53 protein-coding genes and 1 pseudogene (1 of these 54 running past the window's edge) are annotated in these 56,090 nt (G+C 70.6%); 19 read left to right on the top strand and 35 right to left on the bottom strand.

From position 1 onward, the window contains the following. The 5 genes from AB0J02_RS19140 to AB0J02_RS19120 all read left to right on the top strand — a co-directional run. Positions 1-1,254 carry the 3' portion of an LCP family protein gene (locus AB0J02_RS19140; RefSeq protein WP_363194857.1) on the top strand. Its footprint begins 57 nt before the window's first position, so only the last 1,254 of its 1,311 coding nucleotides appear in the window; its start codon lies beyond the left edge, outside the window; its stop codon occupies positions 1,252-1,254. A 338-nt stretch (positions 1,255-1,592) separates the two neighbouring features. After that, positions 1,593-3,278, top strand: coding sequence for an LCP family protein (locus AB0J02_RS19135; RefSeq protein WP_363194887.1), 1,686 nt, complete (start codon positions 1,593-1,595; stop codon positions 3,276-3,278). Positions 3,279-3,364: 86 nt separating this feature from the next. Next, complete coding sequence (locus AB0J02_RS19130; protein ID WP_363194856.1) at positions 3,365-5,074, top strand: LCP family protein; 1,710 nt, start codon at positions 3,365-3,367, stop codon at positions 5,072-5,074. Between the two features lie 211 nt (positions 5,075-5,285). After that, positions 5,286-5,714, top strand: a complete 429-nt coding sequence (locus AB0J02_RS19125) for a hypothetical protein (protein WP_363194855.1) — start codon at positions 5,286-5,288, stop codon at positions 5,712-5,714. Positions 5,715-5,795: 81 nt separating this feature from the next. Next, positions 5,796-6,158, top strand: a complete 363-nt coding sequence (locus AB0J02_RS19120) for a spore-associated protein A (protein WP_363194854.1) — start codon at positions 5,796-5,798, stop codon at positions 6,156-6,158. Positions 6,159-6,219: 61 nt separating this feature from the next. Here the strand turns inward: AB0J02_RS19120 and AB0J02_RS19115 are convergent, their stop codons facing one another. Continuing rightward, positions 6,220-7,257, bottom strand: coding sequence for a glycosyltransferase family 2 protein (locus AB0J02_RS19115; RefSeq protein ID WP_363194853.1), 1,038 nt, complete (start codon positions 7,255-7,257; stop codon positions 6,220-6,222). Between the two features lie 221 nt (positions 7,258-7,478). On the opposite strand from AB0J02_RS19115, the gene AB0J02_RS19110 reads away from it, so the two are divergent. Then, complete coding sequence (locus tag AB0J02_RS19110; RefSeq protein WP_363194886.1) at positions 7,479-8,840, top strand: LCP family protein; 1,362 nt, start codon at positions 7,479-7,481, stop codon at positions 8,838-8,840. Between the two features lie 50 nt (positions 8,841-8,890). Here the strand turns inward: AB0J02_RS19110 and AB0J02_RS19105 are convergent, their stop codons facing one another. Beyond that, positions 8,891-9,439: an acyl-CoA thioesterase gene (locus tag AB0J02_RS19105; RefSeq protein WP_363194852.1), complete on the bottom strand. Its 549-nt coding sequence runs from the start codon at positions 9,437-9,439 to the stop codon at positions 8,891-8,893. Positions 9,440-9,557: 118 nt separating this feature from the next. Here AB0J02_RS19105 and AB0J02_RS19100 point away from each other — a divergent pair, with 118 nt between their 5' ends. Then, positions 9,558-10,847: an LCP family protein gene (locus AB0J02_RS19100; protein ID WP_363194851.1), complete on the top strand. Its 1,290-nt coding sequence runs from the start codon at positions 9,558-9,560 to the stop codon at positions 10,845-10,847. Positions 10,848-10,981: 134 nt separating this feature from the next. Here AB0J02_RS19100 and AB0J02_RS19095 read toward each other — a convergent pair whose 3' ends face one another. The 6 genes from AB0J02_RS19095 to AB0J02_RS19070 form a co-directional block, all read right to left on the bottom strand. Further along, the gene (locus tag AB0J02_RS19095) at positions 10,982-11,533 is read right to left on the bottom strand and encodes a hypothetical protein (RefSeq protein WP_363194850.1); all 552 of its coding nucleotides are present in this window, start codon (positions 11,531-11,533) and stop codon (positions 10,982-10,984) included. After that, positions 11,530-12,288, bottom strand: a complete 759-nt coding sequence (locus AB0J02_RS19090) for a hypothetical protein (protein WP_363194849.1) — start codon at positions 12,286-12,288, stop codon at positions 11,530-11,532. Before AB0J02_RS19090 ends, AB0J02_RS19095 begins: the two co-directional genes overlap by 4 nt. Before the next feature lie 13 nt (positions 12,289-12,301). Beyond that, positions 12,302-17,152, bottom strand: coding sequence for a putative T7SS-secreted protein (locus AB0J02_RS19085; RefSeq protein ID WP_363194848.1), 4,851 nt, complete (start codon positions 17,150-17,152; stop codon positions 12,302-12,304). 2 nt (positions 17,153-17,154) lie between these two features. Then, the gene (locus AB0J02_RS19080) at positions 17,155-17,802 is read right to left on the bottom strand and encodes a hypothetical protein (protein ID WP_363194847.1); all 648 of its coding nucleotides are present in this window, start codon (positions 17,800-17,802) and stop codon (positions 17,155-17,157) included. Beyond that, positions 17,792-18,214, bottom strand: a complete 423-nt coding sequence (locus tag AB0J02_RS19075; protein ID WP_363194846.1) for a hypothetical protein — start codon at positions 18,212-18,214, stop codon at positions 17,792-17,794. The genes AB0J02_RS19080 and AB0J02_RS19075 overlap by 11 nt, the downstream gene beginning before the upstream one ends. 156 nt (positions 18,215-18,370) lie before the next feature. Then, the gene (locus AB0J02_RS19070; RefSeq protein ID WP_363194845.1) at positions 18,371-19,537 is read right to left on the bottom strand and encodes an acyl-CoA dehydrogenase family protein; all 1,167 of its coding nucleotides are present in this window, start codon (positions 19,535-19,537) and stop codon (positions 18,371-18,373) included. A gap of 178 nt (positions 19,538-19,715) precedes the next feature. Here AB0J02_RS19070 and AB0J02_RS19065 point away from each other — a divergent pair, with 178 nt between their 5' ends. Then, entirely contained in the window at positions 19,716-21,041 is a 1,326-nt protein-coding gene (locus AB0J02_RS19065; protein ID WP_363194844.1) for a UDP-glucose/GDP-mannose dehydrogenase family protein, read from the top strand. Between the two features lie 49 nt (positions 21,042-21,090). Here AB0J02_RS19065 and AB0J02_RS19060 read toward each other — a convergent pair whose 3' ends face one another. After that, positions 21,091-21,594 carry a CGNR zinc finger domain-containing protein gene (locus tag AB0J02_RS19060; protein ID WP_363194843.1) on the bottom strand — a complete coding sequence of 168 codons (504 nt, stop codon included), beginning with the start codon at positions 21,592-21,594 and terminating at the stop codon, positions 21,091-21,093. Between the two features lie 84 nt (positions 21,595-21,678). On the opposite strand from AB0J02_RS19060, the gene AB0J02_RS19055 reads away from it, so the two are divergent. Continuing rightward, entirely contained in the window at positions 21,679-22,038 is a 360-nt protein-coding gene (locus AB0J02_RS19055; RefSeq protein ID WP_363194842.1) for a VOC family protein, read from the top strand. Here the strand turns inward: AB0J02_RS19055 and AB0J02_RS19050 are convergent. The 4 genes from AB0J02_RS19050 to AB0J02_RS19035 form a co-directional block, all read right to left on the bottom strand. Further along, positions 22,035-23,135 (bottom strand): membrane dipeptidase, encoded by a 1,101-nt coding sequence (locus AB0J02_RS19050; RefSeq protein WP_363194841.1) that lies wholly within the window; start codon positions 23,133-23,135, stop codon positions 22,035-22,037. The genes AB0J02_RS19055 and AB0J02_RS19050 overlap by 4 nt on opposite strands. A gap of 99 nt (positions 23,136-23,234) precedes the next feature. Continuing rightward, positions 23,235-24,425 carry a dipeptidase gene (locus AB0J02_RS19045; protein ID WP_363194840.1) on the bottom strand — a complete coding sequence of 397 codons (1,191 nt, stop codon included), beginning with the start codon at positions 24,423-24,425 and terminating at the stop codon, positions 23,235-23,237. A gap of 17 nt (positions 24,426-24,442) precedes the next feature. Beyond that, positions 24,443-24,985, bottom strand: a complete 543-nt coding sequence (gene purE / locus AB0J02_RS19040; RefSeq protein ID WP_363194839.1) for a 5-(carboxyamino)imidazole ribonucleotide mutase — start codon at positions 24,983-24,985, stop codon at positions 24,443-24,445. Then, positions 24,982-26,184, bottom strand: a complete 1,203-nt coding sequence (locus AB0J02_RS19035; RefSeq protein WP_363194885.1) for a 5-(carboxyamino)imidazole ribonucleotide synthase — start codon at positions 26,182-26,184, stop codon at positions 24,982-24,984. The genes purE and AB0J02_RS19035 overlap by 4 nt, the downstream gene beginning before the upstream one ends. 109 nt (positions 26,185-26,293) lie before the next feature. On the opposite strand from AB0J02_RS19035, the gene AB0J02_RS19030 reads away from it, so the two are divergent. Next, a complete protein-coding gene (locus tag AB0J02_RS19030) occupies positions 26,294-26,851 on the top strand; it encodes a GtrA family protein (RefSeq protein WP_363194838.1) in 558 nt (185 codons plus the stop codon). Positions 26,852-26,873: 22 nt separating this feature from the next. Here the strand turns inward: AB0J02_RS19030 and AB0J02_RS19025 are convergent, their stop codons facing one another. Together AB0J02_RS19025 and AB0J02_RS19020 are read right to left on the bottom strand one after the other, a co-directional pair. After that, positions 26,874-28,151, bottom strand: a complete 1,278-nt coding sequence (locus AB0J02_RS19025; protein WP_363194837.1) for an ATP-binding protein — start codon at positions 28,149-28,151, stop codon at positions 26,874-26,876. 50 nt (positions 28,152-28,201) lie between these two features. Continuing rightward, on the bottom strand, positions 28,202-28,879 hold the full coding sequence (locus AB0J02_RS19020; protein ID WP_363194836.1) for a response regulator transcription factor: 678 nt from the start codon (positions 28,877-28,879) through the stop codon (positions 28,202-28,204). A gap of 520 nt (positions 28,880-29,399) precedes the next feature. On the opposite strand from AB0J02_RS19020, the gene AB0J02_RS19015 reads away from it, so the two are divergent. After that, the gene (locus AB0J02_RS19015; RefSeq protein WP_363194835.1) at positions 29,400-30,899 is read left to right on the top strand and encodes an oligopeptide:H+ symporter; all 1,500 of its coding nucleotides are present in this window, start codon (positions 29,400-29,402) and stop codon (positions 30,897-30,899) included. A 79-nt stretch (positions 30,900-30,978) separates the two neighbouring features. On the opposite strand, the gene AB0J02_RS19010 is transcribed toward AB0J02_RS19015, so the two are convergent. The 7 genes from AB0J02_RS19010 to AB0J02_RS18980 all read right to left on the bottom strand — a co-directional run bounded on the left by AB0J02_RS19010 (position 30,979) and on the right by AB0J02_RS18980 (position 36,756). Further along, on the bottom strand, positions 30,979-31,167 hold the full coding sequence (locus AB0J02_RS19010; protein WP_363194834.1) for a hypothetical protein: 189 nt from the start codon (positions 31,165-31,167) through the stop codon (positions 30,979-30,981). Between the two features lie 240 nt (positions 31,168-31,407). Continuing rightward, positions 31,408-32,781, bottom strand: coding sequence for a hypothetical protein (locus AB0J02_RS19005; RefSeq protein WP_363194833.1), 1,374 nt, complete (start codon positions 32,779-32,781; stop codon positions 31,408-31,410). Further along, the gene (locus tag AB0J02_RS19000) at positions 32,778-33,890 is read right to left on the bottom strand and encodes a hypothetical protein (RefSeq protein WP_363194832.1); all 1,113 of its coding nucleotides are present in this window, start codon (positions 33,888-33,890) and stop codon (positions 32,778-32,780) included. Before AB0J02_RS19000 ends, AB0J02_RS19005 begins: the two co-directional genes overlap by 4 nt. After that, the gene (locus AB0J02_RS18995; protein WP_363194831.1) at positions 33,887-34,756 is read right to left on the bottom strand and encodes a hypothetical protein; all 870 of its coding nucleotides are present in this window, start codon (positions 34,754-34,756) and stop codon (positions 33,887-33,889) included. The genes AB0J02_RS19000 and AB0J02_RS18995 overlap by 4 nt, the downstream gene beginning before the upstream one ends. A gap of 78 nt (positions 34,757-34,834) precedes the next feature. Then, positions 34,835-35,560 (bottom strand): LPXTG cell wall anchor domain-containing protein, encoded by a 726-nt coding sequence (locus tag AB0J02_RS18990; protein ID WP_363194830.1) that lies wholly within the window; start codon positions 35,558-35,560, stop codon positions 34,835-34,837. Between the two features lie 146 nt (positions 35,561-35,706). Beyond that, on the bottom strand, positions 35,707-36,186 hold the full coding sequence (locus AB0J02_RS18985; protein WP_363194829.1) for an ATP-binding protein: 480 nt from the start codon (positions 36,184-36,186) through the stop codon (positions 35,707-35,709). Positions 36,187-36,384: 198 nt separating this feature from the next. Beyond that, positions 36,385-36,756, bottom strand: coding sequence for an STAS domain-containing protein (locus AB0J02_RS18980; RefSeq protein ID WP_363194828.1), 372 nt, complete (start codon positions 36,754-36,756; stop codon positions 36,385-36,387). Positions 36,757-36,997: 241 nt separating this feature from the next. Here AB0J02_RS18980 and AB0J02_RS18975 point away from each other — a divergent pair, with 241 nt between their 5' ends. Next, entirely contained in the window at positions 36,998-37,909 is a 912-nt protein-coding gene (locus AB0J02_RS18975) for an RNA polymerase sigma factor SigF (RefSeq protein ID WP_363194827.1), read from the top strand. A 130-nt stretch (positions 37,910-38,039) separates the two neighbouring features. Here the strand turns inward: AB0J02_RS18975 and AB0J02_RS18970 are convergent, their stop codons facing one another. Continuing rightward, on the bottom strand, positions 38,040-38,891 hold the full coding sequence (locus AB0J02_RS18970) for a helix-turn-helix transcriptional regulator (RefSeq protein WP_363194826.1): 852 nt from the start codon (positions 38,889-38,891) through the stop codon (positions 38,040-38,042). Positions 38,892-38,978: 87 nt separating this feature from the next. Here AB0J02_RS18970 and AB0J02_RS18965 point away from each other — a divergent pair, with 87 nt between their 5' ends. Then, positions 38,979-39,776, top strand: a complete 798-nt coding sequence (locus AB0J02_RS18965) for a glucose 1-dehydrogenase (RefSeq protein ID WP_363194825.1) — start codon at positions 38,979-38,981, stop codon at positions 39,774-39,776. A gap of 2 nt (positions 39,777-39,778) precedes the next feature. On the opposite strand, the gene hutI is transcribed toward AB0J02_RS18965, so the two are convergent. From hutI to hutU, 4 genes are all read right to left on the bottom strand, one after another. Continuing rightward, a complete protein-coding gene (gene hutI, locus AB0J02_RS18960) occupies positions 39,779-40,951 on the bottom strand; it encodes an imidazolonepropionase (RefSeq protein WP_363194824.1) in 1,173 nt (390 codons plus the stop codon). Between the two features lie 112 nt (positions 40,952-41,063). Further along, entirely contained in the window at positions 41,064-42,449 is a 1,386-nt protein-coding gene (locus tag AB0J02_RS18955) for a formimidoylglutamate deiminase (protein ID WP_363194823.1), read from the bottom strand. Next, positions 42,446-43,657 (bottom strand): allantoate amidohydrolase, encoded by a 1,212-nt coding sequence (locus AB0J02_RS18950; protein ID WP_363194884.1) that lies wholly within the window; start codon positions 43,655-43,657, stop codon positions 42,446-42,448. The genes AB0J02_RS18955 and AB0J02_RS18950 overlap by 4 nt, the downstream gene beginning before the upstream one ends. A 98-nt stretch (positions 43,658-43,755) precedes the next feature. Continuing rightward, complete coding sequence (gene hutU, locus AB0J02_RS18945; protein WP_363194822.1) at positions 43,756-45,414, bottom strand: urocanate hydratase; 1,659 nt, start codon at positions 45,412-45,414, stop codon at positions 43,756-43,758. Positions 45,415-45,526: 112 nt separating this feature from the next. On the opposite strand from hutU, the gene AB0J02_RS18940 reads away from it, so the two are divergent. The 5 genes from AB0J02_RS18940 to AB0J02_RS18920 all read left to right on the top strand — a co-directional run bounded on the left by AB0J02_RS18940 (position 45,527) and on the right by AB0J02_RS18920 (position 49,258). Continuing rightward, positions 45,527-46,873, top strand: a complete 1,347-nt coding sequence (locus AB0J02_RS18940; RefSeq protein WP_363194821.1) for a diaminopimelate decarboxylase — start codon at positions 45,527-45,529, stop codon at positions 46,871-46,873. Between the two features lie 171 nt (positions 46,874-47,044). Beyond that, on the top strand, positions 47,045-47,458 hold the full coding sequence (locus AB0J02_RS18935) for a hypothetical protein (RefSeq protein WP_363194820.1): 414 nt from the start codon (positions 47,045-47,047) through the stop codon (positions 47,456-47,458). After that, entirely contained in the window at positions 47,455-48,222 is a 768-nt protein-coding gene (locus tag AB0J02_RS18930; RefSeq protein WP_363194819.1) for a transcriptional regulator, read from the top strand. The genes AB0J02_RS18935 and AB0J02_RS18930 overlap by 4 nt, the downstream gene beginning before the upstream one ends. A gap of 92 nt (positions 48,223-48,314) precedes the next feature. Then, positions 48,315-48,857, top strand: coding sequence for a roadblock/LC7 domain-containing protein (locus AB0J02_RS18925; protein ID WP_363194818.1), 543 nt, complete (start codon positions 48,315-48,317; stop codon positions 48,855-48,857). 26 nt (positions 48,858-48,883) lie between these two features. After that, a complete protein-coding gene (locus tag AB0J02_RS18920; RefSeq protein ID WP_363194817.1) occupies positions 48,884-49,258 on the top strand; it encodes a hypothetical protein in 375 nt (124 codons plus the stop codon). Between the two features lie 28 nt (positions 49,259-49,286). Here the strand turns inward: AB0J02_RS18920 and AB0J02_RS18915 are convergent, their stop codons facing one another. Next, positions 49,287-49,856 (bottom strand): hypothetical protein, encoded by a 570-nt coding sequence (locus AB0J02_RS18915; protein WP_363194816.1) that lies wholly within the window; start codon positions 49,854-49,856, stop codon positions 49,287-49,289. 84 nt (positions 49,857-49,940) lie between these two features. After that, a complete protein-coding gene (locus AB0J02_RS18910; protein ID WP_363194815.1) occupies positions 49,941-50,783 on the bottom strand; it encodes a helix-turn-helix transcriptional regulator in 843 nt (280 codons plus the stop codon). A gap of 102 nt (positions 50,784-50,885) precedes the next feature. On the opposite strand from AB0J02_RS18910, the gene AB0J02_RS18905 reads away from it, so the two are divergent. Continuing rightward, on the top strand, positions 50,886-51,656 hold the full coding sequence (locus AB0J02_RS18905) for an SDR family oxidoreductase (protein ID WP_363194814.1): 771 nt from the start codon (positions 50,886-50,888) through the stop codon (positions 51,654-51,656). A 6-nt stretch (positions 51,657-51,662) separates the two neighbouring features. Here the strand turns inward: AB0J02_RS18905 and AB0J02_RS18900 are convergent, their stop codons facing one another. From AB0J02_RS18900 to AB0J02_RS18875, 6 genes and pseudogenes are all read right to left on the bottom strand, one after another. Beyond that, on the bottom strand, positions 51,663-52,100 hold the full coding sequence (locus AB0J02_RS18900; protein ID WP_363194813.1) for a hypothetical protein: 438 nt from the start codon (positions 52,098-52,100) through the stop codon (positions 51,663-51,665). A 57-nt stretch (positions 52,101-52,157) separates the two neighbouring features. Next, entirely contained in the window at positions 52,158-53,582 is a 1,425-nt protein-coding gene (locus AB0J02_RS18895) for a cytosine permease (RefSeq protein WP_363194812.1), read from the bottom strand. Between the two features lie 11 nt (positions 53,583-53,593). Then, positions 53,594-54,538, bottom strand: coding sequence for an ABC transporter substrate-binding protein (locus AB0J02_RS18890; protein ID WP_363194811.1), 945 nt, complete (start codon positions 54,536-54,538; stop codon positions 53,594-53,596). Positions 54,539-54,549: 11 nt separating this feature from the next. After that, on the bottom strand, positions 54,550-55,227 hold the full coding sequence (locus AB0J02_RS18885; protein ID WP_363194810.1) for an ABC transporter permease: 678 nt from the start codon (positions 55,225-55,227) through the stop codon (positions 54,550-54,552). 5 nt (positions 55,228-55,232) lie between these two features. Further along, entirely contained in the window at positions 55,233-55,883 is a 651-nt protein-coding gene (locus AB0J02_RS18880; protein WP_363194809.1) for an ABC transporter permease, read from the bottom strand. Beyond that, positions 55,880-56,090: pseudogene (locus AB0J02_RS18875) on the bottom strand (hypothetical protein); the annotation flags it as partial. The gene AB0J02_RS18880 and the pseudogene AB0J02_RS18875, both read right to left, overlap by 4 nt.

Below are 56,090 nucleotides of genomic sequence, written 5' to 3'. Positions count from 1 at the left end.
GGCGGCGGCTCCTCCCCGACCGGCGTCGGCCGGGCCCGGCGGCGCAGGAGATGGCTGCGGTACTCGGCGATCGGCGCGGCGCTGCTGGTGCTCGTGGCGGGCGGCACGGGCTGGATGGCGTACGAGAAGCTCAACGGCAACATCCACGAGGACTCGGACACCGCGGCCGAACTCGCCCGCTACGAGAAGGAACGGCCCACCGTTCTGGTCGACGGGGCGCAGAACCTGCTGCTCATCGGGTCGGACTCGCGGGCCGGGGCGAACCGCAAGTACGGCCGCAACGACGGCACGCAGCGCTCGGACACGACGATCCTGCTGCACGTCGCGGCGGACCGGAAGAGCGCGACCGCCGTCTCGTTCCCCCGCGATCTGATGGTCGACGTGCCGGCCTGCCGCAAAACGGACGGCACCCGCATCGAGCCGATGTTCGCCATGTTCAACTACGCCTTCGAGACGGGTGGTTCGGCGTGCACCATCCGTACGGTCGAGAAGATGACGGGGGTGCGGATCGACCACCACATGGTCGTCGACTTCCAGGGGTTCAAGGACATGGTCGACGCGGTCGACGGCGTCGAGGTGTGCCTGGACAAGCCGATCGACGACACCGACGCGCACCTGAAGCTGGCCCCCGGCAAGCACCTCCTCGACGGTGAGCAGGCCCTCGGCTACGTACGTGCCCGCAAGAGCATCGGCAACGGCAGCGACACCGACCGGATGGACCGCCAGCAGCGGTTCCTGGGCGCGCTCGTCACCAAGGTGCAGAGCAACGACGTGCTGCTGAACCCGGCGAAGCTGTATCCCGTGCTCGACGCCGCCACCTCCTCGCTCACCACCGACCCGGGGCTGGCGAGTCTGCGCGGGCTCTACGACCTCGTGCGCGGGATGCGCGGCATCACGGTCGACCGCATCCAGTTCCTGACCGTGCCGCGGCAGTCGTACATCTACAACGCCAACCGCGACCAGCTCGTGCAGCCCGCCGCCGAGCGGCTGTTCACGCGGCTGCGCACCGACGCCCCGCTCGTCGTCTCCAAGGACACACCCGCGGACGTACAGGCCGAGAGCGATCAGACGCAGGGTGACGGGATGTCGTACGACGAAGGCGGCTACGACGACGCGTACGGGTCCGGCGAGGACGGCGGCTGGGACGACGGCAAGCCCGGCGCCGGCCCGACGGCACCCGCGACTCCGTCCACGGCGCCCTCCCCCGCACCCACCTTCCGCGGCAACACGGCCCGGCAGGACGCCTGCGGCTGAAGTGCCCGCGGCCGAGGTACCCGCGGCCGAGGTGCCTCAAAAGTTGTCACAACAGGTGTCGCCACAGCCGCCTCAACAGCTGCCTCAACAGCCCCTGGGTAAAGCGCAAGTCATCAGGTGGCACACAGGTTCACAGAAATGAGCCGGATTGCCCAGTTGTAGGAGAGTGGAATTTGTCACCGCCGTCGCTTGACGCTGAACTGGGCGGATAGTGTGAGCGATCCGGTGCACCCGGCCATGCTGCCCAGGCGAGGTCGCGCACCTCTTACCGACTGACCGGGCGCCTGCTTTGAGGGGGGCGAGGCGCCGCGTGGCCCCGACGGAGGATGCAGACAACCGTGGACGCGCAAGGCCGTGGGCGGGCGGACGACATCGACCCCGCAGACCAGTGGGTACTCAACCCGCAAACCGGTGATTACGAACTGCGACTGACCCCTTCCGCTGGGCAGTCGGCGGTACCCGGGCCCCGCCGCACCGCGCCCCGCGGCAGCAGGCGGGAACCGCAGGAGGTACCCCCGCAGCGCAGGCGGCGCGAGCCCCAGGCACAGGCGCCCGCGCCGGGGCGGCGGCGCTCGAAGTCGAAGAAAAAGAAGAAGTCGACGGCGAAGAAAGTGCTGCTGTGGACGTCCGGCAGCGTGGCCTTCCTGGTCCTCGCCGCCTCGGCCGGCGGTTACCTCTACTACCGCCACCTCGACGGGAACATCACCACGCAGGACGTCGTCGGTGCCAAGAACGGATTCAGCAAGGACGAGGCGTTCAACATCCTCGTCATCGGCACCGACAAGCGCACCGGCAAGGGCAACGAGGGCTACGGCGACAAGGGCAGCGTCGGTCACGCCGACACGAACGTGTTGCTGCACGTGTCCAAGGACCGTACGAACGCGACCGCGTTGAGTATCCCGCGCGACCTGATCGTGGATGTGCCTGATTGCAAGGTGAAGGACGAGACCGGTCAGCTCAAGACGATTCCCGGCACGCAGAACGTACGTTTCAACACCAGTCTGGGGCAGGACGGGCGAGACGCAGGCTGCACCATGGCGACCATCAAAGCGGTCACGGGAATCACCGTGGACCACTTCATGATGGCGGACTTCAACGCGGTGAAGACCCTGTCGACGGCAGTGGGCGGCGTAGGCGTATGTCTCGCGAAGGACGTCAACGACGACGACTCGCACCTCAACCTGAAGGCCGGTCAGCACAATCTGAAGGGCGAGGAAGCACTCGCGTTCCTACGCACCCGGCACAGTTGGGGGAACAAGGGCGACCTCGACCGCATCAAGGTGCAGCAACAGTTCCTGAGTTCCCTGGCCCGCAAGATGAGCTCGGGCGACACCCTCACGAGCCCGACGAAGCTGACGCACCTCGCCGAAGCCGCGACCAAGGCGCTCACGGTCGACAAGGGCATAGGGAGTCTGACTCACCTCAAGGACGTTGCCCTTGAGGTGAAGAAGGTGCCGACCAAGAACCTCTCGTTCGTGACCACCCCGGTCGTGGACAATCCGGCCGAGACGGTCCACACCACAGTCGTACTCAAGGACTCGGCCGCACCTCAGGTCTTCGACGCGATCAAGAACGACGTCTCGCTGACCGAGACGAAGAAGAAGCAGAAGGCCGCCACCGACGCCAAGCTCAAGGGCACGAAGTCCGCGGCCACCGATGTGCGCGTCGACCTCTACAACGGCAGCGGCGAGACCGGCGCCGCGCAGGCGACCCTCACCTGGCTGCAGAACAGCGAAGGAGTCAGCAAGTCCAGCCAGATGGGCAACAAGCCCGACCAGGCGAAGACGACCCTCGAATACTCGCCCGACCAGGCCGACCAGGCCCGGCGTCTCGCCGACATCATGGGCCTGCCCGGGTCCGCGATGAAGGAAGGCAAGAGCGAGAAGAACGATCAGGGGCTGCCGGCGATGATCCTCATCCTCGGCAAGGACTTCAAGGGCGCGGGCACGCCCATCAGCGGCGGCGGTACGGCGACGGTGGATGCCGACAAGACGACAGCTGACAAGACTGTTTGCGCCAAGTGACCAACCTCGGCCGCCCTTTGGCTGTCTAACGCATTGACAGCGGGGCGGCCGAGTCATGGCCATGGGCGGGGAGGGTGGGGCGGGGCATGGGGCGAAGCGGTGTGCGTGGGGTGCACTCACGACCGAACGGCGAGCAGAGGGAACCGTCGTCCGCGGCTGACGAATCGGACTGGGACGAGACCTCCTACACGGATGAATCTCGGCCGTCCCTGGACGGGCGACCGTCCAGGGACGGGGACACACAGAATGGTGAACGGCGCGTAGCCACTGGCCGCCCCCGACGTCGGCGGGGGCGCCGCGTGCTGCGCTGGACCGCGCTCACCCTTGCCGTACTCATATTGGGCACGGCCGGCGCCGGCTACCTCTGGTACCAGCACCTCAACAGCAACATCGAGAAGGGCAAACGGAGCAGCGCCGACACGGGCGTGAAGAAGGCCGAACCGAACGCGGCTGGACAGACACCGATCAACATCCTGTTGATCGGGTCCGACAGTCGGAACTCGGCGGAGAACGTGAAGCTGGGCGGGAGCAAGCAGAGCGTCGGCAACAAGCCGTTGGCCGATGTGCAGATGCTCATCCACATCTCCGCCAACCGCGAGAACGCCTCGATCATCAGTATCCCGCGGGACACCCGGGTGAACATCCCCGCGTGCGAAGACCCGGAAGCCCACACCAAGTACCCGGCGACGAACACCATCATCAACGAGTCCCTCCAGCGCGGCGGTCCCGGATGCACTCTGGCCACCTGGGAGAAGCTCACCGGCTTGTACATCGACCACTGGATGATGGTGGACTTCGCCGGCGTCGTCACGATGGCTGACGCCGTGGGCGGGGTGGGCGTGTGCGTCAAGCAGAACGTTTGGGACCGCCCGCTGCCCGGCGTACCGGGTGGATCCGGACTGAAACTGACTGCCGGGGATCACAAGGTCAAGGGCAAGTCGGCACTTCAGTGGCTGCGTACGCGGCACGCCTTCTACAGCGATCTGGGCCGCGCCAAAGCGCAGCACATGTACATGAGCTCGATGCTCCGGACGCTCAGAGAACAGGATGCGTTCTCCGACAGCGGTCGGCTCCTGAACCTGGCGGAGTCCGCCACGAAGGCCCTCAAGGTCTCCGAGGAGGTGGGTTCGGTGAAGAAGCTTTATGACCTCTCCATGCAGCTCAAGCGCGTTCCCTCCAAGCGCATGACCACGCTCACGATGCCTACGGCCGAAGATCCTCAGAATCGGAATCATCTGGTTCCCGCGACGGCGGATGCGGAGAAGATCTGGGCCATGCTCCGCGACGACGTCGCGCTCGACAAGAACAGCGATGAGCCCGCGGGCGACAACGGCAAGCCGACCTCTTCGCCGTCGCCCAGCACCGACGCTCATGCTGCAGGATCGTTGCCCGTGCTGGTCCGGAACGGTACGAACGGCGCCGGACAGGCCGCAGTGCCCCAGCGTGCGAACACTCTCGCGCAAGTGCTGCAGCAGAAAGGATTCACCCGAGCCGCCGCCGACTCGACCGCCTTCCCGCTCACCGCGACAGTGGTGGCGTATCCCGAGAACGCCGGTTCCCAGGTCAAAGAGTTCGCAACTCTGGTGGCGCAGTCCCTCGGGATCCCCACAAGCGCGGTGAAGGCATCCGATGGCGTCACGGCCGTCACGGTGAGCGTCGGCGCGGACTGGCGGGAGGGCAGTACGTACCCGAAACAGAAGACCGCGAAAGCGGGCGACGTGCCGGACACCGCTGACGCCCTGAACGGATCCGACGAGGACGCCTGCATGGATGTGTACAAGCCCTATCGCTGGTAGGCACACCACCTCTTCCGTCGCGGGCCTCTCCTCATCCGGAGGAGGGGCCCGTCCCGCTTCAGGCCAACTCTGCTTATTTTTCGGCCACTTGACACTTGATCGACAACTTCATCGCATGCCCATGCCAAGATTCCTTTCGCCATTCACAGGAAATTCACGGGAAGCCGACAGGTTCGTCGGCTGATCCGTCATGCCCATTGGGGAGGGAACGATGCGCAAGGCACTCGGCCGCATCGGAGTTGTGCTGGCCACTGCCGCGGCCGCCTGCGTCTTGGGGCCTGTCAGCACCGCGAGCGCGGCCACCTACGGCTGCAACGGCTCGCAGGTCGACAGTTGGAGCAACACCTACAACGGCACGACTTACGCGACCACGTATCTGTTCTGGGACGGCACCTACAACTGCGTTGCGGCTGTGAAGCGCGGCTCGTACTACGGCACGTCGTCGCGCATCCGCGTGGAGGGTTACACCGACGTCGACGGCTACGTGGGGCGCGACGACGGCAACTACCTCTACTACGCGAACTACACGTGGTACGGCAAGGGACGCTGCGTCGCCGTCGAGACCGACATCTGGAACTTCAGCGGCAACAACATCATCCAGGACCACGTGCCGTACTCCGGCTACTTCCACTGCGGCTGAACAGCGAACAGCACAGCACCCCCACTAAGGACTTCCATGCGACTACGTAAGACAATGACTGCCGCGGGCACTGCAGCAGTCATGGCCACCGTTGGCCTCACCCTTGCCGCGAGCCCCGCGCAGGCGGCCGGTTACAGCGGCGCCTGTGGCAGCGGCTACAGCGTGATCGACTCGATGAGCGTCACCAACGGCCTGGCCCGGGCATACCTGACCTACAACAGCTCGAACGGCTACAACTGCGTCGTCACGATGAACAACACTGGCTCGACACACTTTCTGGACGCTGCCGTAGAGGTATCCGGAGGGGACTGGGTCAGAGACCGGGGCAACTACAAGTCCTACGCCGGGCCTGTATACGTCTATGCGGCTGGAAAATGCATCGACTGGGGTGGGAGCGCCGACAGCGCCACCGTCAACCTCAAGTGGAACGACCACTGCGGCTGACCATCGTGGACAGGCCCGCCTCTTACCGGTAAAAGGCGGGCCCGCCCACCGAGTTCAACGTTCAGTTGGGGGCGGGCTCGCTGTGAACGCTCGGCCGACGTGACGCGATGACCTTCCTCGCCAGCGCCTTCGGGCTGGTGAGGAAGCCCCAGCCCCACGTCATGTGCATCGTCGCGAGAGCGACGGGGATCTGGGCGCGGGCCTTGAGGGGCAGGCCCTTGCCGGCCGGGACGGAGCCCGCGGCGATCGCCGCCAGGTAACCGGCGGGGAGCACGAAGGCCCACGGGGTGACCGCCGCGCCGACCACGATGCCCGCCGCTATCGCGACGACGGCGGTGGGCGGGGCGAGGTAGCGCAGGTTGATGGAGCCGGAGTGGTAGCGGGCGACCACATGGCGCCAGCGGCCGTAGTCCTTGTACTGCTTGGCCAGCGCCTTCACCGAGGGCCGGGGGCGGTACGAGACCTTCAGCTCGGGCGAGAACCAGATCTGGCCGCCGGCCTCGCGGATGCGGAAGTTCAGCTCCCAGTCCTGGGCGCGGATGAACTCCTCGTTGTAGCCGCCCTGTTGCTCCAGGGCCTCGCGCCGGAAGACGCCGAGGTAGACCGTCTCGGCGGGCTGCGCCGCGCCACCGGTGTGGAAGACCGCGTTGCCGACACCGATCTTCGAGGTCATCGCGGCGGCGACGGCCTTCTCCCAGTCGTTGGTGCCCTCGGCGTGCATGATGCCGCCGACGTTCATCGCGCCGGTCTCCTCCAGGAGACGGACGGCGGTCGCGATGTAGCCCTGCGAGAGCGCGGCGTGCCCGTCGACGCGGACCACGACCGGATGCCGGGAGGCCTTGATCGCGGCGTTCAGCGCGGCGGGGGTGCGGCCCGTCGGGTTCGGCACCGTATGGACGCGGGGGTCCTCCGCCACGAGCTGCGCGGCGATCTCGTCCGTACGGTCGGTGGACGGGCCGAGGGCGACCACGACCTCCATCTCCCCGTCGTACTCCTGCGCCAGGATCGCCTCGACGGCCTCGCGCAGATGCCGCTCCTCGTTGAGGACGGGCATGATCACGGATACGGCCGGAAGCTGCGTATGGGAGTTCGCGTTCATCGTGGGTCACGTTACCGCTAATGGGGGACAGGGGCGCGCGCCGCCCGGGTCACTACCGCGGGCAGGAGATCGTATCGGCCTACGGTGCTCGCGTCCCACGCCCGCTGTCGCGGAGGTGTCCCCACGTGCCCACGCCGCCCCGCTCCCCCGCCCGTCCGGACCGGCCCGCGCAACCCCGCCGTCCGGCGGAGCCGCTGCGCAGGAAGAAGCCCCGGTGGGCGATGCGGACGGCCACGACGTTCTCGGTGACGGTGCTCGCCGCGGCGGGCATCGGGCACGCGCTCGTCTCCGGCCTCGACACCGGCATCGACCGCATCGACCCCTTCAAGGACATGAAGAACCGTCCGGTCGCCGGGCACGGCATGAACGTCCTGCTCGTCGGCACCGACGGCCGCGACAAGATCACCGAGGCGGAGCGGCAGAAGTACCGGCTCGGCGGGTCACCCTGCCACTGCACGGACACCATCATGATCGTGCACATCTCGGCCGATCACGAGCGCGCGTCCGTCGTCTCGCTCCCCCGTGACTCCTACGCCATGATGCCGCCGCACGTCGACCAGAACAGCGGCGACCAGCACCACGCGCACCCGGTGAAGATCAACGCGGCCTACGCGGAGGGCGGCCCGCAGCTGACCGTCCGTACCGTCGAGAACATGACGCACGTGAAGATCGACCACTACCTGGAGGTCGACTTCACCAGCTTCATGAAGACGGTCGACGTGCTCGGCGGGGTCGAGGTCTGCACGGCCCGCCCCCTCAAGGACTCGTACACGGGTCTCGATCTGGGCGTCGGCACCCACCAGCTGAACGGGGGCGAGGCGCTCCAGTACGTACGGGCCCGGCACACGGACGGCGCCGGCGACCTCGGCCGGATGCAGCGCCAGCAGCGCTTCCTGGCCTCGCTGATCTCGAAGACGACGTCGTCCGGGGTGCTGCTGAACCCGGTCAAGTTCCGCGATGTCGCCCGTACGCTGCTCGGCTCGGTCCGCGCCGACCAGGGGTTCGGGACGAACGAGATGGTCGAACTGGCCGGAGCCATGCGCAAGTTCACACCGAGGTCGTCGGAGTTCACCACCGTGCCGGTCGGCGACATCAGCTACCCGGTCAAGGGCATCGGCTCCACCGTGAAGTGGGACCCGGCGAAGTCCGAGAGGCTGTTCCAGGCGCTGCGCGACGACCAGCCGCTCGCCGCGCACCGGAACCGGAAGAAGGCGATCGTCGTCGACGTCTCGCCGCAGCAGATCCGGGTCCAGGTGGAGAACGCGACGATGACGGCGGGGCTCGGCAAGAAGGTCGACACCGCACTGCGGGGGACCGGGTTCCGGACGAGCCGGGTGCCGGTGAACGCGGACAGCCGGCTCGCGAAGGGGACGGTCGTGCTCTTCGACCCGCGCTGGGACCGCTCCGCGAAGACGCTGGCCACGGCGTTGCCCGGGGCGCAGCTCGTCCCTGTGAACGGGCAGGGGCCGGTGCTGAAGGTGCGGGCCGGGGCGGATTTCACGGGGGTTCGGCGGGTGCGGGCCGAGGACGCGTATCAGGGGGAGTTCGGGGCGGTCACCGGGGATGAGGTGTCTTGTGCCTGAGCGGGGCGACCGGGCGCGGGCCGCGAGGCTCCGCCCCGGACCCCGCTCGGTCACGCGTCGGCGCTCAAATTGCCCGACCGCGCCCGGAGCTCCTTGATCGCCCGACGGCGGGCCAGGCGGTGCTGGCGGCGGATCTGGGCCTCCTGGTAGCGGCGGCGGTCGCGGTCCGTCTCCGGGAGCACCGGGGGGACGCCGCGGGGTTTGCCGTCCGCGTCGACCGCCGCGAAGACCAGGTACGCGGAGCCGACCTGCTGCGCGGGCGTCGACTCGTTCCAGCGTTCGGCCAGGACCCGGACGCCGACCTCCATCGAGGTCCGGCCGGTCCAGTTGACCTGGGCCTTCACATGCACGAGGTCGCCGACGCGGACCGGCTCCAGGAAGGCCATCTCGTCCATCGAGGCCGTCACGGCCGGGCCGCCTGAGTGCCGGCCCGCCACCGCGCCCGCCGCGTCGTCCACAAGTTTCATGATCACGCCGCCGTGCACCGTACCCAGGAGGTTGGTGTCGTTGTGCGTCATGATGTGCGACAACGTCGTACGGGACGCTGCGGTCGGCTTGCCCGGAATATCGGACTCCGCGCCGTGGGCCTGGTCTGTCATGCCACCCACCATATGCGCGGTCCGCGCACGCGCCGATTGTGTCAGCTCTGCAACAGCCCTGGTCCGATTTACCATCCGCCCTTGTAAGGCACACAGCGGTGCACGGCACACTGGCCATATGAACGATTGGCCCGAGGGGCGGAGCGACAGGCAGGGTGGCGGCTACGGCCGTGGCAGCGCGAACGCACGCCCTGAAGGCGCACGTGCCATGCCGCATGTGCAGCGCCCCGTCCCGCAGCAGCAGCCCAGGTACGACGACGGATACGACGGCCTCTACCGCGACCAGGGCGGCCAGGGCGTGGCCGACCCGTCGTACGACAGCGGTTACAACACCGGTCAGGTCTACGGCCAGCCCAGCCGCGCCGCGGGCGGCGGCGGGGACGGCTACGGGCCGCCGGCCGGCGGCAGCCCCGCGCGTCCGGCGCCGAACTGGCGCAAGCGCATCAAGTGGACCGCGATCACCGTGGTCACCGTCCTCGTGGTGACCAGCGTCTCCACGTACTTCTGGGCGGACTCCAAGCTCCACCGGGACGTCGACCTGTCCAAGGTCATCGACCGGCCGGAGGCGGGCGCGGGCACGAACTACCTGATCGTCGGCACCGACAGCCGCGAGGGCATGTCCGACGAGCAGAAGAAGGAGCTGCACACCGGCTCCGCCGAGGGCAAGCGCACGGACACGATGATGATCCTGCACGTCGGTGGCAACGGGGACACCCTCGTCTCGCTGCCGCGCGACTCGAACGTGACGATCCCGAGCTTCAAGGGCGCCGAGTCCGGCAAGCTCTACCCGGGCACGGGCCGCCAGACGAAGCTGAACGCCGCCTACGCCGAGGACGGCCCCGAGCTGCTCGTGCGCACCGTCGAGTCCAACACCGGGCTGCACATCGACCACTACGCGGAGATCGGCTTCGGCGGTTTCGCGAGCATCGTGGACGCGGTCGGCGGCGTCGAGATGAACCTGAAGGAAGGCTTCAAGGACAAGTGGTCCGGCGCCGACTTCAAGGCGGGCAAGCAGACCCTGACCGGCCAGCAGGCCCTCGCCTTCGTCCGTACGCGCCACGCGTTCGCCGCGTCCGACCTGCAGCGCACCAAGAACCAGCAGGCGTTCCTCGCGGCGCTCGCCCACAAGGTGGCGTCGCCGTCGACCGTCATGAACCCCTTCAAGCTCTACCCGACGCTCGGCGCGGGCCTGGACTCGCTCGTCGTCGACAAGGACATGAGCCTGTGGAACCTGGCGTCGATGTTCATGGCGATGAAGTCGGTCTCCGGCGGCGACGGTGACGGCAAGTCCATGAACATGCCGACGAACGGCTCGGTCGGCGGCAACCTGCTCTGGGACAAGACCAAGGTGAAGCAGCTCGTCGACCAGTTCAACAACGACGAGAAGGTCACCGTCTCCGGCAGCTGACACCCGGGGCCGTCACCTGTTCCCGCAGTCCTCGACGTAAGTGGCGAATAGCTCGAGCAAGGTGTCGGGCCGGGGCGGCGGGCTCACCGTGCATCAAGTCGTCGACCACCGGCTCGGTGACGAGGTCCCGGCACTCACTGGGCAGCCGACGGGTGGCGGGCGCGGGCGGCTCGGGATCGGGATCGCGGTACGCGGGTGGTCAGGTACCGCGCCGGGTCGGTGACGCTCCAGCCGGCGACGGAGCCGCGCTGGACGAGGAGTGCCACGTCGGACGCGATCCCGATGCGGGCCTCCAACGGCTCGTCGAGGATGTCGAGGTCGCGCAGACAGGTGAGCACGGTGTCCTCGGGGCCGCGGCACAGCACCGAGCCCCTCTCATGACGGAAATCCCGGGCCCCGTCGGCCCGGACGGGGCGTGAGCGGAAGGCGGGCGAAGCCTCCGGCCGGTGCGGTTCCACTCCGGCCGGCGCTCGGTCGGCCGTCCCGAACCGGAACACGTCCGGCGCGTCCCACAGCCAGTCCTGGCTGCCGAAGGTGTCCAGCAGGAACCGCTCCCGATCCGTGCCGTCCGCGTGGCCCGCGACGTGTACGCAGGCGTCGCCCGTGCAGCGAGGGGTGGCGGCGAGCGGGTCGCCGGTGACCGTCGTCGGCCGGTCCCCGTCGAACGACACTTTCGCCTTCGTCACCCGTTCCCGTAGTCCTCGAACAGGTCGCCGATGAGCGCGAGGAGGGCGTCGACCCGGTGGCGGTCCTCACGCTGGGCGCGCAGGGACTCGTGGAGTGCCCTGAGCCGTTGCACGGCCGACGGGTCCCGGTGCCTCACGTCATCCAGCAGCGGCGAGGTGGTCAGATCCAGGCTCTCGGTGAACAGCAGCCGAGTGGCCTGGGCGACGGGAGCCGGGTCGGGAGCGGCGAATCCGCTGGTCAGGTACTGGACCGGGTCGGTCAGGCTCCAGCCGACGACGGTGCCGTGCTGGACAAGCAGCGCCACGTCCGGCGCGATCCCGATACGGGCCTCCAACGGCTCGTCGAGGACGTCGAGGTCGCGCAGACAGGTGAGCACGGTGTCCCCCGGGCCGCGGCACAGCTCCGAGGCCACCTCCAGGCGGAAGTCCCGCGCCTCGTCCGCGCGCAGGCCGCCCGGACGGACGAGGGGCAGGTCCGGGACGCGGGCGGACTCCTCGGGATCGGCAGTCTCGTAGGGCAACTGGAACTGAAGACCGACCAGTTGTCGATCGGCCGGGTCGAACCTGGCCTCGTCGGGCGCGTCCCACAGCCAGTCCTGGCTGCCGAAGGTGTCCAACTGGAACTGTTCCTGTTCCCTGACGTCCCCGTACGTCGCGACGCGCACGCGCTGCCCCGCGAAATCGAAGCGCGGGGTGATGGTCAGAGGTTCTCCCGTCACCGTCGCGGTCCAGTTGTCATCGAGGGTGAGTTTCACGATGGATGCCGCCTCATCGAATCTGTTCGGCCGGAGCCACGAAGCCGTTCTTCGCCGGAATCCTGCCTTCCACGACGTCGGCATGGGTAATCGGCCCACCGGGATCGCTGGGCGAGCCACCGAGCGCCTTCGCCCCCGACTCGCCCTTGATCCCAGAAGGTCCGTATGCCGTGATGGCATTGCCCGCCCCGGCACCGCCGCCTTCCGTCACCACGACGTCCTCCCCCTGCCGGAAGATCAGCCTTCCGCTGCCCGCCGTCGAGTGGTACACGGCGTCAGGGTTCTTGAGGATCTCCAGAACCCGTTCGTCACTGAAGCCGTGCCTGGTGTCCCCGTGGTAGTTGCCACTCTTCTTCACCCTGCCGTCCTGAGCACGCTGAATGACGTCTTCCGCGGTCTCGTGGGCCTTCTGCCTGGCCTGGGCGGCCTTCTCCTCCTTCGTGTACTTGGGCATGAGCCCCAGCGGGTCGGACCCGGCGTGCGGGTTGCCCACGTACGCGACCGGATTCGGGGCGGGTGCGAGGCCGAGGGGGTCCGGGGAGGTGTAGCGGCCGGTTTCGGGGTCGTAGTGGCGGAAGTAGTTGTAGTGGAGGCCCGTCTCGGGGTCGTAGTACTGGCCGGGGAAACGCAGCGGGGTGTACGCGCCGCTGTCGCGGGCCCAGGCCGTGGTGCCCCACAGGGTGGAACGGGACCGCCAGGCGATGTCACCGGACTCGTCGATCAGTTCGGTGGGCGTGCCGACCAGGTCTGTCGCGATGGCGAAGAACCGGCGGTCGATCTCCGCCTGGCCGCTGTCGGCGTCGAGGATGCGCTCGGTCTGGGTCAGGGGGACGACGTCCCGGTGGTCCCAGGTGAGGGCGACCGTGGTCGTGCGGTCGGGCTGGAGGCTGGTCTGTTCGCACAGGGTGAGGCCGTCCCAGGTGAACCGGGTCTCCTCGACCACGATCACGCCGTCGGATGCCAGGCGCTGTTTCGCCGTGCGGCGCCCCAGGGGGTCGTATCGGTAGCGCCACCGCGTTCCGTCAGGGGTGGTGACGGCGGTGAGACGGTTCTCGGTGTCCCATTCATAGCGCCAGGTGTCGGGCTTGCGGGAGAGGCGGGTCTTCTGCCGGAGAGTGACCCGGCCGAGCGCGTCGTGCTCGAAACGCACCCCACCGGCCCGGGTGATCCTGGTGCCGGCGTAGGCGCGCTCGCCCGTGGCCTCGTTGCCCGGGTGCCGGGACGGCCAGGACGCCGAGGTCTGGTTTCCTGCCGCGTCGTAGGCGTACTGCTCCGTCCAGCCCTGGGCACGCACGGCGGTGACCCGGCCCGTCCGGTCGAGGTCGAAGGTGCGGGTCCCTGACAGCCGGTCCGCCACCGCCAGCAGGTGCCCGTCGGCGCGGTAGGAGTAGGCCCGGCTGTTGACGGCTTGTGCCCCGGCGGTGATGTGCTGCTCGGCCAGCCGGCCGGCCGCGTCCCAGGCGGAGGCCACGGTGACCGCGCCACCGAGGACGCGGGCAAGTTCCCGGCCGGCCGCATCGTGCCGGAAGTCGACCTGGCGCCCGCCGGTCGTCAGCCGCTCGGGCCGGCCGCCGGCGTCGTAGGCGTAGGAGGTGACATGGCCGGTAGGGGTGGTACGGCGCTTGCGGCGGCCCAGGACGTCGTAGGTGTACGAGGTGGCACGGCCGTCGACCAGCTCCGTCTTGACCCGCCCCCGACGGTCGTACTGGTAGCGGAGTTCACTGTCCGGGCCTGCTGCTTCCAGGAGGCGGCCCGCGCGGTCATGGGCGTACGTCGTCACCCGGCCGTCGACGTCCTTGCGGATCACCTGGCCGAGCTCGTCGCGCTCGAAGGCGATGGTGCCGCCGAGCGCGTCGGTCCGTGCGGCCAGTTGACCCTTGGCGTCCATCCGGTAGGTGAGCGTGCGTCCGTCGAAGTCGGTCTCGGAGACGATGTCACCGGCGGCGTCGTACTCGTAGTCCCAGGTCAGACCCTGCGGATTGGTGACGCGGGTGAGGTGGAGCTCCGCGTCGTGCTCGAACTCGTAGCGCACGCCGTCCGGCCCGGTGCGCGCGAGCGGCAGATCGAAGTGGGTGTACTCGAAGCGGGAGACACCACCCGACGCGTCGGTGTGGGTCAGGCAGTTGCCCTCACCGTCGTAGGTCCATGACTCGGTCGCGCCGTCGGGGCCGGTGCGGTGGGCGAGCTGCCCGTCGATGTCCCATGCGTAGGAAGTCACACCCCCCACCGGGTCGGTGATCCGCAGCGGGCGGCCCAGGGTGTCGCGCTCCGTGCGGGTGACGTCGCCGGAGGGGCCGGTGACCGCCACGAGCAGCCCGGCCGCGTCGCACACCACGTGCGTGGTGGCGCCGAGCGCGTCGGTGACGGAGGTGAGCCGTCCGGCGTGGTCGTAGGTGTGGTGCGTGGTGGAGCCCGCCGGATCGGTGACGGCCGTGCGGTTGCCGCGTTCGTCGTACGCGTGGACCGTGCGGCCGCCGTCCGGCTGGACGACTTCCACCGGCAGGCCGGACGGGCCGCGCACGGTACGCAGTTCGCTGCCGTCGGGGCGGGTGGCCGAGACGAGCCGGCCGTCCTCGTCGTAGACGAACGAGGTGGTGAGCCCCAGCGCGTCGGTGCGGGTCCGTTGGTGGCCGCGCGCGTCGTAGCCGAACCGGGTGGTGCGGCCCAGCGGATCGGTGAGCTCCACCAAGCGGCAGCCGGCCTCGAACACGTGGCGGGTCACGTGCCCGTCGGCGGTGGTGAGCGTGGTGGTGCTGCGGCCCGTCCCGGGGTCCGGGTCGGTGTAGGCGAGGGTGATCCGGACGTGTCCGGCTTCGCCACCCTCGGAGACGACGCGGTCACGGTCGTCGTAGACGTAGTCGTAGCGGCTGTTGTTGGAGTCGATCCAGGCGGTGACGCGGCGTCTGTCGTCGTAGACGAAGGTGGTGACGGCCCCGGACGGCTTGGTGACGGCGGTGAGGTTGCCGTCCTCATAGCCGTAGCCCATCAGCGGAAGGTCTGCGCCGCCCGCTCCGGCGCCTGCCAGGGACAGAGCGGTGAGCAGGCCGTCCGTGACGGACAGCTTCACGTGCTGGCCCGCCGAATGGACCAGGGCTTTCGGTACTCCGTCCTCGTCACGGTCGACGGTGACGGTGTGACCGTTGCGTTCGGTGATGACGGAGAGCCAAGCACGGCCGTCACCTCCCGGTTCGCTGTCTGACGGGGCGTCGAAGTGGAAGACCAGGCCGCTGCCGGGATCGGTGACCGTGTAGTGACCGTCGGCGTCGCGCGCCAGTTCGGTACGGGAGGTCCCGGTGACAGGCCGGGTGGGAGCGCCGGGCACGGGGTGCGGGTACGCGACGAGGAGCCCCTCGGCGGTGACATGGAGGACGCCGACCGCGTCGATCTCCAGCCTCTCGTCGACCGTGGACGTCCACGCGGGACCCATGAAGCGGCCCACGGAGCAACCGGACTCCGTACGACGGGAGAAGACCAGGGGCAGGATGCCCGGCAGCACGAGGTCGGTCTGCGGCAGGTACATCTTGCCCGTGGCGAGGTCCACCGGGTCGCCGCCCTGCTTGCGGTCGCCGTCCGGCGTCGTGTGGCTGCCCTTCGGGTCGTCGTCGAGCACCCGGCGCGCCTTCCCGGCGTCGGCCACGTCGTCCGCGACGCGCATGGCCTTCGCGGCGTCGGCCACGTCGTCCGCGACGCGCATGGCCTTCGCGGCGCCGGCCGCGTCCTTCGCTATGCGCGCGGCCTTGACGGCGGCGCCGCCACCGCCCGTCGCCGCGGTCAGAGCGAGATCGGGGAGCAGGCGGCCGAAGCCCTCGGCGGGGTCCTTCATGAAGTCGCCGACCATCTGCTTGCCGGTGCCCACCGGGTCGTTGGCAGCAATCACCAGCCCCGCGGCCAGGCTGTTGAGGTTGGTCACGTACTCGGCCGGGTGCGTGAGGTTGTACGGGTCCGTGGGATTGAGTCCGCGCGCGAAGTTCACCAGCCCCGCGGTGCCCTTGATGATGCCGCCGCCGACGTGGTCGCCCATGATCTGCATCTCTTGGGAACCGTCGCGCAGTTGCTCACCGTAGGACGGCTTCTGCGGCGCCAGGTCGCGGGCGGCGAGAACCGCGGTGGACGCGGTCGCCGCGGCCGTGTTCCGCTGCTTGCGCGCCTCGGCCAGGATGTCCTGCGCGTCCTGCATCAGCTTCTTGCCCGGGTCCTCGAACGTCGAGGCGGGGCGGGGCGGCAGACTCGACGGGTCCCGCTGGTCGGCGGGCTGCCCGTTGTACTTGTCGACCGCCTTGTTGAAGTCGTCCACCTTCTTGCGGTGGGCGTCGGCGGCGTCCTGGGACGCCTTGGTGCCTTCTTTCCACTTGTCGATCGCCGTCTGCGCCTGTCCCTGGGCCCAGGTGACCGTTCCGGCGAAGTTCTCCATCGCGCCGGCTGCCTTCTCACACGCGTCGGCGCCGGTGAACCACTTGGGCGGTTGCTTGGACACGGCCTTCCGCAGCGCGTCGGCCGCCTCGCCCTTGAGGTCCGAGGACGAGAGGCCCTTGATGCCGTCGCCCGTGGTGTCGAAGGCCTCCCGGAAGCCGCGGAGCTGCTCGGCCCTGGCGAGGATCGTGCTGGGACTGCCGTAGATCAGCTTGGTCTTGTCCTCGGTCTGACCGAGGTCCATCTCGTCGACCTCGGCGCCCATCCGGTTGGCGACCGAGCGGGACTGCTCACGCACCCAGTCCGCACCGGACTCCCAGCCGACGTCGTCCAGCCTGTCGGCGGTCCAGTTGCCGGCGTCCTCGACCCGGTTGCCGACCCACTCGACGCCGTCCTCGACCGCGTCCTCGACCGCATCCGGTGTGATGTCACTGATGATGTCGCCGAAACCCACCGTCAGTTCCCCCCGGATTCACTCTGCTGTGCGGCGCGTTCCTCCGGCGACGGGCCGAAGGTGTCGTCCAGCGCCTGGTCCCACTGATCGTCGGATATGCCGAGCGCGCCCTTGAGCACGTCCGACTGCCGGCCGCCCTGCCCTTCGGTGAGAACGGTGCGACCGGTGTCCTTCCAGGTCTGCCCCATCTCCTCACCGGCCCGGTCCCACGACTCGGCGCTCCAGTCCGGGTCCAGGGCATCGGGTTTGAACACCTCACCCCAGTCCTGCTGGGTGATCTCCTCCTCGCTGGCGTACGGGCTGCCGCCCATCACGGAGTTGACGCCCACCTTCAGCGCGCCCTCGACGTACTGGTCGTGCTCCCACTGGGTGCCCGCGGCCAGACCGAGGCGGTTCGCGAGCTCGCTGGCATCGTGCACCAGAGCCCGCACGCCCCATTCCCAGCGCTCGCAGAAGTCCTCGAAGTCGACGGAGAGACCGTGGTGTCCGGTCTCCATCCCCGTCATCGACAGTTCCGAGAAGCCCTTGCCCATCACCGAGCCGGTGGCACCGCCCAGCTCGCCGAGCTGGTCGATGGTCGCGCCGACGCCCTTGGTGAACTTGGCGACGGCGGCCTTGTCGAAGTGCAGGTCGGCTGCTTCACCGCCCATGGCCGTCTCCCCCCTGCGGCTCGGCGGCGTCGACGGCGGCCTGGTCCGGAACGATGCCGACGACCGGCGGGAAGAACATCGATCCGTCCTCGGTCGCGATGTCGACGGCGAGGCCCGCGGGTTCGCCCAAGGAGGGCACGACCTCGTCGACGATGCGGGCGCCCAGCAGCGCCGCGTAGTCCATGGGTTGATCGCGACCTGTGCGCAGCTCCGCGAACCGGGCGAGCGCCGCCTCGTCGGTGAACCCGCACACCCACCGCACCCCGCCCGACCGCGCCGACCAGAGTCCGCCGCCGGACATCGGCACCAGCAGAACCGAACGCCTCATCTCACCGACCAGGGCGCGAGGGTCTCCGGCGCCTCTTCTCCGCTCCGTGATCCGTTCGGCGAGCGCTGACCTCGACTGCTCCACGCCGCTTCCCCCTTCATGGGCGCTTTCCGCTGTCCACGGACAAGGACGTCCAAGGTGTCGGGTGAGGTTCCCGGGGCGGCCGATGCCCGCCCCCGCACACACGCACGCCCCCGCCGACGTGGGCAGGGGCGTGCGTGTTCGCTCGAAAGGTTCGTCCTACGGCAGGTTGCGCGCCATCACGATCCGCTGGACCTGGTTCGTGCCTTCGTAGATCTGCGTGATCTTCGCGTCGCGCATCATGCGCTCGACCGGGTAGTCACGGGTGTAGCCGTAGCCGCCGAGCAGCTGGACGGCGTCCGTGGTGACCTCCATGGCCACGTCGGAGGCGAAGCACTTGGCGGCGGCGCCCTGGAAGGTGAGGTCCTTGTCGCCGCGCTCGGACTTGGCCGCGGCCGCGTACGTGAGCTGGCGGGCGGCCTCGATCTTCATCGCCATGTCCGCGAGCATGAACTGGATGCCCTGGAAGTCGGCGATCGCCTTGCCGAACTGCTTGCGCTCGCGCACATAGCCCTTGGCGTAGTCGAGGGCGCCCTGCGCGACACCGAGCGCCTGCGCGGCGATCGTGATGCGGGTGTGGTCGAGGGTCTTCATCGCCGTGGCGAAGCCGGTGCCCTCCTCGCCGATCATGCGGTCGGCGGGGATGCGGACGTTGTCGAAGTAGACCTCACGGGTCGGCGAACCCTTGATGCCGAGCTTCTTCTCCGGGGCGCCGAAGGAGACACCCTCGTCGCTCTTCTCGACGACGAACGCGGAGATGCCCTTCGAGCGCTTCTCCGGGTCGGTGACGGCCATGACCGTGTAGTACTCGCTGACGCCCGCGTTCGTGATCCAGCGCTTCACGCCGTTCAGGACCCAGGAGTCGCCGTCGCGCACGGCCCGCGTCTTCATGCCGGCCGCGTCCGAGCCGGCGTCCGGCTCGCTGAGGGCGTACGAGAACATGCCCTCGCCCTTGGCCAGCGGGCCCAGGTACTTCTTCTTCAGCTCCTCGGAGCCGGAGAGGATGACGGGGAGCGAGCCCAGCTTGTTCACGGCCGGGATCAGGGAGGACGAGACGCAGGCGCGCGCGACCTCCTCGATCACGATGACCGTGGCGAGGGCGTCGGCGCCCGAGCCGCCGTACTCCTCCGGTACGTGCACGGCGTGCAGGTCGGAGGCGACGAGGGCGTCGTGCGCCTCCTGCGGGAAGCGGGCCTCCTCGTCCACCGCGGCGGCGTACGGCGCGATCTTCGTCTCGGCCAGCGCGCGGATGGCCTCGCGGAGCATGTCGTGCTCCTCGGACGGGCGGTACAGGTCGAACTCCGGGGTGGCAGCCGATCCGGCCAAGGTGACTCACGCTCCAAGCGCTGCTAATTACCGTTAAGTAACCCGAATTTTAGATCTCCGCCCACGCCAGGGATACGTGAGCTGTGCGACAGCGGAGAAGTTGCCCCCTGAAGCGCCCGCGCATGCCCCGACTATGCTCGGTCAGCGCACGCAGCACCGACACCTCTGGAGCCCCGTTATGGCCCTCAAAATCACCGTGATCGGCACCGGGTACCTCGGTGCCACGCACGCCGCGGCCATGGCCGAGCTCGGCTTCGAGGTACTCGGCCTGGACGTCGTCCCCGAGAAGATCGACATGCTCACGCGGGGCGAGGTCCCGATGTACGAGCCCGGCCTGGAGGAGCTGCTGCGGCGGCACGTCGCCGGGATCGAGGGCTCCAGCGGGCGGCTGCGCTTCACGATGGACTTCGCCGAGGCCGCGGCCTTCGGCGACGTGCACTTCGTCTGCGTGAACACGCCGCAGAAGCACGGCGAGTACGCGTGCGACATGTCTTACGTGGACTCCGCCTTCTCCTCGCTCGCCCCGCACCTGAAGCCGGGCGCGCTCGTCGTCGGCAAGTCGACCGTGCCGGTCGGCTCGGCGCACCGGCTCGCCGAACTGCTGCCCGAGGGCGCGGAGTTGGCGTGGAACCCGGAGTTCCTGCGCGAGGGCTTCGCCGTGAACGACACGCTGCACCCGGACCGGATCGTGGTGGGTGTCGGCAGCGAGCGGGCCGAGAAGCTGCTGCGGGACGTGTACGCGACGCCGCTCGGCGAGGGCACGCCGCTCGTGGTGACGGACTTCCCCACGGCCGAACTGGTCAAGACGGCGGCGAACTCCTTCCTCGCCACCAAGATCTCCTTCATCAACGCCATGGCCGAGGTCTGCGAGGCCGCCGGCGGCGACGTCGCGAAGCTGGCCGAGGCGATCGGCTATGACGACCGGATCGGGCACAAGTTCCTGCGGGCCGGCATCGGGTTCGGCGGCGGCTGCCTGCCGAAGGACATCCGGGCGTTCATGGCGCGGGCCGGCGAGCTCGGCGCCGACCAGGCCCTGACGTTCCTGCGCGAGATCGACTCGGTCAACATGCGGCGGCGCGGGGCGATGGTCGAGATGGCGCGCGAGGCGCTCGGCGGCGGCGCGTTCCTGGGCAAGCGGGTCGCCGTGCTCGGCGCCGCGTTCAAGCCGGACTCCGACGACGTACGGGACTCGCCCGCGCTGAACGTCGCCGGGCAGATCCACCTCCAGGGCGGCCAGGTGACGGTCTACGACCCGAAGGGCATGGCGAACGCGCGTCGCCTTTTCCCGACGCTCGGGTACGCGGAGTCGGCCCTGGAAGCGGTGCGGGGCGCGGATGTCGTGCTGCACCTGACGGAGTGGCGCGAGTTCCGTGAGCTGGACCCGGCGGAGCTCGGCTCCGTCGTCACGGCCCGGGTGATCCTGGACGGCCGCAACGCACTGGACCCCTCGCTGTGGCGCGAGGCCGGGTGGACGTACCGGGCCATGGGCCGTCCGTCGGCCTGAGGCCGAGGCTCTCGCGCGGGCCGGCAGCGGCTGCTTGATCCGCTGGCCGCTATTTGGCCCGGTAGCGGCGCATCTTCGCCCGCGCGCCGCAGACCGCCATGGAGCACCAGCGGCCGCGGCCTGCCGGGCTGCGGTCGTAGTAGGCCCAGAGGCAGTCCGGGGCCTCGCAGGCCTTGAGACGGTGCCAGGTGCCGTCCGTGCTGGCTTCCGCGATGGCGGCCGCCACCCGGCAGACCAGCGGCGCGCCGTCCAGCGGGGCCAGGGCCGCCGAGCCGTCCCGGTCGTCTACCACCACGCGCAGCGGGGCCGTCGCGAGCAGCTCGCTCAGCGGGGTCACCGCGCGGTGCGGCGGGTGGCCCGCGTGGGCCAGGCACGTCGCGCGCAGCGACTCGCGCAGCTCGCGCACCCCGTCGACCTCGGCCGCCGCGATGCCGAAGCGCTCGCGGACCTCCGCCGAGCCCAGCGTGTCGGTGCCTGTCGTGGTGTCGAGCAGCGTGTTCACCAGGGCTTCTATCAGGGCCAGGCCGCCGGGCGCCGGCGCGCGCTCATTCATGGTTGCGACGTTACCCCTTGTACGGGACCATGCGGTTACCGCGTTACCGGCAGACGCCCTATAGGGGTAACTCAAGGAGAAGTCATGGCCATCGCGAAGTTCGATGTCGTCGCTCTGGACTGTCCCGAACCGCGCAAGCTCGCCGATTTCTACGGGGCGGTCCTCGACGGCACCGTCACCGACGACGACGGCGAGTGGGTGGTTCTGAAGGTGCCGGGCGGCCAGTTGGCGTTCCAGAGGTCGCCCGGCTACGTGGCGCCGTCCTGGCCCTCGCCCGAGGCCTCGCAGCAGCTCCACCTCGATCTGACCGTCGAGGACCTGGACACCGCGGAGAAGGAGGTGCTGGCGCTCGGCGCGACAGTGCTCGACAACGGGGGCCCCGACCGCAGCTGGCGGGTCTACGCCGACCCGGTCGGGCACCCGTTCTGCCTCTGCGCCTGCTAGCCCGGCGCCTGCCGGGTCGACTGCGACTGCTGGATCGTCGCCGTCGACGGCCCCCGGCGCCGCTGCGCCGCCCGTGCGGTGAACTCGACGCCGCGCAGCACCCGTTGGACGTTGCCCCAGGTGAGCAGCGCGAGATCGGACTGCGGCCAGCCGCGGTCGAGGAGCTCCGCGATCAGCGCCGGGTAGCCGGCGGTGTCGGTGAGGCCTTCGGGGTGCGCGTCCCCGGTGTCGTACATCCCGGAGAGCCCGACCGACTCGGGCCCCGCGACGCGGCGTACATGGTCGAGATGGTCCGCCACGTCGCGCAGGGCCGGTCCGGTGCGGGCCACCGAGCAGGGCACCAGGCACAGACCCCGGTCCGCGCCGAGCGCCGCCAACAGCTCGTCGGAGGCATTGTCCGGGTGGCCGTTGAGGGCCCGGGCGCCGGAGCGGGTGAGGACCACGGGGGCCTTGGACACGGCGAAGGTGCGGGCGGCCGTCGCCGGGGAGGCGCCGGTGAGGTCGATGAGCATGCCGAGCCGGTTCATCTCCCGGATCATCTCCTCGCCGAAGCGCGTCAGCCCGTCCCCCGACGCCCACGGCGCACCGCCCAGCGTGAGAGCGCGCAGCCCCAGCTCGTGCAGGGCGCGCAGTGTGCCGAGCGAGTCGCCGGCCGCGGCGGCCGGTGCCGGGCCGACGATGACGGCGATCCGGCCGTGCGCGCGGACATCGACGGTCTCGGAGGCGGAGCGCGCCAGGCGCAGGCCCTCCGGGTAGCGGGCCACGACACTGTTGACGAGGTCGATCTGTTCCAGCGCCGAGGTGACGGGCCGGTCGTCGGCGATGTGCAGGGCCCACAGCAGGGCGCCGGTGCCGCCGGTGCGCAGCCGCGGCAGGTCCGTCTCGACGGCGCTCTCGCCCAGTTCGAGGTCGTACCAGGGCAGCGTGCGCAGCGTGCCGGGCAGACCGCAGTACCCGTCCGCCACCGGGTACTGGGCGAGGAGGTCCAGGGCCGGGGCCGGATCGAGTTCGGGAGGTGGGGGCCCGGCCGCCTCGGTGGGGGCGTCGAGCTCTCCCGCCTCCGTCGTGGCGTTCAGTTCGTCCTGCAGGTCTGCCATGGCACGGCTCCGGCCGAAAAGGTGGGGGTCAAGCCTTCACCTCACCGTGCCACGGGGGCGGAACCGCTTCGCGGTGGGCGACGCCGTTCGGGGGACGGCTCAGCCGTCCAGCTGCTCCAGCGTCGCGTTCGACGGACCGCGCCGGGTTCGCAGGTCCCGGGCCACGTCCTCGGCGGCGCCCAGCACCCGCACCGCGTTGCCCCATGTCAGCTTCGCGAGGTCGGCCTTCGACCAGCCGCGGACGAGGAGTTCGGCGATCAGGTTCGGGTAGCCGGAGACGTCGTCGAGGCCGTCCGGGGTGAACGCCGTGCCGTCGTAGTCGCCGCCGATGCCGATGTGGTCGACGCCCGCGACCTCGCGCATGTGGTCGAGGTGGTCGGCGACCGTCGCGGCGGTGGCGACCGGGCGCGGGGTCGACTCCTCGAAGGCGCGGTGCAGCTTCATCGCCTCGGGCGAGGAGTCCAGGTGGTGGAAGCCGTGCGCGCGCAGGTTGTCGTCGGCGGCCGCGGTCCAGTCGACCGCCGCCTGAAGGACGAACTTGGGCACGAAGGTCACCATCGCCACTCCCCCGTTGCCGGGGAGCCGCTGCAGGACGTCGTCCGGGATGTTGCGCGGGTGGTCGCAGACGGCCCGCGCCGAGGAGTGCGAGAAGATCACCGGCGCCTCGGACGTGTCCAGGGCCGCGCGCATCGTCGTGGCGGCCACGTGGGACAGGTCGACGAGCATGCCCTCGCGGTTCATCTCCCGTACGACCTCGCGGCCGAACGCCGACAGGCCGCCGACGCCGGGCTCGTCCGTCGCCGAGTCCGCCCACGCGATGTTGTCGTTGTGGGTGAGCGTCATGTAGCGCACGCCGAGCGTGTACAGCGCCCGCAGCGTGGCCAGGGAGTTGTTGATCGAGTGGCCGCCCTCGGCGCCCTTGAGCGACGCGATACGGCCTTCCGTCCGCGCCGCCTCCATGTCCGCGGCGGTCAGCGCGGCCCGCAGGTCGCCCGGGTAGCGCGCGATCAGCTGGTCGACGCAGTCGATCTGTTCCAGGGTGGCGCTGACCGCCGCGTCCCCGGTCAGATCGGTCCGTACGTAGACCGACCAGAACTGCGCGCCGACGCCGCCGGCCCGCAGCCGGGCCAGGTCGGTGTGGAGGTGGGCGCTCTGGTCGGCGGCGATGTCGCGCGCGTCGATGTCGTACGTGACCTGCTCGCGCAGCGCCCACGGCAGATCGTTGTGCCCGTCGACCACGGGGAACTCGCCGAGTATCTCCCGGGCCTGCCGCAACGCGTCGTCCGTCATACCGCTCGTCTCCCCGCTCACTTGCCGAAGCCGAAACCGGCGCCGGCACCCTCGACCTTGGTCCGCAGCCGCTTGCCCTTCTCGGTGGCCTGGTCGTTCAGCTCCTGCTGGAACTCCCGCATCCGGCCCTGGAGTTCCTCGTCGTGTGCGGCGAGGATGCGCGCGGCGAGCAGACCCGCGTTGCGCGCGCCGCCGACCGAGACGGTGGCGACCGGGACGCCGGCGGGCATCTGCACGATGGAGAGCAGCGAGTCCATGCCGTCGAGGTACTTCAGCGGCACCGGCACGCCGATGACCGGCAGCGGCGTCACCGAGGCGAGCATGCCGGGCAGGTGGGCGGCGCCGCCCGCGCCCGCGATGATCGTCTTCAGGCCGCGCCCGGCGGCGTGCTCGCCGTAGGCGATCATCTCGTGCGGCATGCGGTGCGCGGAGACAACATCGACCTCGTACGGGATCTCGAACTCGGCCAGCGCCTTCGCGGCTGCCTCCATGACAGGCCAGTCGGAGTCCGACCCCATGACGATGCCGACAGCGGGACCGGCGGGGCTCGTGGCGCTCATTCGGTGATCGTGCCTCTCAGGTATCCGGCTGCGTGGCGGGCGCGGTCGAGGACCTCGTCCAGATCGGTGCCGTAGGTGTTCACGTGGCCGACCTTGCGGCCGGGCTTCACGTCCTTGCCGTACATGTGGATCTTCAGCTGCGGGTCGCGGGCCATGCAGTGCAGGTACGCGCTGTACATGTCCGGGAAGTCGCCGCCCAGGACATTGCACATCACCGTCCACGGGGCGCGCGGGCGGGGGTCGCCGAGCGGCAGGTCGAGGACGGCGCGGACGTGGTTGGCGAACTGCGAGGTGATCGCGCCGTCCTGGGTCCAGTGGCCGGAGTTGTGCGGGCGCATCGCCAGTTCGTTGACGAGGATGCGGCCGTCGGGTGTCTCGAAGAGTTCGACGGCGAGGTGGCCGACGACACCGAGTTCCTTCGCGACGCGCAGCGCCAGCTCCTGCGCCTCGCCCGCGAGGGCCTCGCCGAGGCCGGGCGCCGGGGCGATCACCGTGTCGCACACGCCGTCGACCTGCTGGGACTCGACGACGGGGTAGGCGACCGCCTGGCCGTGCGGGGAGCGGACGACGTTGGCCGCCAGCTCCCGTACGAAGTCGACCTTCTCCTCCGCGAGGACCGGCACGCCCGCCTTGAAGGGCTCGCTCGCGTCGGCCGCGGAGCGCACGAACCACACGCCCTTGCCGTCGTAGCCGCCGCGCACCGTCTTGAGGATGACGGGGAAACCGTCGCCCTCGGCGGCGAACGCGGCGACATCGTCCGCGTCGCGCACGATGCGGTGGCGCGGACACGGCACGCCGAGCGCGGTGAGCTTCGCGCGCATCTCGCCCTTGTCCTGGGCGTAGAGCAGCGCGCCGGGCCCCGGGCGTACGGGGATGCCGTCCGCCTCCAGGGCCCGCAGGTGCTCGGTCGGCACGTGTTCGTGATCGAAGGTGATCACGTCACAGCCGCGCGCGAACTCCCGCAGCGTGTCCAGGTCGCGATGGTCGCCGACGACGACATCGCCGACGACCTGGGCCGCGGAGTCCTGGGGGGTGTCACTGAGGAGCTTGAACTTGATGCCGAGCGGGATGCCTGCCTCGTGTGTCATACGAGCGAGCTGGCCGCCGCCGACCATGCCGACTACCGGGAACGTCACGCCACCAGGGTATCGGCCGTTTGACCGGTTCCCGTACGGCCTATGGCTTGTAGGAACGTCCAGCCGGCTCGTCCGCAGGCGGCTTCGGGGGTGCTTGGTTAGCATGGCCGGGTCGGTTCTCATGGACCGCGTGACCATGTTGACGGGGACTACGGGGGCTGAGGCGACCACTATGAAGGCGACCACCAGCCGACGATCCGGCGGGGCGGACGGCCGTCCGGGCCGCATCGGCGCCCTGCGGCTGCGTTTCGACACCCTGGCCCGCGAGATCGCCAAGTTCGGCGTGGTGGGCGCCCTGGGTGTCCTCGTGAACTTCGCGGTCTTCAACCTGATGCGGCACGGCACCGACCTCCAGGTCGTGCGGGCCAGCGTGATCGCGACGGTCGTCGCCATCGCCTTCAACTACGTGGGGTTCCGCTACTTCACCTACCGCGACCGCGACAAGAGCGGCCGCGGCAAGGAACTCACCCTGTTCCTGCTGTTCAGCGTCGTCGGCCTGGTGATCGAGAACGGGGTCCTGTACGCGGCCACGTACGGCTTCGGCTGGGACAGCTCGCTGCAGAGCAACATCTTCAAGTTCCTCGGCATGGGTCTCGCGACCCTGTTCCGCTTCTGGTCGTACCGGACCTGGGTGTTCAAGGCGCTGCCCGCACGCGAGACCGTCGCCAGTGCGCAGTCGTTCCTCGACGAGTCGGACGTGCCGCGGCCGCCCGTGCACCGCGTGAAGTGACCGCCGCCCGGCCGCCCCGCCGCTAGCGGATCGTCTCCGGGTCCGTGCCGTCCGCGGACTTCTTCAGCGGCGTACGCGACAGGAACAGGCCGAATACGGGCGGGAACGCCTGGAGCATTTCGAGACGGCCGCCGTCGGCCTCCGCGAGGTCCCGGGCGACGGCGAGGCCGATGCCCGTCGAGTTCCGGCCGCTGATGGTCCGCTCGAAGATCCGCGAACCCAGCTCGGAGGGGACGCCGGGGCCCTCGTCCGTGACCTCGATCACCGCCTGGTTGCCGGTGACGCGGGTGCGCAGGGCGACGGTGCCACCGCCGTGCATCAGCGAGTTCTCGATCAGCGCGGCGAGTACCTGGGCGACCGCGCCCGGGGTGCCGACCGCCGTGAGGTGGTGCTTGCCGGAGGAGACGATGGCGCGGCCCGCGCTGCGGTAGGCCGGGCGCCACTCCTCCAGCTGCTGCTTGATCACCTCGTCCAGGTCGAAGCTGACGGCCGAACCGGTGCGCGGGTCACGGGAGTTGGTGAGCAGCCGCTCCACGACGTCGGTGAGCCGCTCGACCTGCGCGAGCGCGATCGTCGCCTCCTCCTTCACCTCGGCGAGGTCGTCGGTCATGGTGATCTCCTCAAGGCGCATCGAGAGCGCGGTGAGGGGCGTGCGCAGCTGGTGGGAGGCGTCGGCGGCCAGGCGCCGCTCGGCGGTCAGCATCCGGGCGATGCGCTCGGCGGAGCCGTCGAGCACGTCGGCGACCCGGTCCAGTTCGGGGACGCCGTACCGCTTGTGCCGCGGGCGCGGGTCGCCGGAGCCGAGGCGCTCGGCGGTGGAGGCGAGGTCGGTGAGCGGGGACGCGAGGCGGTTGGCCTGGCGGACGGCGAGCAGCACGGCGGCGACGACGGCGAGCAGCGCCACGCCCGCGATGATCAGCAGGGTCCGGCCGACCTCACGGGTGACGGCCGAGCGGGGCTCCTCGACGGTGACCTTCTCGCCGCGCTCCCCCTCGGCCGTGTACGTGATCACGTCGCCCTGGGGTTCGGTGCCGAGCGCGATGGGGGACCGGCCCGGGATGCGGACGACCGCGTAGCGCTCCTCTATGGCTACCTGGTCCGCGAGGATGTCGCCGTTGACCTGCTCGCCGCTGAGCAGGCGGCTGTCCACGATGGACGCGAGGCGGACCGCCTCCGACTCGACGCGGTCCTGGGCGCTGTTGCTGATCGTCCGGGTCTCCACGATGACGAGGGAGACCCCGAACACGGCGATCACGACCAGGACGACGGCGAGGGTGGAGTTGATGAGTCGGCGGCGCATGCTCTCAGTGTCCCGGATACGGGCGGCGCCGCCTCAGGGCGCGGAGCGGCTCAGCTCTTCTCGAAGCGGAAGCCGACGCCGCGCACCGTCGCGATGTACCGGGGGTTCGCCGCGTCGTCGCCCAGCTTCTTCCTGAGCCACGAGATGTGCATGTCCAGCGTCTTGGTGGAGGACCACCACGTGGTGTCCCACACCTCGCGCATCAGCTGGTCGCGGGTGACGACCCGGCCCGCGTCGCGCACGAGCACCCGCAGCAGGTCGAACTCCTTCGCCGTGAGCTGCAGTTCCTCGTCGCCCATCCAGGCGCGGTGCGATTCGACGTCGATGCGCACGCCGTGCGTGGCCGGGGCCTCCTTGGGCTCGGCGGCGCCGCGGCGGAGCAGGGCCCGGACGCGGGCGAGCAGTTCGGCGAGGCGGAAGGGCTTGGTGACGTAGTCGTCGGCGCCGGCGTCGAGGCCGACGACCGTGTCCACCTCGTCGGCGCGCGCGGTGAGGATCAGGATCGGCACGGTGTGCCCCTCGGCGCGCAGCCTGCGGGCGACTTCGAGGCCGTCCATCCCGGGCAGGCCCAGGTCCAGGACGACGAGGTCGATGCTGCCCTGCAGTCCGGCGTCGACGGCGGTGGGGCCGTCCTCGCGCACTTCGACCTCGTATCCCTCCCGGCGCAGGGCGCGGGCCAGCGGCTCCGAGATGGACGCGTCGTCCTCGGCGAGCAGTACACGGGTCATGGGGTGATGGTAGTCCGCGCCGGACGACGGCCGTGGGGTGATCCGCCAGAGCGGTCCGGCAGTCCGAACGGAACCTTCACTTCCGCAGGGGGGTCCTGCGGCTGTGGGGTGCGATCCTGGAGAACGCCTTCGAATCAGCGCGCCGGTTCCACAGCGACCTGTGATCCATCTCTCAAGTCCTTCCATATGCCGCACTGTCGTGTCGTATGGTGACGGAACGCCTGATGCACTATGGGGGACCTTAGGAGCGCACTGCGCACCAAAGGTCCCTTTCCTGTGTGAGCTGACTCCGGTCAGTGCCGAAAGGAACGACCTGTGGCCGGGCCCCGCGCGTAAGGAAGCGCAGCGGGGTGTGGATCCCGGGTCCGCCGTACCTCGTCCCGCACGACACCTCGTACGGGCACATCCCCCCGGGCGTGGGGAGGACGGTAGGACTCCGGTGCCGGCCGACCCCCCACCCGGGCGCACGCTCCACCCCCACAAAGGAAGCGGCGGCGTCCCGAGCGAGCAAGGAACCACCATGGCGTCCAGCCTGACGAAGGAAGCCCCCGCACCTGTCGCCGGCGGCAAGACCTTCCTTGGCCACCCCCTCGGCCTGGCCTTTCTGTTTCTGACGGAGATGTGGGAGCGCTACAGCTTCTACGGGATGCGGGCACTGCTCGTTCTGTACCTGTCGGCCGCTGTGATCGACGGCGGCCTGGGCCTCTCGGCCGCGACGGCGTTCGCGATCTACTCGGTCTACAACGCCCTGGTGTACCTGCTCGCCCTCCCGGGCGGCTGGCTCGGCGACCGGGTCTGGGGCCCGCGCAAGACCACCGCCGTCGGCGCCGCGATCATCATGGTCGGCCACTTCACGCTGGCCCTGCCGTCGGCCGGCACGTTCTACCTCGGCCTCGGCCTCATCGCCGCCGGCTCGGGTCTGCTGAAGGCCAACATCTCCACGATGGTCGGCCAGCTGTACCCGGACAAGAACGACCCGCGTCGGGACGGCGGCTTCTCGATCTTCTACATGGCGATCAACCTCGGCGCCTTCGTGGCCCCGCTGACGATCGGTACGGTCGGCCAGAAGGTCAGCTGGCACCTCGGCTTCGCGATGGCCGGTGTGGGCATGGCCCTCGGCCTGCTGTGCTTCCTCTTCGGCTTCCGCTACCTGTCGTCCGAGTCCACCGTCGTCCCCTCTCCCATGTCCGCGGCCGAGAAGACCGCGATCTGGAAGAAGGTCGGCCTCTGGGCCGCCCTGGCCGTCGTGTTCTACGGCATCGTCGGCGGCGGCGGCTGGTTCACCGTGAACTGGATGCTGTGGCCGCTCACCATCCTCGGTCTGCTGCTGCCGATCTGGTACCTGGTCAAGATGAAGCGCGACCGCGAGCTGAGCGACACCGAGCAGTCCCGCGTCTCCGCGTACATCTGGTTCTTCATCGTGGCCGCCGTGTTCTGGGGCATCTACGACCAGACCGGTTCCACGCTGACGGTGTTCGCCAACGACCACACCGCCAACACCCTGTTCGGCTTCGAGTTCCCGTCCAGCTGGTTCCAGTCCCTGAACCCGCTGTACGTGATGGCGTTCGCGCCGGTCGCCGCGTGGGCGTGGATCGCGCTCAACAAGCGCGGCAAGGAGCCCAGCACCATCTCGAAGTTCGCCAACGGCGTCTTCCTGATCGGTCTGTCCTTCTTCCTGATGATGCTGGCCCAGGCCGCCGCCACCGGTGACACCAAGGTCACTCCGCTGTGGCTGTGCGCGGTCTACCTGATCCAGACCATCGGTGAGCTGACGCTCTCCCCGGTCGGCCTCTCGCTCACCACCAAGCTGGCCCCGCAGAAGTACGGCTCCCAGATGATGGGCGTGTGGTTCCTCGCCGTCACCGCCGGCGACTCCGTCATCGCCCTCCTCCAGCTGATCGGCGCCCCGACCGACAGCCAGTGGTGGTTCGCCTCGCAAGGTGCGATCGCGGTCCTCGCCGGTGTCGCGGTGTTCATGTTCCGCCGGAAGGTCAAGCCGCTCATGGGTGGCGTGCACTGACCGCACCCGCTCGTCTCGCATGACAGTGAAGGGCCCGGCCGCACCGTGAGGTGCGGCCGGGCCCTTCACTTTTCTGGTGTCAGGCCTTGCAGTGCGTGTGAAACAGCCACTGCGCCATGGAGCAGCCGAGCGCGTAGCCGGTGCCGCCGCTCTGCCACTGGCCGGGGCTGTCCTCGCCGTGTCCGGCCGCGCCGGCAGTGCCCGCCAGTCCGAACGTCAGTCCCGCCGTCAACAACGCGGCCACTCCGGCCTTCCGCAACGTGCGCATCGCTGTTCCCCTTGTCCCGCTGTCCTGCTCGTACGTGTGGTCCCCCACCGGGCACGATCTCTGCCGCTCCCCGCCGGGCTCGACGACGTTCGCATACGCGTATCAGCGAAGACAAGGGCGTTCGGCAAGAAACCGCAGCTAACGTGCCCTTTCACTTCGCCAACAGAGAGTTACCGTTCGCGCATAGCACCTTCCGCAAGAGGCCCGTCGTGCGGACGTGCGCACGACGGGCCCCATCGGTCACCTGCCCCGCGCCGCACGCCGCTTCGGCAGGAACGTGAAGACCGCGCCGCCCAGCAGGATCACCGTGCCGGCCACCAGGCCGAGGGCGCGCAGGGCGCCGTCGTGCGAGGCGCCCGTTTCGGCGAGGCCGCCGCCCGTGGCATCCGAGCCGGCCGCCGTGGAGCCGCCTGACGAGCCGCCGGTCGAGCCGGAGCCGCCCGACGAGCCGCCCTCCACCGCCGCCGTGTCGATCTCCAGGGAGACCTCCGTCCTGGTCGGCGTGCAGGTCGTGGTCGTGCCCAGCGCCTTCACCGTGAGGACGCCCGGCGACAGGGTCGACCTGCCGTCGGCGCCCGGCTTGTACGTGCCCGTCAGGTCGGGGATCGTCATCGGGTCGCCGGACTTGATGGGCTCCTTGTTGGTCGGGCCCTCGACGTTCACGGTGCCCTTGTCGGCGCCGCCCAGCTGCACCGCCATCGACGGCTTGACCGAGTCGGCCGGGATGTCGGCGGGGCTGTCCATGACGGCCTTCTTGAACTGGACCGTCAGGGCGTAGTTCCCGCCGTCCTTCTTGGCGTTGATCTGCACCGGGGACGTGGCGTTCTTGTCTCCGATGGGGGTCTTGCAGGCGTAGGGGACCGAGACTTCCTTGCCGGTGAAGTCGGTCTTGCCGTCGCCGCCGCCGCTACTGCCTCCGCTGCTGCTCCCTCCGCCACCGCTGCTGCCGCCCGTCGTGGTGCCCCCGCTGTCGGAGCCCCCGGAGGTGCCGCTCGTGGTCGTGCCGCCCGCCGTGGTGCCGCCGGTGGTGGTGCCTCCCGCGGCCGTCCCGCCCGTGGTCGCGCCCGTGCCGTCCGTGACCTTGATCGTCACGGCGGGCCCGACCGCCTCCTTGGGCGTGCACTTGGTGTCGGTGGAGATCGGCTTGCTGACGTTGATGTTGTACGCGTCCGGGGTCAGCGTCACGTCCCCGGCCTTGGTCAGTTTCAGCTTGCCTTTCATGTCGGACAGCAGCATCGGGCTGTTCTTCTTGATCGCCGGGTTCTCCCTGGGTCCCGTCAGCTTGAGGTCACCGGTCTGCGCGCCGCCCACCTTGACGGTGCCGGTCGGCTGGACGGTGTCGGCGTCGAGGTCCAGGACGTCCGGGTTCTTCGAGGCGGCCTGGGTCGTCTTCCAGACCACGTCGATCTCGTCGCCGACCTTGGCGGTCGCCGGGGCCGTGACGTCGGCCACCGTGGTGCCCTCGACCGGCGGCAGCCCCGAGATGGCGGGCGGGATGCACTCCGTCTTGAACGAGGACTCGGCCGCGTGCGCCGGTACGGCGGCCAGCCACAGCCCCGCTCCGGACAGGATCAGGGCACAGCCGGCCGCACCGGCTCTCCGTTGCCTGCTCACGTGTTTCCTTTCGTCGTCTGGCTGTTGTCGGGCGGTGCGGAGAGCTGACCGGCCGCGGTCCCGCCCGGACCGGTGTCCGGGGTGAACCAGGGCAGGGTGGTCGTGGAGGGGGCGTCGGAGCGCGCGGGGCCGGGGGCGCCCTGCTCCTGCTGCGCCGGCCTCAAGTCCGTTAGCCGTACGGTGAGTTCGGCCAGGCGCTGGGCGCCGCGGTGGCGGCCGTGCGCGTACCGGTCGCGCGGGCGCAGCCGGTCCACGATCGCCATGCCGACACGGAAGACGGCGGCCGGGACGACGACGCAGAGCAGGATCCAGAAGAGCGTGACGCCCCAGGGGCGGCCCACGCCCCAGGGCTGTTCGGCGAGCACCTTCCCGCCGTACTTGAGGGACACCAGGTAGCTGCCGTGGGCGCCGGCCGTCAGTTCCACGGGCAGTTGGACCTGCGCCTTGCGGCCCGGCGCGATGGTGCCGCGCCACTGCTGTTCCTCGTAGGAGGGCGCGAACACCCCGTGGGAGGTGCCCACTTGGAAGACGGGGTCCTTGACCGGGGTCGAGCCGACATTGCCCACGGTGAAGGTGAACTTCCGTGCGGGCGGGGAGCCGAACCAGGTGAGGATCCCGCTCGATCCGTCGAGGCGGGTGTCGGTGACCATGGCCAGCTGCCCGTTGCCGGTCTCGGCGGGCAGCGCCTTCACCGGATGCCCGGCGACTTTGAACGCGGCGTCCGTCTGCGCCTTCTCCCCGGTCACGGTCGCCACGTGGACGACGCACGGGCACGGCTTGGGCGGCTCGGCGACCGGCAGCTTCTTGCCGAACTTCCCGTCGGCGTCGGTGGTGACGGCCAGGCCCTCGGCGTTGGCGCAGGCGTTGGTGCCGCCGATGACGCCGCGCGCGGGGCTCGACTGGCCGCAGATGAGCATCATCAGCAGGGCTTTCGGCCGCCACCCGGCGCCTTTGACGGTGATCGAGCCCCCGGTGCCCGCCTGGGACGCGGAGAGGGTGACGGTGGGCGCGTCCGCGGCCGCGGCCCACGGGGCCGTACCCGCGAGGAGCGCGGCCAGCAGGGCGAGGACGGTCAGCAGCCGCGCGGCCGGCGCACTGCGGCGGGTCATGGCGCACTCCTTGGGTTGCCGGTGCCTGGGCCTGGTCCTTTCCGACGTCTGCGGCGTACGGAGGCGTAGGCGGCGAAGGCCCCGCCCGCGAGGACGGCGAGGGCTCCGCCGAGCGGCCCCCAGGGCACGAACCGGGCCGTCGCCGTCGCCGAGTCCCCTGCGCCGCCGCCCGCCGTGACCGTCACCTTCACGTCGACCGCGTCGAGCGCCGGGGCGCCGTGCCAGGGTTCGGTGAGGCGGACCCGGCGGCCGGGCGGCAGCTCCACCGGCAGGGTGCGCGGCCCCTTGTCGAGGACGCCGCCGAAGAGCCCGTCGGCCCTGACCGCGAGTCGGGGTGTGAGTGTCGTGTTGCCGCGGTTCACGACCTCGTACGCGATCCGGTCCCCGCCCTCGACCCGTACGTGCTCGACGGTGAGCGCCGAGAGGGTGGGGCCGCTGACCCGCAGGTGCACGCTGATCCCGGAGGTGCGGCCGCCGCCGCTCGCCACGATCGCGCCGGGGTGGTCGCCCGGGGTCGCGCCCGCCGGGACGGTGACCGTGAACGGGATCTCGGCCCGGGTGCGGGCCGGGATCTTCACGGACCTGGTGGCGAACGTGAGCCAGGCGCCGGGGCCCTTGGCCTTCGTACGGACGTCGGGGGCGCCGGCGCCGCGCACAGCGACGGTGAGCGGCTCGGCGGACGGGTTCGTGACGGCCACCTTGTCCTCCAGGACGCTGCCGGGGGCGCCCTCCGCGTAGATGTACGGGCGTCCGTCCTGAGCCGCGGGCCGCGATCCGCCTCCGGCGGAGGGGGCGATCGTCCAGTGCGGCGGGGCTGCCGCGGCCGGCGTCGTGGCGGTGAGCGCCGCCAGCAGCGCGGCGCTCACCGCCACAGCGCCGTAGGGGCCTCGGTTTCGTCGGCGTGTGCGGCTCATGTGTCGTTGCCCGCGCAGTTCCTCGCGCCCCTAGCGGGGCGCTCCTGTCCGGCGCCTCCTGGTGAGCCACAGGCTGCCCGCCGCCCCGGCGAGCAGCACCGTCGCGCCCAGCGTGCCCAGTGCTGTCACCGAGTCCTCCGGGCCGGTCTGCGGGAGCTGGTCGTCGCCGGAGGGGGCCGACTGGGAACCGCCGGAGCCGCTGCCGCCCGAGGTGCCGCCGCCCCCGGCGGAGCCGCCGGCCGCCTGCACGTCCAGTTCCAGGGACGGCTTGGGGTTGTTCGCGGGCGTGCACGTCGTCGTCGTGCCGAGCGCCTTGATGGTCAGGACGCCGGCGGTGAACGTCACCTTGCCGCTCTTCTTCGGCGTGTACGTGCCCGACAGGTCACTGATCTTGATGGGGCTGTTGGCGGGGATCGCCTCGGAGTTCGCCGGACCCGACACCGGGAGGGAGCCGTTGTCCGCGCCGCCCAGCTTGATGACCGCGCTGGGGTTCATCGCGCCCTTGCCGAGCTCGACCGGGCTGGAGGAGACGCCCTTCTGGAAGGACATGGTGATCTTGTAGCCGCTGCCGCTCTTGACGCTCTTCATGTCGATCGGGGAGACGGCTCCCTTGTTCCCGATCGGCGTCTTGCACTGGTAGTTGACGTTCTGCACCGTGGCCTGTGCTGCGGGGGCGGCCATCAGCACCGCCGAGCCCGCCAGAGCCGCGCTGAGCGCGAACGCGGCGGTCCGTTTCTGGTACGTCCGGTTCGACACCTCGAAGTCCCTTCAAGCCGACCGTTACTGACGGTTCATCAGATGCGGGTGGCTCAAGGTACGCCTGGGGTCCTGCCTAGGGAAGACAAAGAGCACGCCGGATCGAAGACGATCCGGCGTGCTCTGAATGCCGTACGGGAAGACGCCTAGGCGGGGGCGCCCAGCTCCGCCCAGACGGTCTTGCCCGCGACGTCGGGCGTGCGTACGACGCCCCAGTCCAGGCAGAGGCGCTGCACGATGAACATGCCGTGGCCGCCGGGGCGTCCCGCCCGGTGCGGCGTACGCGGCTCGGGCTGCCCGGCGCCGTGGTCGGCGACCTCGATGCGCAGCACCTTGTTGTCCAGGGAGACGACCAGTTCGTCCGGGCCCTCGGCGTGCAGGCAGGCGTTGGTGACCAGCTCGGAGACGACGAGCAGCACGTCCTCCGCGGCGGCGCGGCTGTCCGCGCTCGGGGCGGGCAGCCAGCCCCAGGCGTGCAGCGCGTCACGGGTGAAGTCGCGAGCCAGCGGCACGATGCCGCTCGCCCCAGCGAGACTCAGCCTGCGGATCCGCCGGCCCGTGGCGGCCGGCACGTCGCCGGACTCGGGGCCGTGGTCGCCCGGCGAGTAAGGCCGGGTGGTGCTCATCAGCACTTCACCTCACCGATTTACCAATTCAGCTTCAGGACTCAGGGTTGCAGGGGCGGTCGTCGGGTGTCTCCTGCCCGGCCGAACGACGAGAACACCCATCGATTCGGTGTGGAATCTGTGACGCTGATAACGCCTCGATCACGTGGAGACAACTGGAGCGTAACTTCTACGGCGACAGGGCGCGCGGTCATCCGGTCACTCCGCGGCGAGCGCCGCCTGCAGGGATTCATGCACCGTAAAGACGGCCTCCGCGCCGGTGATCTCGAAGACCCGGGCCACCACCGGCAGCATCCCGGCCAGATGGACTCCGCCGCCCGCGGCCTCGGCCTTGAGGCGGGCACCGAGCAGCACATTCAGCCCCGTCGAATCGCAGAACTCGAGACGCGCACAGTCCACCACGAGCCGGGAAAGCCCGCTCACCAGGCACTCTTCGAGGGGTTCGCGCAGCAGGTCGGCCGTGTGGTGATCCAGCTCACCCGCCGGAGTCACCACGGCGCTCGAGCCCTCTTGCCGCACCTCGACCAGTAGCCGGCCCCGATGTGCGCTGCCGACTGTCCCGCGGTCCATGACGTCTCTCTCTCGCTGCCTTCGACGTGCCGATTGACGCCCTCGAACACTACGCCTTCTCCACGTCCCTCGGTACCCGAACAACCCCTAAGAAACGGACATTTCAGCACGTAGCGCACTTGCGGCCCGGTAAGGAAAACGGGTAGGCCTAGTAAGGACAGAAAACGAACACGGCCGGCTTTGGAGGCGCCGCACTCCCGACAGTGCACGTATTGGCATCGGCAGCCATATGCCGAGAACGATGGAGGACATCATGTCACCCCGGCTCGACGAATCGCGTCCTGATCAGGCGACGTCGACACCCCCACCGGAACGCCACCGCGACTCCGAGTCCGACGCTCTGGAAGGACTCGACGGGCTCCCCGAGATCCCGCCGTTCGCCGAGGTGGGACCGCTCGACGCCCGTGCTCTCTCCAAGACGCTCTTCGAGCGCCTGGAATCCCTCGAAGAGGGCACCTCCGAATACTCCTACGTCCGCAACACGCTGGTGGAGCTGAACCTCGCACTGGTGAAGTTCGCGGCCTCCCGGTTCCGCTCACGCAGCGAACCGATGGAAGACATCATCCAGGTCGGCACCATCGGCCTGATCAAGGCGATCGACCGCTTCGAACTGAGCCGTGGCGTCGAGTTCCCCACCTTCGCGATGCCAACCATCGTCGGTGAGATCAAGCGCTTCTTCCGCGACACGTCCTGGTCGGTGCGGGTGCCCCGGCGCCTCCAGGAACTCCGCCTCGACCTCGCCAAGGCGGGCGACGAGCTCGCCCAGCAGCTCGACCGGGCGCCCACGGTGACCGAACTCGCGGACCGCCTGGGCCTGTCGAACGAAGAAGTCGTGGAGGGCATGGCGGCGTCGAACGCGTACACCGCCAGTTCGCTCGACGCCCAGCCCGAGGAGGACGACTCCGAAGGCGCGCTCGCGGACCGCATCGGCTACGAGGACCACGGTCTCGAAGGCATCGAGTACGTCGAGTCCCTGAAGCCGCTGATCGCCGAACTCCCCTCGCGCGACCGCAAGATCCTCTCGCTGCGCTTCGTCGCCAACATGACCCAGTCGGAGATCGGCGAAGAGCTGGGCATCTCGCAGATGCACGTATCGCGACTGCTGTCCCGCACCCTCGTCAAGCTTCGCAAGGGGCTGACGGTCCAGGAGTGAGGCCCCAACGCTCTTGTGGGGCTCGCCCGTTGTCACCGACAACAGGCGAGCCCTTCTCCTTGTCGCGGGCGGGCCCGTGATCGTCGTCCCGGCGATCGGCCTGGGTCCCCTTCGTCGCCGCCGTCGCTCGTCAGCCCGGTACGTCCATGCGCTGAGTGCCGATGACCGACAGGAGGCGTAGCGCCTCCTCCGACGGGGAGCCCGGTGTGGCGGTGTAGATGACCACCCGCTGGTCGCGGTCCGTGATGTCCAGGACGTCGCAGTTCACCGCGATGGGGCCGACCGCGGGGTGCTCGAAGGTCTTGCAGAGGGTCGGGCGTGCCGTCACCTCATGGGCGGCCCACAGGCGGGCGAACTCCTCGCTGCCGGTGACCAGTTCGTCGATGAGGGACCTCACCTCCGGGTCGTCGGGGTAGCGCCCCGCGGTGGCACGCAGGTGGTGGACCGACGTCCTGAGGAACTCGTCCGCGTCCGAGACCCCGTACAGCCGCCCGCCTTCCTGGTACGGGCCCAGGAACGCCCGTCGCACGAGGTTCCGGTCCCGGCGGCCCAGGGGAGAGAAGTCCTCCATCAGCGCGGCGGCCAGCGCGTTCCAGGCGATCACCTCGTACGTCGCGGACAGCACCAGCGCCGCCGACGTCGGCAGCCTGTCCAGCAGGTCGACGATGCTCTGCCGGACCTCCCGTGACGGGCCGGCCGCGGGACCGGGCGGGGCACCGGCCAGGTGGTGGAGGTGGTCGCGTTCGGCATCCGACAGCCGCAGGGCCCTGGCAAGTTGCGCCAGCACCTCGCGGGACGGGTGCGGGGCGCGGGCCTGCTCCAGGCGGGTGTAGTACTCGGTCGAGATGAACGCGAGCTGCGCCACCTCCTCGCGCCGCAGGCCCGGTGTGCGGCGGCGCGGTCCCGCGGGGAGGCCCACGTCGGCGGGCGCGATGCGTTCGCGCCTGTTGCGCAGGAAGTCCGCGAGGTCTTTTCGGTTCACCTGTCCAGTGTGCGTGGAGGGCCGGGCGCTCAGCCAGGTACCACCGGTGCCTGGATCGGCGGAGCCGCCGGACACAGGCTCGACGGCATGAACAACACATCGACTCCCCCCACCTCCACATCCGCTCCCGGCCTGCTCGCCGACAAGGTCGCCTTCGTCAGCGGTGCCGGGCGCGGCATCGGCGCGGCGGCCGCGCGGCTCTTCGCCAGGGAGGGGGCCCGAGTGCTGCTCGCGGCCAGGACGGAGAGCCAGCTCAAGAAGGTCACCGAGGAGATCCGGGCAGCGGGCGGCGTCGCGGACCACGTCGTGTGCGACCTCGCCGACGGTGACAGCGTCCGGGGCGCCGTCCAGCGGGCGGTGGAGTTGTACGGCCGGCTCGACGTCGCCTTCAACAACGGTGCCACGGGGCAGCCGCCCGGCCCGATGGACGAGCTGTCGGAGACCGACTTCGACGAGGTGGCCGCCGTCAATTTCAAGGGCCCGTGGCTCGCCATGACCGCCCAGGTCGCCGCCATCCGCGCCACCTCCGGGAGCGGCGCCATCGTCAACACCTCCAGCGTCGGCAGCCTGCTCGCCAACCCCGCGCTGCCCGCGTACGGCGCGGCGAAACGAGCGGTCAACAGCCTCACCGCGTCCGCCGCCGTGACGTACGGGCCGGAGAACATCCGCGTCAACGCCGTCGCGCCCGGCACCACGCTCACCGAGATGCTGCGCGAGTGGGACGAAAGGTCCCCCGGCACCATCGACCACCTCAACTCCCGGACTCCGCTGGGCCGCGCCGCGGATCCGGAGGAGATCGCGCAGGCCGCCGCCTGGCTGCTCAGCGACCGTTCCTCCTACGTCACCGGCACGGTCCTGCGGGTCGACGGCGGCATGTGGGCCTGAGCTCAGGCCATCCGCGCGCCGGCCCGCCAGACCTCACCGACCAGCGGTACACCCGGCCGGTACGCCAGGTGTACGTGGCTGGGGGCGTCCAGGAGCGCCAGGTCCGCGCGGGCGCCCGGGGCGAGGTGGCCGACGTCCGTGCGGCGCAGCGCCCGCGCCCCGCCCGCCGTGGCGGACCAGAGGGCCTCGTCGGGGGTCATCCCCATGTCCCGTACCGCCAGGGCGATGCAGAAGGGCACGGACGACGTGAAGGACGAGCCCGGGTTGCAGTCCGTGGAGAGGGCGACGGTGGCGCCCGCGTCGAGGAGACGGCGGGCGTTCGGCCACTCGGCGCGGGTGGAGAACTCGGCGCCGGGAAGCAGGGTCGCCACCGTGTTGCCCTGCGCCAGGGCGTCGATGTCCTCGTCCGTCAGGTGCGTGCAGTGGTCCGCGCTCGCCGCGTCCAGTTCCACGGCCAGCTGGACTCCGGGGCCGTAGGAGAGCTGGTTGGCGTGGATGCGGGGGTGCAGGCCCTTCGCCCGGCCCGCCGTCAGGATGGCCCGCGCCTGGTCGCCGTCGAAGGCGCCCTTCTCGCAGAACACGTCGATCCAGCGGGCGTGCGGGGCGCAGGCGTCCAGCATCTCGCCGGTGACCAGCTCCACGTACGCGGCCGGGTCGTCGGTGTGGTCGGGCGACACGACGTGGGCGCCCAGGTACGTGACCTCGTCCGTGTGCGCCGAGGCGATGCGCAGGGCGCGCTCCTCGTCGGCGGTCGTCAGGCCGTAACCGGACTTGGTCTCGAAGGTGGTCGTGCCCTGGCGCAGCGCCTCCGCGAGGTAGTGGGTGAGGTTGGACTCCAGTTCGTCGTCCGTGGCCGCGCGGGTCGCCGCGACCGTCGTACGGATGCCTCCGGCGGAGTAGGCGCGGCCCTCCATGCGGGCGTTGAACTCGGCGGTGCGGTCGCCCGCGAAGAGCAGGTGGGAGTGGGAGTCGACGAAGCCGGGGATCACCGCGCGGCCCTTCGCGTCGTGCCGGGTGTCCGCGGCCGGGACCTTTGCGCCCGGGCCGGCCCAGGCGATTTTGTCGCCCTCTATGACCAGCGCGGCGTCGTTGATCCGGCCGAGGGGGCCGTCGCCGAGCTCGGGGTTGTTGGTGACGAGGGTGCCGATGTTGGTGATGGCCGTGGTCGTCGTCATGGTTCCGGTTCCTCTTCCCTGAGGTCACGGGGCTCCGCCCCGGACCCCGCTCCTCAATCTCCCCCCGGACTCCGTCCGGGGGGACCCCCAAGGGGCTTGAATGGCGGCTGGGTCAGTGCAGTGCCGCGATGGCCGTGGTCAGGGCCGCCGCCACGTCGCCCACCCGCACGTGCTCTCCGTCTCGGACCACGGCCCGGCCTCCCGCGATCACGTCCGTCACATCCGTCGCGCTCGCCGCGAACACCGCTGTCTCCGCGCCCAGGCGCGGTGCCGCGCCTGCCGTGCGCACCGAGGTGAGTGTCACCGTCACCAGGTCCGCCACGGCACCCGGTTCCAGGACGCCCGCGTTCTGCCAGCCGAGCGCCGCGTGGCCGTCGGCCGTCGCGGCGCGCAGCAGGGCCGCCGCCGTCCAGTGGCCGCGGGTGCGGGAGCGCAGGCGCTCGTTCAGTTCCATCGCGCGCGCCTCCTCGAACGGGTCGATCACGGCGTGGCTGTCGGAGCCGAGGGAGAGCGGGGAGCCCGCCTTCTGCAGGGCGACCGCCGGGCCGATGCCGTCGGCCAGGTCGCGTTCCGTCGTCGGGCACATGCAGGTGCCGGTGCCCGAACCGCCGATGAGCGCGATGTCGCCGTCCGAGAGGTGGGTGTTGTGGACGCCCGTCGTGCGCGCGCTCAACACCCCGTGGTCCCAGAGGAGTTGGGTGGGGGTGCAGCCGTGGGCCGCCTGGCACGCGTCGTTCTCCGCGGTCTGCTCGGAGAGGTGGACGTGGAGGGGGGCCTGCCGGGCGGCGGCCCACTCCGCGACCGTCGCGAGCTGGTCGGCCGGGACCGCGCGCACCGAGTGGACGGCCGCGCCGATCCGGGCGTGCGGCCGTTCCTTGAGCAGTGACGCGCGCTCGGCCCAGGCCTGCGTCGTGCCGTCGGAGAAGCGTCGCTGGTGGCGGTCCGGCTCCTTGCCGAAGCCCGCGGAGACGTACGCCGTGTCGAGGAGGGTGATGCGGATGCCCGCCTCGTCGGCGGCCGCGATCAGCGCCTCGCCCATCGCGTTCGGGTCCGCGTACGGGGTGCCGCCGGGCGCGTGGTGGAGGTAGTGGAACTCCCCCACCGCGGTGATGCCGGCCAGCGCCATCTCCGCGTACACCGCCCGCGCGAGCGCGTGGTACGTGTCCGGGGTGAGCCTGTCCGCGACTCCGTACATGACCTCGCGCCAGGTCCAGAACGTGCCCGAGCCGACCTGCACCGTGGAGCGCAGCGCCCGGTGGAAGGCGTGGCTGTGGGCGTTGGCGAGGCCGGGGAGCGTGAGGCCGCGCAGCACGGTCGCGCCGGGCGGCGGGGTCTCGACGCCCGTGCGGACGGCGGCGATCCGGCCGGTGCCGTCCTGTCCGGTCACCTCCACCACCACGCCCGGCTCGACGGCGGGGTCGAGCCAGGCGTGCTCCAGCCAGTACGTGCTCGGCGTCTTCCCCGCCGTCTGCGTCGTCTGCGTCGTCTCCGTCGTCACGTGCAGGCCAGTCCTTCCAGTACGTCGGCGAGTGCCGTCACCCCGGCCAGGCAGTCGTCCTCGGCCGCGGACTCGGCCGGTGAGTGCGAGACGCCCGTGGGGTTGCGTACGAACAGCATGGCGGTGGGGATCGAGGAGGCGAGGATCCCCGCGTCGTGTCCCGCCCCTGTCCCCAGGACGGGGACCCTGAGGTCGGCCGACGTGTCCTTCGTGCCGAGGATGCGGGCGAGTTCGTCGCGCAGCACGTGGTCGAAGTCGACGACCGGCGTGAACGACTCCCGGGTCAGCGATACGTCGATGCCGTGCGCGTCGGCGTATTCGCGGGCCGCCTTCTCGATCGCCGTGACCGTACGGTCCAGGGCGTCCTGGTCGGCGGCGCGCGAGTCGAGCCAGCCACGGACCAGGGACGGGATGGCGTTGACGCCGTTCGGCTCGACCGCGATCTTTCCGAACGTGGCCACCGCGCCCGCCAGTTGGGCCTCGCGGCGGGCTGCCAGGACCGTCTCCGCGTACGGCAGCATCGGGTCCCTGCGGTCGACCAGGCGGGTGGTGCCGGCGTGGTTGGCCTCGCCGCGGAAGTCGAAGCGCCAGCGGCCGTGCGGCCAGATGGCGCTGGCGATGCCGACCGCGTCGCCGGACAGGTCGAGCGCGCGGCCCTGTTCGACATGGAGCTCGATGAACGCGCCGATGCGGGCGAGGCGTTCGGGGTCCGGGCCGATCGTCTCCGGGTCGTGTCCGGCGCGCTCCATGGCCTGCGGGAGCGTGATGCCGTCGGCGTCCGTGAGGGCGTAGGCCTGTTCGCGGGTGAGGTGGCCTCCGGCGAGGCGGGAGCCCACGCAGGCCAGGCCGAAGCGGGCGCCCTCCTCGTCGCCGAAGTTGGTGATCGCGAACGGTTTGGTGAACTCCGCTCCCCTGTCACGGAGTTCGTCCAGGGCGGCGAAGGACGAGACGACGCCGAGGGGGCCGTCGAAGGCGCCGCCGTCCGGGACGGAGTCCAGGTGGGAGCCGGTGACGACCGCGTCCCCGGCCTCCGGGTCGCCGAGCCAGGCCCACTGGTTGCCGTTGCGGTCCAGCTCGTAGGTCAGGCCGCGGGATGTGGCCTGTGCCTTGAACCATTCGCGGCAGTCGGTGTCGGCGCCGGTCCAGGCGTAGCGGCGATATCCCCCGGAGTCCGCGTGTCGGCCGACGGGGCGCAGGTCCCGCCACATCTCCAGGAAGCCCGCGCCCGGCACCGAGGTCACGGGGCCCTGCCCCGGACCCCGCCCCTCGACCGCCGGAGGGGCTGAGTTCGGCAGGGCCGGATTATTCACTCGCCCTCCCGCATCGGAACCCGCACCCCGCGCTCCGCCGCGACCTCTGCCGCATGCTCGTACCCCGCGTCGACGTGCCGGATGACACCCATCGCCGGGTCGTTGGTGAGGACGCGTTCGATCTTCTGGGCGGCGAGGTCGCTGCCGTCGGCGACGCAGACCTGGCCGGCGTGGATGGAGCGGCCCATGCCGACGCCGCCGCCGTGGTGCAGGGAGACCCAGGAGGCGCCGGACGCCGTGTTGACCAGGGCGTTGAGGAGCGGCCAGTCGGCGATCGCGTCGGAGCCGTCCTTCATGGCTTCCGTCTCGCGGTACGGGGAGGCCACCGAGCCCGAGTCCAGGTGGTCGCGGCCGATGACGACCGGGGCGGACAGCTCGCCGGACGCGACCATCTCGTTGAACTTGAGGCCCGCCAGGTGGCGTTCGCCGTAGCCGAGCCAGCAGATGCGGGCGGGCAGGCCCTCGAAGGCGATGCGTTCGGCGGCCATGTCGAGCCAGCGGTGCAGGTGCTTGTTCTCCGGGAACAGCTCCTTGATCGCCTGGTCCGTCTTGCGGATGTCCTCCGGGTCGCCGGAGAGGGCGGCCCAGCGGAACGGGCCGAGGCCCTCCTCGAAGAGGGGGCGGATGTGCGCCGGGACGAAGCCGGGGAAGTCGAAGGCGCGCTCGCAGCCGGCCTTGCGGGCCTCGTCGCGGATGGAGTTGCCGTAGTCGAAGACCTCGGCGCCCTTGTCGAGGAAGCCGACCATGGCCTCTACGTGCAGGCGCATCGAGTGCCGGGCCTTGTCGGTGAAGCCGGCCGGGTCGGCCTCGCGCTCCTTGTCCCAGTCCTCCACCGCGATGCCGACGGGGAGGTAGGCGAGCGGGTCGTGGGCCGAGGTCTGGTCGGTCACGATGTCGATCGGGGCGTCGCGGCGCAGCAGCTCGGGGAAGACCTCGGCGGCGTTGCCGACGACGCCGATGGACAGCGCGCGGCGCTCGTCGCGGGCCTGGACCGCCAGCTGAAGGGCGTGGTCGAGGTTGTCGGCCTTGACGTCCAGGTAGCGGGTGCCGATGCGGCGGTCGATGCGGGTCTCGTCGACGTCGACGCAGATGGCGACGCCCTCGTTCATCGTGACGGCCAGCGGCTGGGCGCCGCCCATGCCGCCGACGCCCGCGGTGAGGGTGATCGTTCCCGCGAGGGTTCCGTCGAACTTCTTGCGGGCGACCGCGCCGAACGTCTCGTACGTGCCCTGGACGATGCCCTGCGAGCCGATGTAGATCCACGAACCGGCTGTCATCTGGCCGTACATGGTCAGGCCCTCGGCCTCCAGCTTGCGGAACTCCTCCCAGTTGGCCCAGTCGCCGACGAGGTTGGAGTTGGCGAGCAGCACGCGGGGCGCCCACTCGCTGGTGCGCAGCACGCCGACCGGCTTGCCGGACTGGATGAGCAGGGTCTCGTCCGACTCCAGCGTCCTGAGCGTGCGCACGATCGCGTCGAACGCGTCCCAGGACCGGGCCGCCTTGCCCGTGCCTCCGTAGACGACCAGCTTGTCGGGGTGCTCCGCGACCTCGGCGTCGAGGTTGTTCATGAGCATCCGCAGGGCGCCTTCCTGCTGCCAGCCCAGCGTGGTGAGCTCGGTGCCGCGCGGGGCTCGTACGGGGCGGGGTCCTGACATCGGCGGCCTCCTGGAGTGCTCCATAGTGATGCGGATATTCACATCCTCACCATCTGAATAGAACTAGTCAATACATTCCCACGGACGCGCTCCGGGTGGTTGTCTGGACCACATGGCATCCACGGACGCATCCACGGACATCTCCACCCGCCGCGACCAGGCAGTACGCGCCGCCGTCGCGCAAGGACTGGTCGGCCCGGCGGCCCCCGTCGCCGGGCTGCTCGACGTCACCGGCATCCGCGCGTCCGCCGCCGCGCTGCGCGCCGCCTTCGACACGGTCACCGCACCCGGCACCGAGGTGCTGCACGCCTTCGCCGTGAAGGCGACGCCGCTCGTGCCGGTCCTGCGGCTGCTGCACGAGGCGGGCATCGGGGCCGAGGTGGCGAGCCCGGGCGAGCTGGCGCTGGCCCGCGCGGCCGGGGTGCCGCCGACCCGGACCGTCCTGGACTCCCCCGCCAAGACCGGCGCCGAACTGCGCGAGGCCCTCGCCCTCGGCATAGCCGTCAACGCCGACAACCCGCAGGAACTGGCCCGCATCGACGCCCTGGTCGCCTCGGCCCCCACCCGCTCCCCCGTGGGCGTCCGCGTGAACCCGCAGATCGGCGCGGGCTCGATCGGCGCCCTGTCGACCGCGACCGCCACCTCGAAGTTCGGCGTGGCGCTGCGCGACGAAGGCGCCCGCGACTGGGTCGTCCGGGCCTACCTCGACCGGCCCTGGCTGACCCGGCTCCACACGCACTCCGGATCGCAGGGCGTGCCCCTGGAACTGATGGCGCAGGGCGTGCGGGCCGCGTACGAACTCGCCGAGGAGATCAACCGGGCGGCCGGGCGACAGCAGGTCGACACGCTCGACATCGGCGGCGGCCTGCCGGTCAACTTCGCCTCCGACGAGGAGACCCCCGACTACGCCACGTACGCGCGGCTGCTCGCCGCGACCGTCCCCGGCCTCTTCGACGGGCGCTACGGCCTGGTCACCGAGTTCGGCCGGTCACTGCTCGCCAAGCACGGCACGACCCTCGCGCTCGTCGAGTACGCGAAGGAGAGCGGCGGCCGCCCGATCGCCGTGACGCACGCGGGAGTTCAGGTCGCCACGCGGACCGTGTACGCCCCCGCGTCCTGGCCGCTGCGCATCTCCGCGTACGACAAGCGGGGGCTGCCCAAGGCCGGTCCGGACGTCGCGCAGGACGTGGCGGGGCCCGCCTGCTTCTCCGGTGACCTGCTCGCCGAGAACCACGCCCTGCCGCTGCTCGAAGCGGGCGACTACGCGGCCGCGCTCGACACCGGCGCGTACTACTTCGCGCAGCACTACTCGTACAACTCGCTTGTACGGCCCGGGGTGTACGGGTTCACCGTGTCCGGCGACGGGGCCCGGTTCGCCACCGTGCGCGCGCCACAGACGGTCGAGGAGATCGTGGCGGAGTCCGGCGGCGGGCAGCGAGGCGCGCTGCTCGATCTCTGACACAGAAGAACACTCCCCATTTGAGCCGGGGTTGGCGGATTTTAGCCCCCATTCGAATGTTCCACCGGAAAATGCCAGAACGCTCACCAGGTTTCCGTACGGTGCGTAATTTCGTCGTCACACAAGCACCAGCGACACACAAACACGGTAACCAGGTGGGGAGTTCCAGGCGTGCCCGGAATCGACGAGTGCCTTCTTGAGGTCATGCGGCTGCCGGGGACGCGCGGCGCCTCCGTCGTCGACTGGACCAGCGGCCTCGCACTGGGCACCGTCGGGGACTCGCCCAACGGGGACCACGAGGCCACCGCCGCCGAGGCCGCCGAACTCGCCCGGCTCGCCGCCGAACACCGGGCCTTCGCCCCGGCCGACGGCAGCGACTGGACGGAGGGGTCGGCCAGCGAAAAGACACCGCCCGTCGAGGACGTCATCGTCACCAACCGCGACGGCTACCACCTGCTGCGTTTCGTCCGGACCAGCTTCGACAGCAGCGTCTTCCTGCACCTGTGGCTCGACCGGGACGAGGGCAACCTCGCGCTCTCCCGGCTGCGCCTCGCCGACATAGCCGACCGGCTGGTACTGGGATGAACACCATCCCCGCGAACGTCTCGCCGATGCTCGGCCGGCTCGCCGACGAAGGGGCCACCGGGGCACTGATCCGTGAGCACGGCACCCTCTACCTCGCCGACGGCCGCATCGTGCACGCGGAGTCGCCCGCGACGCCCGGCATGGACGTTCTCCTCACGGCGGGCGGCGCGGTCCAGGCCGACCGCTGGTGGGAGGCGGTCGACCGGGCCGGGGCCCGTCGGCGCGTCGGCCGCTACCTCGTCGAACAGGGCCGCCTCTCGGACGGCGCCCTCGAACTCTGCCACCTGGGCGCGGTGTTCGACGCCGCGTACTTCACCCTCGCCCCGAGCAGCGGCCCCACCCGCTTCCGGTACGGGGTCTCGCACTGGTTCGGCGCGGTGCGGCCGGTGCCGGTGGCCGCCGTCGAACGCGAGACCCGGCGCCGCCGCGAACTGCTCCAGCGGATCTGGCCCGAACCGGACACCGACACGGCGCCGCTGACCCGGGCCACCGGCCGGGAGCTGCCGGTACCGGCGCGCCGGCGCCGCGTCCTGGACCTGGTCGACGGGGCGCGCACCGCGTCACAGATAGCGCTCGCCCTGGGCAGGCCCACCTTCCACACCCTGGTCGACCTGCGCCGCCTGGCCGCGGGCGGCCTGGTGACCACCGCACTCCCGGAACCCGCCACCACACCCCCCGTACCCGCATGGATGGCGCACACCGCCGTCGACGACCCCGACGTGGCGCTGCTGCGTCGGCTGCGCGCCGCACTGGAGGCGCTGTGAAACGGCTGCGCCGCGCCGGGCGGGCCGACCCCGGACCGCCCATCCCTCCCATGCCCGCCGTCGCTCCCGCAACCCCCGGAAGGAGACCGTCGATGGCCGACGAGGCCGAAGTCCTCGGCGAACTACAGAGGCTGAGAGTCCGGGTGCCCCAGGTCACCGGCGCGCTCGCGGCCAGCGTCGACGGACTCGTGCTCGCCCAGGACACGCCGGGAGTCGAACCGGAGGGCGTGGCCGCGCTGACCGCCGCCGCGCTCGGCGTCGCCCAGCGCCTCTCGGACGCCACCGGGCAGGGCGGCTTCCGGGAACTCCTGGTGCGCGGCACGGCCGGCTACGTCGCCACGTACGCCGCCGGGGACACCGCGATCCTCACCCTGCTCGCCGAGGACCGGGTCAACGTGGGGCGACTGCACCTGGAGGGCCGCCGCTCCGGCACCCGGGTCGGCGAACTGGTCGACGCGGCGGCCGCCGAACCGCCTGCCCGTGCCCGCAGCCGGTCCCGGGCCCGTACGGCGCCTGCGGCCCCTTCCGAGACCACCCCCTCATCCACTACCGCCACCACCGACAGCGGACTTCCTGTCCGCACCCCGAAGACCGACCTCTCCGAGCCCACATTGCAACCCCGAACAGCCCGTTGAGGCAGCGTAGGAAAGGACCCACCACCATGGCCAACACCGAGACCGCACTCAAGGACGCCGTAGCCTCCATCGAGGGCGCGAGCGCCGCGGCACTCGTCGACTACAACAGCGGCATGGCCCTCGGCACCATCGGCGGCTCCAAGAGCTTCGATCTGGAGGTCGCCGCCGCGGGCAACACCGACGTCGTCCGCGCCAAGCTGCGCACCATGGAACACCTCGGCCTGAAGGACGAGATCGAGGACATCCTCATCACACTCGGCACCCAGTACCACCTGATCCGCCTGCTGAAGGGCCGCGGCGGCAACGGGCTGTTCCTGTACCTCGTACTGGACTCCTCGCGCGCCAACCTGGCGATGGCCCGCCATCAGTTGAAGGCGATCGAGTCCGATCTCGACGTCTGATCAGGCGAGTTCGGCAGTCCGCACAGTGTCAGCGACGCCGCGCCCCACCGGGTGCGGCGTCGCCCGCTGCCGTCCCCGTCGCGCGATACCCCCTGACCTGCTTGCCCACGGGCGCGCCCGCGCGCGGCCCGAGCCAGTCGACGCGCAGCCACAGCAGCGCGCTGTCCTGCCGCTCGCGCCGCCCCAGCCAGGCCGCCTTCAGCCACAGCCCGGCACCGGCCCCGGCCAGCGCCATGCCGCCCGCCGCGGGCACCGCGAAGGAGCTGCCGACGGCCGCGAGGAACGCGAGCGCCAGCCACCACCGGTGCCCGCGCCGCCAGTTCCGTACGGTGACCTGCCGGTCCTGGAGCACGTCGAACTTGCCCGCGCGGCTCGCTCCGCGGGTCAGCCGCACGTACCGCTGCCTGCGGCTGTACGCCACCGCCGCCGCGACCGCGAGGAACAGCACGGCCCCGCCGAGCACGCCGATCCGCCGTCCGGTGAACCCGCCGGGGAGCACCCCGACGCCCGCCGCGACGACACCGAGCCACCACATCGGGGCGGCCCCGGCCCGTACCACCACAGCGGTTCTGACCAGCCCCTGCGCTCCGCGCGTCACCGTCGTTTCCTCCTCAGGCGTCCGTCCCGTCCCTCTGTCAGGGGCGGAGATTAGCGACGGTTTCTGAGGGTTGCGTGAGAGCGCTCAGTGCGACGTGGCGGCCCAGCTGCCCAGCATCCGCAGCCGCTCCTCGGTCACCGAGCCGGGTTCGGGCGTGTACACCACCAGCTTCTGATCCGGCTCCCCCGTGACCGTCAACGTCTCGTAGGGCAGGGCGAGTTCACCGGCGACGGGGTGCACCATCCGCTTGGCGCCGTACGACTTCTCCCGCACCTGATGGTCGGCCCACAGGCGCCGGAAATCCGCACTGGCCAGCGACAACTCCCCTACCAACGAAGCCAGTTGCGGGTCCTGGGGATGGGCCCCAGCGTCGAGGCGCAGGAACGCGACCGTCTCGGCGGCGACCGCCGGCCACTCCGGGTAGAGATCGCGGGCCGCCGGGGCGAGGAAGACCTGGCGCGGCATGTTGCGGTCCTTCGGGGACAGCGCGGAGAAGCCGAGCACCGCGTCACCGAGCGCGTTCCAGGCCAGCACGTCCATGCGGCGGCCGAGCACGAAGGCCGGCGCCTTGTCGATCGTGTCGAGGAGCAGCCGCAGCCCCGGCCTCACCCGCTGCGGGGCCGGGCGCGCGGCCGCCTTGCGGCGGGTACCGGCGGGGCGGGCGACCGAGCGCAGATACGTCTGCTCGGTGTCGTCGAGACGCAGGACGCGGGCGACCGCGTCGAGCACGGCGTCCGAGACGGACGTGCCCCGGCCCTGCTCCAGGCGGATGTAGTAGTCGACGCTGACCCCGGCGAGCTGGGCGACCTCCTCGCGGCGCAGCCCCGGCACGCGGCGGCGGCCGTGCCCGGGCAGACCGACCTCCTCGGGCCGGATGCGGGCGCGCCGCGAGCGCAGGAAATCCCCTATGTCACCGAGCTCGTTCATGCCGTCGATCCTAAGCAGGCGCCACGGTTCCATCCTGGTACTGGCATACCCAGGAAGAGCTCTGCCCTGGGTAAGCCGCGCGGCCCGCCGCAAGCTGCTGCCATGACGCAGACGACGTACGACAACCTCTCCGGCCGCACCGCACTCGTCACCGGCGCCGCCAGCGGCATGGGCGAGGCCACGGCCCGGCTGCTCGCCGCGAACGGCGCCCGCGTCGCGCTCCTCGCCCGGCGCGCCGACCGCCTCACCGAACTGGCGGCGAAGATCGGGGCGGACGGCGGCCAGGCCCTCGCCCTCCCCACCGACATCACCGATCAGGCCTCCGTCGACGCCGCCGCGGAGCGCGTCCACGCCGCGTACGGACGCGTCGACCTCGTCGTGAACGCGGCGGGCGTGATGCTGCCGAACCCCGTCACGGACGGCCGCGCCGACGAATGGCAGCGCATGCTCGACACGAACGTCGCGGGCGCGCTGCGTGTCATCCGCGCCGTCACCTCCGACCTGATCGAGACGGCCGCGGCGGGCGGCACGGCGGACCTGGTGAACATCTCGTCCATCGGCGCGCACGTCCCGTTCCCGAACTACGCGGTGTACGGCGCGACGAAGGCCGCCCTGACGTACTTGTCGCAGTCGCTGCGCACGGAACTCGGCCCGCTCGACGTCCGCGTCACCAACATCGAACCGGGTCTGACCGAGTCGGAGCTGGCCTCCCACGTCGACAACGCGGAGCTCTCCGGCCAGCTGGACGGCATGTTCGAGGCGCTGACCGGCCTCGCGTCCGACGACATCGCGGACCTCATCGCCTACACGACGAGCCGCCCCCGCCACGTGAACCTGCGCCAGGCAGTGCTGCTGCCGACGCGGCAGGCGTGAAGGGCCCTAGTCCTCCCAGTCGGACTCCTGCCGCTCCCGCCGCCTCCGGCCGAACAGCGGTCCCCAGTGACCCGTGTGCAGGGCGTTCACGCCGACGATGCCGCCCCAGGCGATCAGCAGACCGGGCAGGTCGGCGTTGACCACGGCGATCGCGGACAGCGGGATCGCGAGGACGAGGCTGACGACGGCGAAGCCGAAGCGTCCGCCCCAGGTGTCGCCCGGGGTGCGGCCGGCGCGCGAGTCGCGGGCGACGGTCATCTGCTGCTCGGCCAGCTGCCTGCGCACCCGTCGGTCCACGACGGAGTCCAGGCGCTGCTCGACCTTGTCGAGAAACGAGTCGACGAGCACGGTCTCGTACTCTTCGCCGAGCTCCCTGCGGGCGTGCAGGGTGGCGTCGAGTTCCTTCTTGAGTTCGGCGTCACGGGCCTGTTCGCGGGCTTCCATACCGGTTCACGGTACGGAGCGAAGGCCCGCGGGGCAGTGGGGATAACCCCCCTCTTGCTACGGGGCCACGCCCGAGGCCACCGGCTCGGCCCGCTCCGGCTCCTCCAGGATCGTCGCCTCGGGCACATGGGCGGTGTCGCGCCGGGCGAGCAGCCAGTACAGGGCGGCCGGGACGACGAGCCCCACGATCCACGACACGTCCGCGCCGCCGAGCGGGTCCACGAGCGGGCCCGTGTAGAAGGAGGTGGCCAGGAACGGGAACTGGGCGACGAGCCCGACCGCGTAGACCACGAGGGCGTTCCAGCGCCAGGCGCCGTAGCGGCCGTTCGGGTCGGCGAGGGCCGGGATGTCGTAGCGCTCGCGTGAGATCAGGTAGTAGTCGACCAGGTTGATGGCGCTCCACGGCGTGAAGAACGTCAGCAGGAACAGCAGGAAGTCCTTGAACGAGGACAGGAAGCTGTCCTTGCCGGCGATGGCGACGGCCGTGCCCGCGACCATGATGATCGCGATGTACACGGTCCGGCCGCGCTGGGAGAGGACGCGCTGCCCGCGGAAACCGCTGACGCCGGTCACCATCGCCATGAAGCCGCCGTACGTGTTGAGGACGTTGACGGTGAGCTTGCCGAGGGCGATGACGAAGTAGAAGACGGAGGCGATCGCGCCCGCGCCGCCGAGCGAGACGACGTAGCCGACCTGGTTGTCGAGGAACGCGTCGCCCGCGGTGGCCGCGACCAGCACGCCGAACGTCATCGACCACTGCGAGCCGAGCGCCGAGCCGGACAGCGTCCACCAGAACGTGGCCTTGGCGCTGGTGGTACGCGGCAGATAGCGCGAGTAGTCGGCGACGTACGGGCCGAACGCCAGCTGCCACGACGCCGAGAGCGACACGGCGAGCAGGAACATCGGCAGCGAGAAGTGCGCGTCGCCCAGCAGGTCACCGAGGTCGACGCGGTCGAGCAGCCGCACGCCGAGGTAGATGAAGGCGACCGCGCAGATGATGCCGGCGACGCGGCCGAGGACGTGGATGACGCGGTAGCCGACGGCCGCCAGGACGGCTGTGACGAGCGCGAAGACGATGATGCCGGTCGTGTCGTTCGTGTGCGTCAGCTGAGCGGTCGCCTGCCCGGCGAGCACGCTGCCGCTCGCGAAGAAACCGACGTACATGAGGATCACGAGGAGCAGCGGCACGACGGCGCCCTTGACCCCGAACTGCGCCCGGGACTGGATCATCTGGGGCAGGCCGAGCTTGGGGCCCTGCGCCGAGTGCAGCGCCATGACGGCGCCGCCGAGCAGGTTGCCGAGCACGAGCCCGATCAGCGACCAGACCACGTCGCCGCCGAAGACGACGGCGAGGGCGCCGGTGACGACGGCGGTGATGTGCAGGTTCGCGCCGACCCAGAGCGTGAACTGGTTGAAGGCGCGCCCGTGCCGCTCGCTGTCCGGGACGACGTCGATGGAGTGCTTCTCCACTACCGCTGCCATGGAACTTTCCTCTACTTCTTGATCAGCCCGTGCTGGCGCGCGTAGTCGTTCGCGACGTCCTCGGGGTCTTTCTTGTCCTTGTCGACGAGCCGGTTCAGCTCGGTGAGCTGCTCGGTGGTGAGTACGTTGCCGAGCCGGGCCAGCGCCTTGCGGACGGTCGAGTCGGCCTTGCGGTCGGCGATCAGCGGGACGACGTGCTGACCGGGGACGAGGTTCTTGGGGTCGGTGAGGACGACCCAGTGGTTGGCGACGATGTCGGTGTCGGTGGTGAACAGGTTCGCCACGTCGACGTCGCCCTTCTTCAGGGCGCCCTTCACCAGCGGACCGGAGGAGTCGAGGGACTTGAACTCCTTGAAATCGACGCCGTACACGTCCTTCAGGCCGACGGCCCCCACCTGCCGCTTCTTCACTTCCGGGGCGGCCCCGATGACAAGCTTCCCGTTGTGCTTCGCGAGATCGGCGAGCGACTTGAGGTGGTACTTGTCGGCGGTCTCCCGGGTCACGACGAACGCGTCCGAGTCCTCGGCCATCCCGTAGGGCAGGATCTGCAGCCCCGCCGGCAGCGCCATGGCGAGGGCGTTCTGCATCTCGCCCTCCTCGGTGGCGTCGGCCTTGGTGTCGAGGTAGTGCAGCAGGGCGCCCTGGTACTCGGGCAGCAGATCGATGTCGCCGCCCTTGAGCGCGGGGATGAGGATCTCGCGGGTGCCGAGGTTGGGGCGCACGGTCGTCTTCACGCCGGCCGCTTCGAGCGCGGCCGCGTACAGGTAGCCGAGGACCTGGTTCTCGGTGAAGTTGGCGGTGCCGATGGTGACGCCGCCCTTGCTGGAGCCGCCGCCCGAGCCGCCCGAACCTCCCCCGTCGAGGGAGGTGATGCCGCTGGAGCAGGCGGCGAGCGCGGGGACGGAGGCCGCGGCGAACAGTCCGCCGAGCACGGCGCGTCGGTTGAGGTGAGTCATCTTGCTTGCTCCTAGGAGGACTTGAGCGCGGCGGGACGGTGGCGGAAGAGGAGGCGCTGCAGCCCGGAGAGGGCCAGGTCGAGCACGACGGCGACGACCGCGACGAGGACGGCGCCGCCGAGCACCTGCACGAGGTCCCGCTGGGCGAGCCCGTCGAAGACGTAGCGGCCCAGGCCGCCGAAGGAGACGTAGGCGGCGATGGTGGCGGTCGCGACGACCTGGATGAGCGCGAGCCGCAGGCCCGTCATGATCAGCGGCAGCGCGAGCGGCAGCTCGACCTGGAAGAGGACCTGATGGGCCCGCATGCCCTGCCCGCGCGCGGCGTCGCGCACCTCCGGGTCGACAGCGGTCATGCCCGCGTACGTGTTGGTCACGATGGACGGCACGGCGAGCGCGACGAGGGCGATGTAGACGGGCCACATGGACAGCCCGCTGGCGAGGAAGACCAGCACGACGAGCCCGACGGTCGGCAGCGCACGCCCGAACGACGACAGGTTGATGGCGACGAAGGCGCCACGGCCTGTGTGCCCGATGAGCAGGCCGACGGGCAGGGCGATCGCGGCGGCGACGAGGGTGGCGATCAGCGAGTACTGGAGGTGCTCGGCGAGCCGGTGACCGATGCCGTCGGGCCCGGTCCACTGCTCGCCGCTGACCAGCCAGGAGCCCAGGTTCTTGAAGAGTTCGTACATGGCGGTCAGGCCTTCCGGGTCCGGGTGCGGGTCCAGGGCGTGAGCAGCCGCTGTACGGCGACGAGAACCGCGTCCGCGACGAGCGCGAGCAGCAGCGTCAGGACGACGCCGACGATGACGGGGGTCGGGAAGTTGCGCTGGAACCCGTCGGTGAAGAGCTGGCCGAGACCGCCGTCACCGATGTACGTGGCCACGGAGACGAGCGAGATGGACATGACCGTCGCGATCCGCACCCCCGCCATGATCACCGGCAGCGCGAGCGGCAGCTCGACGGTGAGCAGGGTGCGCAGCGGCCGCGTGCCCATGGCCTTGGCGGCTTCCTTGGTCTTGTGCGGTACGGAGTCCAGGCCCTCGACGGTGTTCCGCAGGAGGACGACGAGCGTGTAGATCGTCAGGCCGATGACGGTGGTGGTGCGGGTCAGCCCGGAGACCGGCAGCAGCAGCACGAACACGGCGATGGACGGGATGGTGAACAGGATGTTCGAGAACCCGAGGAGGAAGCCGCGCAGGGGCCGGACCCGGTGGGCGAGCACGGCCAGCGGCAGGGATATGAGCAGGCCGAACAGGACGGCGGTGAGGGCGGCTTGCAGGTGGGAGAGGGTGAGGGTGGTGAGGTCGGACCCGTGCGAGCCGATCCATTCCCAGTCGATGGTCATGCGTCGCCCTTCCCGGCATCGAGCCCCGAGCCGGCGCTCACGTCAGGCGCGGGCCCGTTCACCTCAGGCGCGGGCCCGTTCACCTCAGGCGCGGGCCCGTTCACCTCAAGCCCCGAGCCAGCGCCCACCTCAGGCGCGGGCCCGGTCAGATCAAGCCCCGAGCCAGCGCCCACCTCAGGCGCGGGCCCGGTCAGATCAAGCCCCGCG

Source organism: Streptomyces sp. NPDC050264, from assembly GCF_040655895.1.
Taxonomy (GTDB): Bacteria; Actinomycetota; Actinomycetes; order Streptomycetales; family Streptomycetaceae; genus Streptomyces.
Note: the sequence above shows the minus strand (reverse complement) of the source record. Positions and strands in the feature narration are given on the sequence as shown.

Bases quoted from the DNA above. Each gene is read 5' to 3' on its own strand.
- AB0J02_RS19000 (WP_363194832.1), bottom strand. From the start codon at position 33,890: ATGACCCGCCGCAGTGCGCCGGCCGCGCGGCTGCTGACCGTCCTCGCC.
- AB0J02_RS18965 (WP_363194825.1), top strand. From the start codon at position 38,979: ATGAACAACACATCGACTCCCCCCACCTCCACATCCGCTCCCGGCCTG.
- AB0J02_RS19030 (WP_363194838.1), top strand. From the start codon at position 26,294: ATGAAGGCGACCACCAGCCGACGATCCGGCGGGGCGGACGGCCGTCCG.
- AB0J02_RS18880 (WP_363194809.1), bottom strand. From the start codon at position 55,883: ATGACCATCGACTGGGAATGGATCGGCTCGCACGGGTCCGACCTCACC.
- AB0J02_RS18980 (WP_363194828.1), bottom strand. From the start codon at position 36,756: ATGGACCGCGGGACAGTCGGCAGCGCACATCGGGGCCGGCTACTGGTC.
- AB0J02_RS18920 (WP_363194817.1), top strand. From the start codon at position 48,884: ATGGCCAACACCGAGACCGCACTCAAGGACGCCGTAGCCTCCATCGAG.
- AB0J02_RS18910 (WP_363194815.1), bottom strand. From the start codon at position 50,783: ATGAACGAGCTCGGTGACATAGGGGATTTCCTGCGCTCGCGGCGCGCC.
- AB0J02_RS18950 (WP_363194884.1), bottom strand. From the start codon at position 43,657: ATGTGGCGGGACCTGCGCCCCGTCGGCCGACACGCGGACTCCGGGGGA.
- AB0J02_RS19105 (WP_363194852.1), bottom strand. From the start codon at position 9,439: ATGACAGACCAGGCCCACGGCGCGGAGTCCGATATTCCGGGCAAGCCG.
- hutI (WP_363194824.1), bottom strand. From the start codon at position 40,951: ATGACGACGACCACGGCCATCACCAACATCGGCACCCTCGTCACCAAC.
- AB0J02_RS19010 (WP_363194834.1), bottom strand. From the start codon at position 31,167: ATGCGCACGTTGCGGAAGGCCGGAGTGGCCGCGTTGTTGACGGCGGGA.
- purE (WP_363194839.1), bottom strand. From the start codon at position 24,985: ATGAGCGCCACGAGCCCCGCCGGTCCCGCTGTCGGCATCGTCATGGGG.
- AB0J02_RS19050 (WP_363194841.1), bottom strand. From the start codon at position 23,135: ATGGCAGACCTGCAGGACGAACTGAACGCCACGACGGAGGCGGGAGAG.
- AB0J02_RS19100 (WP_363194851.1), top strand. From the start codon at position 9,558: ATGAACGATTGGCCCGAGGGGCGGAGCGACAGGCAGGGTGGCGGCTAC.
- AB0J02_RS19120 (WP_363194854.1), top strand. From the start codon at position 5,796: ATGGCCACCGTTGGCCTCACCCTTGCCGCGAGCCCCGCGCAGGCGGCC.
- AB0J02_RS19055 (WP_363194842.1), top strand. From the start codon at position 21,679: ATGGCCATCGCGAAGTTCGATGTCGTCGCTCTGGACTGTCCCGAACCG.
- AB0J02_RS19045 (WP_363194840.1), bottom strand. From the start codon at position 24,425: ATGACGGACGACGCGTTGCGGCAGGCCCGGGAGATACTCGGCGAGTTC.
- AB0J02_RS18890 (WP_363194811.1), bottom strand. From the start codon at position 54,538: ATGACTCACCTCAACCGACGCGCCGTGCTCGGCGGACTGTTCGCCGCG.
- AB0J02_RS19130 (WP_363194856.1), top strand. From the start codon at position 3,365: ATGGGGCGAAGCGGTGTGCGTGGGGTGCACTCACGACCGAACGGCGAG.
- AB0J02_RS19065 (WP_363194844.1), top strand. From the start codon at position 19,716: ATGGCCCTCAAAATCACCGTGATCGGCACCGGGTACCTCGGTGCCACG.
- AB0J02_RS18930 (WP_363194819.1), top strand. From the start codon at position 47,455: ATGAACACCATCCCCGCGAACGTCTCGCCGATGCTCGGCCGGCTCGCC.
- AB0J02_RS19080 (WP_363194847.1), bottom strand. From the start codon at position 17,802: ATGGGCGGTGAAGCAGCCGACCTGCACTTCGACAAGGCCGCCGTCGCC.
- AB0J02_RS19110 (WP_363194886.1), top strand. From the start codon at position 7,479: ATGCGGACGGCCACGACGTTCTCGGTGACGGTGCTCGCCGCGGCGGGC.
- hutU (WP_363194822.1), bottom strand. From the start codon at position 45,414: ATGTCAGGACCCCGCCCCGTACGAGCCCCGCGCGGCACCGAGCTCACC.
- AB0J02_RS19020 (WP_363194836.1), bottom strand. From the start codon at position 28,879: ATGACCCGTGTACTGCTCGCCGAGGACGACGCGTCCATCTCGGAGCCG.
- AB0J02_RS18895 (WP_363194812.1), bottom strand. From the start codon at position 53,582: ATGGCAGCGGTAGTGGAGAAGCACTCCATCGACGTCGTCCCGGACAGC.
- AB0J02_RS19015 (WP_363194835.1), top strand. From the start codon at position 29,400: ATGGCGTCCAGCCTGACGAAGGAAGCCCCCGCACCTGTCGCCGGCGGC.
- AB0J02_RS19125 (WP_363194855.1), top strand. From the start codon at position 5,286: ATGCGCAAGGCACTCGGCCGCATCGGAGTTGTGCTGGCCACTGCCGCG.
- AB0J02_RS19060 (WP_363194843.1), bottom strand. From the start codon at position 21,594: ATGAATGAGCGCGCGCCGGCGCCCGGCGGCCTGGCCCTGATAGAAGCC.
- AB0J02_RS19115 (WP_363194853.1), bottom strand. From the start codon at position 7,257: ATGAACGCGAACTCCCATACGCAGCTTCCGGCCGTATCCGTGATCATG.
- AB0J02_RS18975 (WP_363194827.1), top strand. From the start codon at position 36,998: ATGGAGGACATCATGTCACCCCGGCTCGACGAATCGCGTCCTGATCAG.
- AB0J02_RS18925 (WP_363194818.1), top strand. From the start codon at position 48,315: ATGGCCGACGAGGCCGAAGTCCTCGGCGAACTACAGAGGCTGAGAGTC.
- AB0J02_RS18940 (WP_363194821.1), top strand. From the start codon at position 45,527: ATGGCATCCACGGACGCATCCACGGACATCTCCACCCGCCGCGACCAG.
- AB0J02_RS18985 (WP_363194829.1), bottom strand. From the start codon at position 36,186: ATGAGCACCACCCGGCCTTACTCGCCGGGCGACCACGGCCCCGAGTCC.
- AB0J02_RS18905 (WP_363194814.1), top strand. From the start codon at position 50,886: ATGACGCAGACGACGTACGACAACCTCTCCGGCCGCACCGCACTCGTC.
- AB0J02_RS19025 (WP_363194837.1), bottom strand. From the start codon at position 28,151: ATGCGCCGCCGACTCATCAACTCCACCCTCGCCGTCGTCCTGGTCGTG.
- AB0J02_RS18900 (WP_363194813.1), bottom strand. From the start codon at position 52,100: ATGGAAGCCCGCGAACAGGCCCGTGACGCCGAACTCAAGAAGGAACTC.
- AB0J02_RS18885 (WP_363194810.1), bottom strand. From the start codon at position 55,227: ATGTACGAACTCTTCAAGAACCTGGGCTCCTGGCTGGTCAGCGGCGAG.